This is a genomic window from Pseudomonas rhizozeae (assembly GCF_031583775.1).
Classification (GTDB): Bacteria; Pseudomonadota; Gammaproteobacteria; order Pseudomonadales; family Pseudomonadaceae; genus Aquipseudomonas.
Window position 1 is genome coordinate 113,701 of sequence record NZ_JAVLSB010000043.1, and the last position, 57,671, is coordinate 171,371.

General features: G+C 62.1%; 45 protein-coding genes and 2 riboswitches (2 of these 47 only partly in view). Of the genes, 23 read left to right on the forward strand and 22 right to left on the reverse strand.

Annotated features, from left to right (window positions below):
- A protein-coding gene (locus RG836_RS13865; protein WP_310846268.1) for a hypothetical protein crosses the window boundary here: on the reverse strand, positions 1 to 337 show its 5' portion. The gene continues 668 nt to the left of window position 1, outside the view; the window shows 337 of its 1,005 coding nt (coding positions 1-337); it begins with the start codon at positions 335 to 337; the stop codon falls past the left edge of the window.
- Positions 338 to 773: 436 nt separating this feature from the next.
- On the opposite strand from RG836_RS13865, the gene RG836_RS13870 reads away from it, so the two are divergent.
- The 9 genes from RG836_RS13870 (at position 774) to hbdH (ending at position 11,709) form a co-directional block, all read left to right on the forward strand.
- Positions 774 to 1,655, forward strand: a complete 882-nt coding sequence (locus tag RG836_RS13870; protein ID WP_310846271.1) for an esterase/lipase family protein — start codon at positions 774 to 776, stop codon at positions 1,653 to 1,655.
- Positions 1,656 to 1,749: 94 nt separating this feature from the next.
- The gene (locus RG836_RS13875; protein WP_310846274.1) at positions 1,750 to 2,031 is read left to right on the forward strand and encodes a peptidylprolyl isomerase; all 282 of its coding nucleotides are present in this window, start codon (positions 1,750 to 1,752) and stop codon (positions 2,029 to 2,031) included.
- A gap of 136 nt (positions 2,032 to 2,167) precedes the next feature.
- Complete coding sequence (locus tag RG836_RS13880; RefSeq protein WP_310846277.1) at positions 2,168 to 4,036, forward strand: extracellular solute-binding protein; 1,869 nt, start codon at positions 2,168 to 2,170, stop codon at positions 4,034 to 4,036.
- The gene (locus RG836_RS13885; RefSeq protein ID WP_310846279.1) at positions 4,036 to 5,097 is read left to right on the forward strand and encodes a microcin C ABC transporter permease YejB; all 1,062 of its coding nucleotides are present in this window, start codon (positions 4,036 to 4,038) and stop codon (positions 5,095 to 5,097) included. Before RG836_RS13880 ends, RG836_RS13885 begins: the two co-directional genes overlap by 1 nt.
- Complete coding sequence (locus tag RG836_RS13890; protein WP_310846282.1) at positions 5,097 to 6,119, forward strand: ABC transporter permease; 1,023 nt, start codon at positions 5,097 to 5,099, stop codon at positions 6,117 to 6,119. The genes RG836_RS13885 and RG836_RS13890 overlap by 1 nt, the downstream gene beginning before the upstream one ends.
- 13 nt (positions 6,120 to 6,132) lie before the next feature.
- Positions 6,133 to 7,707, forward strand: a complete 1,575-nt coding sequence (locus RG836_RS13895) for an ABC transporter ATP-binding protein (RefSeq protein ID WP_310846285.1) — start codon at positions 6,133 to 6,135, stop codon at positions 7,705 to 7,707.
- Positions 7,708 to 7,852: 145 nt separating this feature from the next.
- On the forward strand, positions 7,853 to 9,262 hold the full coding sequence (locus RG836_RS13900) for a sigma-54 interaction domain-containing protein (RefSeq protein WP_310846288.1): 1,410 nt from the start codon (positions 7,853 to 7,855) through the stop codon (positions 9,260 to 9,262).
- A 274-nt stretch (positions 9,263 to 9,536) separates the two neighbouring features.
- Positions 9,537 to 10,928 carry a GntP family permease gene (locus tag RG836_RS13905; RefSeq protein ID WP_310846291.1) on the forward strand — a complete coding sequence of 464 codons (1,392 nt, stop codon included), beginning with the start codon at positions 9,537 to 9,539 and terminating at the stop codon, positions 10,926 to 10,928.
- A 7-nt stretch (positions 10,929 to 10,935) separates the two neighbouring features.
- Positions 10,936 to 11,709, forward strand: coding sequence for a 3-hydroxybutyrate dehydrogenase (gene hbdH / locus RG836_RS13910; protein WP_310846294.1), 774 nt, complete (start codon positions 10,936 to 10,938; stop codon positions 11,707 to 11,709).
- A 107-nt stretch (positions 11,710 to 11,816) separates the two neighbouring features.
- Here the strand turns inward: hbdH and RG836_RS13915 are convergent, their stop codons facing one another.
- Positions 11,817 to 12,953 (reverse strand): PilT/PilU family type 4a pilus ATPase, encoded by a 1,137-nt coding sequence (locus RG836_RS13915; protein WP_310846298.1) that lies wholly within the window; start codon positions 12,951 to 12,953, stop codon positions 11,817 to 11,819.
- Positions 12,954 to 13,087: 134 nt separating this feature from the next.
- On the opposite strand from RG836_RS13915, the gene RG836_RS13920 reads away from it, so the two are divergent.
- A complete protein-coding gene (locus tag RG836_RS13920; protein ID WP_310846301.1) occupies positions 13,088 to 15,625 on the forward strand; it encodes a PAS domain-containing hybrid sensor histidine kinase/response regulator in 2,538 nt (845 codons plus the stop codon).
- A 54-nt stretch (positions 15,626 to 15,679) separates the two neighbouring features.
- Positions 15,680 to 15,955 (forward strand): peptidylprolyl isomerase, encoded by a 276-nt coding sequence (locus RG836_RS13925; RefSeq protein ID WP_310846304.1) that lies wholly within the window; start codon positions 15,680 to 15,682, stop codon positions 15,953 to 15,955.
- Between the two features lie 166 nt (positions 15,956 to 16,121).
- Here the strand turns inward: RG836_RS13925 and RG836_RS13930 are convergent, their stop codons facing one another.
- From RG836_RS13930 to RG836_RS13965, 8 genes are all read right to left on the reverse strand, one after another.
- On the reverse strand, positions 16,122 to 17,045 hold the full coding sequence (locus tag RG836_RS13930; protein WP_310846307.1) for a sugar kinase: 924 nt from the start codon (positions 17,043 to 17,045) through the stop codon (positions 16,122 to 16,124).
- Positions 17,046 to 17,162: 117 nt separating this feature from the next.
- Positions 17,163 to 18,380, reverse strand: a complete 1,218-nt coding sequence (locus RG836_RS13935; protein ID WP_310846309.1) for an amino acid deaminase — start codon at positions 18,378 to 18,380, stop codon at positions 17,163 to 17,165.
- A gap of 39 nt (positions 18,381 to 18,419) precedes the next feature.
- Positions 18,420 to 19,184 (reverse strand): IclR family transcriptional regulator, encoded by a 765-nt coding sequence (locus RG836_RS13940; RefSeq protein ID WP_310846312.1) that lies wholly within the window; start codon positions 19,182 to 19,184, stop codon positions 18,420 to 18,422.
- Positions 19,185 to 19,469: 285 nt separating this feature from the next.
- Positions 19,470 to 19,859, reverse strand: coding sequence for a RidA family protein (locus tag RG836_RS13945; protein ID WP_310846315.1), 390 nt, complete (start codon positions 19,857 to 19,859; stop codon positions 19,470 to 19,472).
- Positions 19,860 to 19,887: 28 nt separating this feature from the next.
- Complete coding sequence (locus tag RG836_RS13950; protein WP_310846316.1) at positions 19,888 to 20,679, reverse strand: amino acid ABC transporter ATP-binding protein; 792 nt, start codon at positions 20,677 to 20,679, stop codon at positions 19,888 to 19,890.
- Positions 20,676 to 21,338 carry an amino acid ABC transporter permease gene (locus RG836_RS13955; RefSeq protein WP_310846317.1) on the reverse strand — a complete coding sequence of 221 codons (663 nt, stop codon included), beginning with the start codon at positions 21,336 to 21,338 and terminating at the stop codon, positions 20,676 to 20,678. Before RG836_RS13955 ends, RG836_RS13950 begins: the two co-directional genes overlap by 4 nt.
- 9 nt (positions 21,339 to 21,347) lie before the next feature.
- A complete protein-coding gene (locus tag RG836_RS13960; protein WP_310846319.1) occupies positions 21,348 to 22,010 on the reverse strand; it encodes an amino acid ABC transporter permease in 663 nt (220 codons plus the stop codon).
- 130 nt (positions 22,011 to 22,140) lie between these two features.
- Entirely contained in the window at positions 22,141 to 22,989 is an 849-nt protein-coding gene (locus RG836_RS13965) for a transporter substrate-binding domain-containing protein (RefSeq protein ID WP_310846321.1), read from the reverse strand.
- Between the two features lie 684 nt (positions 22,990 to 23,673).
- Here RG836_RS13965 and RG836_RS13970 point away from each other — a divergent pair.
- Positions 23,674 to 24,105, forward strand: a complete 432-nt coding sequence (locus RG836_RS13970; protein ID WP_310846323.1) for a thioredoxin family protein — start codon at positions 23,674 to 23,676, stop codon at positions 24,103 to 24,105.
- A gap of 87 nt (positions 24,106 to 24,192) precedes the next feature.
- On the opposite strand, the gene RG836_RS13975 is transcribed toward RG836_RS13970, so the two are convergent.
- A complete protein-coding gene (locus tag RG836_RS13975; RefSeq protein WP_310846324.1) occupies positions 24,193 to 25,749 on the reverse strand; it encodes a TerC family protein in 1,557 nt (518 codons plus the stop codon).
- Positions 25,750 to 26,152: 403 nt separating this feature from the next.
- Entirely contained in the window at positions 26,153 to 27,019 is an 867-nt protein-coding gene (locus tag RG836_RS13980; RefSeq protein WP_310846326.1) for a LysR family transcriptional regulator, read from the reverse strand.
- 102 nt (positions 27,020 to 27,121) lie between these two features.
- Between RG836_RS13980 and RG836_RS13985 the strand changes: the two genes are divergently transcribed.
- Positions 27,122 to 28,678, forward strand: coding sequence for an MFS transporter (locus RG836_RS13985; RefSeq protein ID WP_310846328.1), 1,557 nt, complete (start codon positions 27,122 to 27,124; stop codon positions 28,676 to 28,678).
- On the opposite strand, the gene RG836_RS13990 is transcribed toward RG836_RS13985, so the two are convergent.
- The gene (locus RG836_RS13990; protein WP_310846330.1) at positions 28,675 to 29,085 is read right to left on the reverse strand and encodes a MerR family transcriptional regulator; all 411 of its coding nucleotides are present in this window, start codon (positions 29,083 to 29,085) and stop codon (positions 28,675 to 28,677) included. The two genes, RG836_RS13985 and RG836_RS13990, sit on opposite strands and share 4 nt — an antisense overlap.
- 78 nt (positions 29,086 to 29,163) lie before the next feature.
- On the opposite strand from RG836_RS13990, the gene RG836_RS13995 reads away from it, so the two are divergent.
- A complete protein-coding gene (locus tag RG836_RS13995; protein WP_310846332.1) occupies positions 29,164 to 30,393 on the forward strand; it encodes an NADH:flavin oxidoreductase/NADH oxidase family protein in 1,230 nt (409 codons plus the stop codon).
- Positions 30,394 to 30,467: 74 nt separating this feature from the next.
- Positions 30,468 to 32,201 carry a ubiquinone-dependent pyruvate dehydrogenase gene (gene poxB / locus RG836_RS14000; RefSeq protein ID WP_310846334.1) on the forward strand — a complete coding sequence of 578 codons (1,734 nt, stop codon included), beginning with the start codon at positions 30,468 to 30,470 and terminating at the stop codon, positions 32,199 to 32,201.
- 205 nt (positions 32,202 to 32,406) lie between these two features.
- On the opposite strand, the gene RG836_RS14005 is transcribed toward poxB, so the two are convergent.
- The 4 genes from RG836_RS14005 to cobW all read right to left on the reverse strand — a co-directional run bounded on the left by RG836_RS14005 (position 32,407) and on the right by cobW (position 39,246).
- Entirely contained in the window at positions 32,407 to 33,090 is a 684-nt protein-coding gene (locus RG836_RS14005; RefSeq protein WP_310846545.1) for a vWA domain-containing protein, read from the reverse strand.
- On the reverse strand, positions 33,072 to 34,079 hold the full coding sequence (locus tag RG836_RS14010; protein ID WP_310846336.1) for an ATP-binding protein: 1,008 nt from the start codon (positions 34,077 to 34,079) through the stop codon (positions 33,072 to 33,074). Before RG836_RS14010 ends, RG836_RS14005 begins: the two co-directional genes overlap by 19 nt.
- Positions 34,080 to 34,251: 172 nt before the next feature.
- Positions 34,252 to 38,181, reverse strand: coding sequence for a cobaltochelatase subunit CobN (cobN, locus tag RG836_RS14015; RefSeq protein WP_310846338.1), 3,930 nt, complete (start codon positions 38,179 to 38,181; stop codon positions 34,252 to 34,254).
- A gap of 3 nt (positions 38,182 to 38,184) precedes the next feature.
- A complete protein-coding gene (gene cobW / locus RG836_RS14020) occupies positions 38,185 to 39,246 on the reverse strand; it encodes a cobalamin biosynthesis protein CobW (protein ID WP_310846339.1) in 1,062 nt (353 codons plus the stop codon).
- Positions 39,247 to 39,343: 97 nt separating this feature from the next.
- Positions 39,344 to 39,564: riboswitch (cobalamin riboswitch) on the reverse strand.
- 276 nt (positions 39,565 to 39,840) lie between these two features.
- Positions 39,841 to 40,061, forward strand: a riboswitch (cobalamin riboswitch).
- Positions 40,062 to 40,177: 116 nt separating this feature from the next.
- On the opposite strand from cobW, the gene RG836_RS14025 reads away from it, so the two are divergent.
- From RG836_RS14025 to cobM, 4 genes are all read left to right on the forward strand, one after another.
- Entirely contained in the window at positions 40,178 to 40,378 is a 201-nt protein-coding gene (locus tag RG836_RS14025; RefSeq protein ID WP_310846341.1) for a CbtB domain-containing protein, read from the forward strand.
- Between the two features lie 11 nt (positions 40,379 to 40,389).
- Complete coding sequence (locus tag RG836_RS14030; protein WP_310846343.1) at positions 40,390 to 41,097, forward strand: CbtA family protein; 708 nt, start codon at positions 40,390 to 40,392, stop codon at positions 41,095 to 41,097.
- Positions 41,094 to 41,507, forward strand: a complete 414-nt coding sequence (locus RG836_RS14035) for a cobalamin biosynthesis protein (protein ID WP_310846344.1) — start codon at positions 41,094 to 41,096, stop codon at positions 41,505 to 41,507. Before RG836_RS14030 ends, RG836_RS14035 begins: the two co-directional genes overlap by 4 nt.
- 80 nt (positions 41,508 to 41,587) lie before the next feature.
- The gene (cobM, locus tag RG836_RS14040) at positions 41,588 to 42,334 is read left to right on the forward strand and encodes a precorrin-4 C(11)-methyltransferase (RefSeq protein ID WP_310846346.1); all 747 of its coding nucleotides are present in this window, start codon (positions 41,588 to 41,590) and stop codon (positions 42,332 to 42,334) included.
- 174 nt (positions 42,335 to 42,508) lie between these two features.
- Here the strand turns inward: cobM and nfuA are convergent, their stop codons facing one another.
- Both nfuA and RG836_RS14050 read right to left on the reverse strand, forming a co-directional pair.
- Positions 42,509 to 43,093, reverse strand: a complete 585-nt coding sequence (nfuA, locus tag RG836_RS14045; RefSeq protein WP_007912592.1) for a Fe-S biogenesis protein NfuA — start codon at positions 43,091 to 43,093, stop codon at positions 42,509 to 42,511.
- A gap of 82 nt (positions 43,094 to 43,175) precedes the next feature.
- Complete coding sequence (locus RG836_RS14050; RefSeq protein ID WP_310846379.1) at positions 43,176 to 45,497, reverse strand: fatty acid cis/trans isomerase; 2,322 nt, start codon at positions 45,495 to 45,497, stop codon at positions 43,176 to 43,178.
- A gap of 156 nt (positions 45,498 to 45,653) precedes the next feature.
- Here RG836_RS14050 and metH point away from each other — a divergent pair, with 156 nt between their 5' ends.
- The gene (gene metH / locus RG836_RS14055) at positions 45,654 to 49,364 is read left to right on the forward strand and encodes a methionine synthase (protein WP_310846382.1); all 3,711 of its coding nucleotides are present in this window, start codon (positions 45,654 to 45,656) and stop codon (positions 49,362 to 49,364) included.
- A 98-nt stretch (positions 49,365 to 49,462) separates the two neighbouring features.
- Entirely contained in the window at positions 49,463 to 49,681 is a 219-nt protein-coding gene (locus tag RG836_RS14060; protein ID WP_310846384.1) for a DUF2970 domain-containing protein, read from the forward strand.
- 7 nt (positions 49,682 to 49,688) lie between these two features.
- Here RG836_RS14060 and RG836_RS14065 read toward each other — a convergent pair whose 3' ends face one another.
- Complete coding sequence (locus RG836_RS14065) at positions 49,689 to 50,762, reverse strand: ABC transporter substrate-binding protein (protein WP_310846387.1); 1,074 nt, start codon at positions 50,760 to 50,762, stop codon at positions 49,689 to 49,691.
- Between the two features lie 552 nt (positions 50,763 to 51,314).
- Between RG836_RS14065 and RG836_RS14070 the strand changes: the two genes are divergently transcribed.
- A complete protein-coding gene (locus tag RG836_RS14070; protein ID WP_310846389.1) occupies positions 51,315 to 52,973 on the forward strand; it encodes a nitrite/sulfite reductase in 1,659 nt (552 codons plus the stop codon).
- The gene (locus tag RG836_RS14075; protein WP_310846391.1) at positions 52,957 to 53,451 is read left to right on the forward strand and encodes a DUF934 domain-containing protein; all 495 of its coding nucleotides are present in this window, start codon (positions 52,957 to 52,959) and stop codon (positions 53,449 to 53,451) included. The genes RG836_RS14070 and RG836_RS14075 overlap by 17 nt, the downstream gene beginning before the upstream one ends.
- Before the next feature lie 113 nt (positions 53,452 to 53,564).
- On the opposite strand, the gene RG836_RS14080 is transcribed toward RG836_RS14075, so the two are convergent.
- Positions 53,565 to 57,440 (reverse strand): dermonecrotic toxin domain-containing protein, encoded by a 3,876-nt coding sequence (locus RG836_RS14080; RefSeq protein WP_310846394.1) that lies wholly within the window; start codon positions 57,438 to 57,440, stop codon positions 53,565 to 53,567.
- Between the two features lie 17 nt (positions 57,441 to 57,457).
- Positions 57,458 to 57,671: the final stretch of a dermonecrotic toxin domain-containing protein gene (locus RG836_RS14085; RefSeq protein ID WP_310846397.1), read on the reverse strand. The gene runs 4,676 nt beyond the window's last position; 214 of the gene's 4,890 nt are visible here — the last part of the coding sequence; its start codon lies beyond the right edge, outside the window — the gene reads right to left on this strand; its stop codon occupies positions 57,458 to 57,460.

The following is a 57,671-nucleotide window of genomic DNA, read 5'->3' on the forward strand; positions in this document are numbered from 1 at the left end:
CTCGGGCGGGCAGCAGATCACGCCGCACATCACCGACGTCGATACACAATCGTTCGGAATCCACCGGGATGACCCGCGAGGCGCTGTCCAGCGAATAGAATACCTCCAGCGAGCCGCCATCGATCGCATCGATGTGCTCGGCCGCAACGATGAACAACACGTCCTTGTCGACCTGGCCACTGCTGACGAATGCTTCTGCCTCATGAAGGTAGCGTTGACCTTCATCGTTCAAGCCCACCCAGAACATCACCAGCCGATCACCGCAGGCCATGCCCGCGTAGGGTGCGATCCGCACCGTCGCGAAGCTTAGGCCGGGATCGAGCACGCCATCGACCATCGGTTCCAGCACAGGTGCTGGCAAATCGACCCAAGGGCCACCCCAGTGAGCTTCTTCACACAGTTGATCACAGCACTCATTCATGTTCATTCAAACGCTCCAGTCCTTGGATAAAACAACGCTGCCCCAACGTGGATTGCCATGTCGAGCAGCGCCTATTCAAGCGTAAGCACCGTGGCTCGCGCTGTCAGACAAACCCGACACAGCCACTTGGCAAAGGGTATTTAACGAGTAGGAAGAACCCAAGCGTTGGCCGGCAATCCTGGAGAGAGATGTCAAAATGTTCCGAGAAAGACTGCCAGACCCGCTGACTTTTCGTACAAAACATATTCATATTTCATCTTGGGAATGTGGTTTTTTCAGACATCCCGCAACCAGCAGCCTGCATTAGAGTGACGTCGCGGCCCCCGCAAACTCTTTTGAAAAAGGTCAGGACATGCAACGGAATGCAACAACGCAATACCCCCTCCTGCTGGTTCACGGTTTGTTCGGCTTCGACCGCATCGGAAGCCAGGAACACTTCCACGGCATCAGGCAGGCGCTTAATAACGCTGGCGCGCAAGTGTTTGTGCCTTATCTGTCGGCGGTGCAGTGCAATGAAACCCGCGGCGAGCAGTTGCTGCAGCAAATCGATCGGGTGCTCAGCGGCACCGGCGCCGACCGGGTTAATCTGATCGGCCATAGCCAGGGCGCTTTGACCTCCCGCTACGCGGCGGCCTTGGCCAGTAAGAAGGTGGCGTCGGTGACCTCGGTCAGCGGCCCGAATCATGGTTCGGAGCTGGCAGACATCCTGCGCCAGGCGCTGATTCCCGGACGTCTGTCCGAGCAAGTGGCCAGCGCCGTCGCCACCTTGTTTGCCGAATGGCTGTCATTGCTGAGTGGCCACGCCGGTCTGCCGCAAAACGCCATCGCCGCTCTGACGGCGCTCACCACCGAAGGCGTCAAGGCGTTCAACGGCAAATACCCTCAAGGGTTGCCCGATACTTGGGGCGCAGAAGGTCCGGAACTTGTCAATGGCGTGCGCTACTACTCCTGGAGTGGAACCCTGCAAGGCAGCCTGCTACGCGAAGGCAAAGCCGTGCTGGACCCGATGCATTTATGCTGCCGCGCGCTGTCGCGATATTTCACGGTGGAACGGGAGCAAAACGATGGTCTGGTCGGCCGTTTCAGCTCGCACTTGGGCAAGGTCATCCGCTCCGACTACCCACTCGACCACCTCGACACCCTGAATCAGACCGCCGGTCGGGTGCGCAAAGAGGTCGACCCGGTCAACCTGTATGTAGAACACGCCGAACGCCTGCAAATGGCCGGCCTTTGATCGTCGGCCGCCCCTCAAACGGAACTTTGACGGGAAATAGCCTACTGAATCCGGTAGGCTCGACACCTTAATCAACACCAATGGAGTTTTTCCCATGCCTAAAGCCACTGCCCGCCACATCCTGGTTTCCAGCGAAGACAAGTGCAACGAACTCAAGGCCCAGATCGAAGGCGGTGCTGACTTCGCCGAAGTCGCCAAAGCCAATTCGTCGTGCCCGTCCAGCCGTCAGGGCGGCGACCTCGGTTCCTTCGGCCCGGGCCAAATGGTCAAGGAGTTCGACACCGTGGTATTCAGCGCACCGATCAACGTGGTGCAAGGTCCGGTCAAGACCCAGTTCGGTTATCACCTGCTGGAAGTGACCAGCCGTCAGGACTGATCTCTCCGCGATTTCTCACGCAACGGCCCGCCTTCTTCTGGTGGGCCGTTGTGTTTTGATGACGTAGACGGCTGGCGACCGACGCGCGGCTAGCGTACAAATCGTGGTTTCGATCACCCGGCTTTTAAGGCTGACAATGCGACTGGCTTTCCCTCTTTCGATTTTCACTGCCGCGGCCCTGCTGCTAAGCGCCGTTGGTGTGATCGCTGCACCGCAACATGCGATGACTGTGTATGGCGAACCGGCTAAATACCCCGCCGGCTTCAGTCACTTCGACTACACCAATCAGCGGGCGCCCAAGGGCGGCAGCATGCGCCGCTCGGCCATCGAGATCGGCCACTTCGATCACGTGCTGCCTTATATAGACAAAGGTATCGGCGTCAGCCAGCTCGACGGCATGATCTACTCGCCACTGGCTCAGCGCTCGCTCGACGAGCCCTACACCGTTTACGGCCTGGTGGCGCAGAGCATGGAGCGCGCCGAGGATGGCTTGTCCCTGCGCTTCAATCTGAACCCCAAGGCGCGTTTTGCCGACGGCACTCCGATCACGGCCGAGGACGTGCGTTACACCTTCAATCTGCTGATGACCCAGGGCAGCCTGCGCTATCGCACGCAATTTGCCGACGTCAAGGACGTTATCATTGAAGGGCCGCGCACCGTGCGCTTTGACTTCAAGAGCAACGAGAACCGCACCTTGCCGCTGGACGTCGCGACATTGCCGGTGTTTCCCGAGCACTGGTGGAAAAACCGCGATTTCGCCAATGGCGGCGGTTACGAGCCACCGCTGGGCAGCGGACCTTACCGCGTGGGCAAGGTCGACTCCGGGCGCAGCATCACCTTCGAGCGCGACCCGACCTGGTGGGGCAAGGACCTGCCGGTCAGCCGTGGCCTGTACAACTTTGATCATTTCAGCATCGAATATTTCGGTGACACCGACGTCGCCCGTCAGGTGCTGCGCGGTGGCGCCTACGATTACAACCGTGAGTTCTCCGCCACCGGTTACTCGATTGGCTACGACAGCCCGGCCCTGAAAGACGGCCGCCTGCGCAAATCCCACCTGGCCAAGGACGCTCCACAACCGGCCCAAGGGTTTGTGTTCAACTTGCAAAACCCGATCTTCACCGACCGTCGCGTGCGCCAGGCGCTGGCCATGCTCTGGGATTTCGAGTGGAGCAACCGGCAGATGATGCGTGACATGTACATCCGCCAGCAGAGCTTTTTCTCCAACACCGACCTCGCCGCGCGGGAACTGCCGGACGCCGACGAGCTGGAGATTCTCGAACCCCTGCGCGGGCAGGTTCCGGACGAGGTCTTCGATAAGGTATTCCAGGCGCCAAAGACTGACGGCAGCGGCCTGATCCGCGACAAGCAGTTGCAAGCCCTGGAGTTGCTCGAGCAAGCCGGCTGGAAACCCCATGGCGATGAGTTGGTGAACGCGGACGGTAAACCACTGAGCTTCACCTTTCTGATCAGCCAGAACGGCATGGACCGCTTGCTGCTGCCGTACAAACGCACGCTCAAGCAAATCGGCATTGACCTGAACATTCGTCGCATCGACTCCTCGCAGTATGTCAATCGCTTGATGTCCCGAGACTACGACATGATCGTCACCGGTTACCCGGTCACTGCATCGCCGGGCAGCGAGCTGTACAACTATTTTGGCTCGGCGGCCGCCACCGACCCCGGTTCCAACAACTACATGTCGCTGAAAAACCCCGCCGTCGACAAACTGGTCGACGGTCTGGTTCACGCCGACAACCAGGCTGACATGCTGCGCTACGCCCACGCGCTGGACCGCGTGCTGCAATGGAATTACTACTGGATTCCCAATTACTTCCCGCCGGGCACCTCGACTGTCTGGTGGAATCGCTTCGGCATTCCCAACGTGCAAGCCGCCAATGACGAAGCCATCGACAGTTGGTGGGAAGTCAGCCGCACGCCCCTGACCAACGAGCAAATGACCTCCGAGCTGATCAAGCGCGGCAGCCCCGGAGGGCCACACTGATGTGGACTTACATCCTGCGGCGTTTGCTGCTGATCATTCCGACCCTGGTGATCATCCTGCTGGTCAACTTCGTCATCGTTCAAGCCGCGCCGGGCGGCCCGGTGGAACAGGCCATCGCGCACCTGCAAGGGATTGGCGGCAGTGCGGTGGGCGGTGGCTCCAGCGAGTCCACGGGCGGCAGTTCGCGCGCCAGCCGCGGCCTCGACCCGCAACTGATCAAGGACATCGAAAAACAGTACGGCTTCGACAAACCGGCGCCGGAACGCCTGTGGCTGATGCTCAGCAGCTACGCCCGGCTGGACTTCGGCAAGAGCTTTTTCCGTGGTGCCACGGTCACCGACCTGATCCTCGAGAAAATGCCGGTGACCATTTCCCTCGGCTTGTGGGCGACGTTGATCACCTACCTGGTCTCGATCCCGCTGGGCATCCGCAAAGCGGTGCACCACGGTAGCCATTTCGATATCTGGAGCAGTACTGCGATCATCATTGGCTATGCGATGCCGGCGTTCCTGTTCGCGATGTTCCTGATCGTGGTCTTCGCCGGCGGCACCTCGCTGAACTGGTTTCCGGTGCGCGGCCTGGTCTCGGACAACTTCGATTCGCTGTCGACCTTGGGCAAGGTCACCGACTACTTCTGGCACCTGGTGTTGCCGGTCACGGCGCTGGTGATCGGCGGGTTCGCCACCCTGACCATCCTGACCAAAAACTCCTTCCTCAACGAGATCACCCGGCAATACGTGGTCACCGCGCGGGCCAAGGGTTTGAGTGAGCGACGGGTGCTGTACGGGCACGTGTTCCGCAACGCGATGCTGCTGGTGGTATCCGGGATTCCCCAGGCATTCATCAGCGTGTTCTTCGCCGGTTCGCTGCTGATCGAGGTGATTTTCTCCCTCGATGGCTTGGGCCGCATGAGCTACGAAGCCGCGGTCTCCCGGGACTATCCGGTGGTGTTCGGCTCGCTGTTCATCTTCACCCTGTTCGGCTTGCTGATAAAACTGGTGGGTGACCTCTGCTACACCCTGGTCGACCCGCGTATCGACTTCGCTGCGAGGAACGCCTGATGCTCAAGCTCTCGCCGTTGGGCCGTCGCCGCTTCGAACGCTTCAAGAAAAACCGTCGCGGCTGGTGGTCGCTGTGGTTGTTTATCGGCCTGTTCCTGCTGACCCTGGGTGGCGAACTGATCGCCAACGACAAGCCGCTGATGGTCAGCTATCAGGGCGAATGGTATTTCCCGGCGCTCAAGCGCCACACCGAGCAGGAGTTCGGCGGGCAACTGCCGTTCCAGGCTGACTACCGCAGCGACTACGTGCAGCAACTGATCCGCAAGGACGGCGGCTGGCTGCTGTTTCCGCCGATCCCGTTCAGCGATGACACACCAAACTACGACTTGAACAAACCGGCGCCGAGCCCGCCCAGCAGCGTCAATTGGCTGGGCACCGACGACCAGGCGCGGGACGTCGCGGCCCGGGTGATCTTCGGCGCCCGAGTTTCGATCCTGTTTGCCCTGGCCCTGACATTTATCAGCGCGCTGATCGGCATCGCCGCCGGCGCCTTGCAGGGCTATTACGGTGGCTGGGTCGATTTGCTCGGGCAGCGGATTCTAGAGGTCTGGTCCGGGTTGCCGGTGCTGTACCTGCTGATCATCCTGTCGGGTTTCGTCGAGCCGAACTTCTGGTGGCTGCTGGGGATCATGGCGCTGTTTTCCTGGCTGGCCCTGGTGGACGTGGTGCGCGCCGAGTTCCTCCGTGGACGCAACCTGGAATATGTCAAAGCCGCGCGGGCCCTGGGCCTGACTGACCGCAAAGTGATCGTGCGGCACATTCTGCCGAACGCGATGAACGCCACCCTGAGCTATTTGCCATTCATCCTCACCGGGGCGATTTCGACGTTGACGGCGCTGGACTTCCTTGGCTTCGGCATGCCCGCCGGCAGTGCGTCCCTGGGCGAGTTGATTGGCCAGGGCAAGCAAAACCTGCAAGCGCCGTGGCTCGGCCTCACGGCGTTTTTCACCCTGGCGCTGATTCTTTCTTTATTGGTGTTCATCGGCGAGGCGTTGCGCGACGCCTTCGACCCTCGAGCTTGAACGGAGCCACGACATGAACCTCATCGAAATCCGTGACTTGAGCGTGGCCTTCAATGGCCAGACCGTGGTGCGCAACCTGAGCCTGGACATTCGTCCCGGCGAATGCCTGGCCCTGGTAGGCGAGTCCGGTTCGGGCAAATCGGTGACCGCGCATTCGATCCTGCAATTGCTACCCGAATGCGGCACGGTGAGCACCGGCAGTGTGCGCTATCGCGGCAAAGAGCTGCTGGGCGCGGACAGCAAGACCCTGCGCGAACTGCGCGGCAACCGCATCGCGATGATCTTCCAGGAGCCGATGACCTCGCTCAATCCGCTGCACAGCATTGAAAAGCAGATTGGCGAAACCCTGTTGTTGCACAAAGGCCTGGGCGGCAAAGCAGCGCGCAAGCGCACTCTGGAGCTGCTCGACCTGGTGGGGATCAAGAAACCGGAAGAGCGACTCAAGGCCTATCCGCATCAGTTATCCGGCGGCCAGCGGCAACGGGTGATGATTGCCATGGCCCTGGCCTGCGAGCCAGACCTGTTGATCGCCGACGAGCCGACCACCGCCCTCGACGTCACTGTGCAGCGCAAAATCCTGCTGTTGCTCAAATCCCTGCAACACCGCCTCGGCATGTCGCTGCTGCTGATCAGCCACGACCTCAATCTGGTGCGCAGCATCGCCCAACGGGTGTGCGTGATGAAGGCCGGGGAAATCGTCGAACAGGCCGATAGTGAAGACCTGTTCGAACACCCAAAACACCCTTATAGCTGCGTGCTGCTCAACGCCGAGCCGGAGGGCGAGGCCCTGCCCCGTGATGAGCGCGAAGACGTATTGCAAGTGGATAACCTGCGCGTCACCTTCCCCCTCGGCGGCGGGCTGTTCCGGCGCAAGCGCTACTTGACCGCCGTCGATGGCATCAGCCTCAACCTGCAGCGCGGCAAGACTCTGGGCATTGTCGGCGAGTCCGGCTCGGGCAAGTCGACCCTCGGCCAGGCGATCCTGCGCCTGCTGGATTCCGAAGGCAGCATCCGCTTCAACGGCGAAGCCCTCGACAGCCTTACGCAGAAACAACTGCGACCGTGGCGCAAGCAGATGCAGGTGGTGTTCCAAGACCCGTTTGGCAGCCTCAGCCCCCGGATGTCGGTGCAGCAGATCATCAGCGAAGGGCTGGAAGTGCACAGCCACTCCAACCCGACTGAGTGCGAAGCCAAGGTCATCCGCGTGCTTGAAGAAGTCGGCCTCGACCCGGCCAGCCGTCACCGCTATCCGCACGAGTTTTCCGGCGGCCAGCGCCAGCGCATCGCAATTGCTCGCGCCCTGGTGTTGAAACCGGCGCTGATCCTGCTCGACGAACCGACCTCGGCCCTCGATCGCACCGTGCAAAAACAAGTGGTCGCCCTGCTGCGCCAGCTCCAGGAAAAACATGGCCTGACCTACTTGTTTATCAGTCACGACCTGGCGGTGGTGCGAGCCCTGGCCCACGACCTGATCGTGATCAAGGACGGCCAAGTGGTCGAAAGCGGCGCCAGCCATGACGTGTTCGATTCGCCGCAGCACCCGTACACCAAGGAGCTGTTGGCGGCGGCCCATCCGGGCGGGGCATAATCTGCGCCACACGCGGAATCGAGTCGCTATCTTCAAGCAGGCTCGCTCCCACAAGGGATTTTCAGTGTTCACAAGCCCCCTGTGGGAGCGGGCTTGCCCGCGATGAGGCCCGCCCAGGCACCACACCTTTCGGATCAACCCCAAGATGACCACCCCCGATAGCCTCAAGGATTACCAACGCGTCCGGTTGCTGGCGATCCGCTCGCTGTTCGAAATCATCGAGCAGTCCAGCGAGGGCACGGTGATTGTCGACCGTGACGCCAATATCGTCTGGATGAACGAGCGTTACGCCCGGCGCTTTGGCCTGGAATCCGCCGCCGGGGCGATCGGCAAGGCTTGCGAAAGCGTGATCCCTGGCAGCCTGCTGCGCGAAGTGGTGCGCACCGGGCGGCCGATTCTGCTGGACATGCAGGACACACCGAAAGAGCCACTGGTGGTGATGCGCTTGCCGATCCACGACGATGCCGGCGAGGTGATCGGCGCCATCGGTTTCGCGCTGTTCGACGAGTTGCGCAGCCTGTCGCCGATGCTCAAGCGCTACCAGAGCATGCAGCAGGAACTGGCCTCGACCCGCTCGCTGCTGCGGGCGCGGCAGAGCAAGTACAACTTTGCGCACTTTATCGGCACCAGCGCCGCCAGCCTCGAAGTCAAACGCCGTGCCCGGCGCAGCGCCAGTGCTGAATCTCCGGTGCTGCTGCTGGGTGAAACCGGCACCGGCAAAGAGCTGTTGGCCCAAGCCATCCACGGCGCCTCGCCACGGGCGCATAAAGCTTTTGTCAGCATCAATAGCGCGGCGATTCCGGAAGCGTTGCTTGAAGCGGAATTCTTCGGCACCGCGCCAGGCGCTTTCACTGGCGCTGATCGCAAGGCCCGCCCCGGCAAGTTGCAGATCGCCCAGGGCGGCACCTTGTTTCTCGATGAAATCGGCGACATGCCATTGCCGCTGCAAAGCAAATTGCTGAGGGTGTTGCAGGAAAAAGAATACGAACCGGTCGGCTCCAACGAAATGTTGCAGAGCGATGTGCGGGTAATCGCCGCCACGTCCACTGACCTGGAAGCAGCGATCAAACGCGGTGAATTCCGCGCCGATTTGTATTACCGCCTCAACGTCCTGCCAATCCACGTTCCCCCGCTGCGCGACCGCCTCGACGATGTGCCCGCGCTCAGCGAAGCCATCCTTGAAGAACTGCGCAGCCAGCACGAACTGGATCGCGAAGCCTTGGACCTGCTCAGACAGCACGCCTGGCCGGGCAATATCCGCGAGCTGCGCAATGTGCTGGAGCGGGCAGCGCTGCTCAGCGATGACCTGATCCTCACCGCCAGCGAGATGCGCGCGGCGATTGGCACCTTCACGCCGGTGCAACGGGGACTGAACGTCGAACCGCTACCCGAGGAAACATTCAGCCAGGCGCGGGAACGGTTTGATCGACAGTTGATCGAGAATGCCTTGGCGCAATGCGCGGGCAAAGTCCCGCAGGCAGCGGCGCGGCTGGGGCTTGGGCGGTCAACTTTGTATAAGAAGATGGTGGCGTTGGGGATTGCCGAGTCTCAATAAAGAGACATGAGTCTCTAGCGGAAGACAAAGCAAAAGCTTCGCGAGAAGGCTCGCTCCCACAGATGAATTCGCTCAAATGTGGGAGCGAGCCTGCTCCCGAAGAGGCCATCAGCATCGGCAACAGTCTCATAAAAGAGACAACCCGCAACCCATCCACCCTAAAAAACCCGATAAACCCATATATTTCAAAGCCTTATGACGATGGCACGATCCTCGCTATAGCCCCTTCCTACACCGTTTCACCACAAAAATAACAATCTCCAGGAGACACACCATGAGTGTGATCATTGCCTTGGCGGCCCTTGCGCTGCTGATGCTCGCTGCTTACCGTGGCTATAGCGTTATCCTCTTCGCCCCCATCGCCGCCCTCGGCGCTGTCTTGCTCACCGATCCGTCCGCTGTCGCCCCTGCGTTTACCGGGGTGTTCATGGACAAAATGGTCGGTTTCATCAAACTGTATTTCCCAGTGTTCCTGCTCGGTGCGGTGTTCGGCAAGCTGATCGAGCTGTCCGGCTTCTCGCGCTCGATTGTGGCCGCCGCGATCAAGCTGCTCGGCACTCGCCAGGCCATGCTGGTGATCGTGCTGGTCTGCGCCCTGCTCACCTACGGCGGCGTGTCGCTGTTTGTGGTGGTGTTCGCGGTTTACCCGTTTGCCGCCGAGATGTTCCGCCAGAGCAACATTCCCAAGCGCCTGATCCCGGCGACCATCGCCCTCGGCGCGTTCTCGTTCACCATGGATGCCCTGCCCGGCACTCCGCAGATCCAGAACATCATCCCCAGCACTTTCTTCAACACTACCGCGTGGGCTGCACCGTGGCTGGGGGTGATCGGATCGATCTTCGTGGTCTGCGCCGGCATGCTGTTCCTCCAGCGTCAGCGCAACAAAGCGCAACTGGCCGGCGAAGGCTACGGCACCGAGCTGCGTAACGAGCCGGAAACCGCTGAAGACATCAAGCTGCCTAACCCGTGGATCGCCCTGTCGCCGTTGCTGGCGGTGGGCATCATGAACCTGCTGTTCACCCAGTGGATTCCGCAGTGGTATGGCAAGACCCACAGCCTCGCGCTGCCCGGCATGGCCACCCCGGTCACCACCGACATTGCCAAACTCACGGCCATCTGGGCGGTGCAGGCGGCGCTGTTGATCGGCATCCTCATGGTTCTGGCATTCGGCTTCAAGGCGATCCGCAGCAAACTCGCCGAAGGCAGCAAAAGTGCGGTCAGCGGCGCTTTGCTGGCGGCGATGAACACCGCCTCGGAATACGGTTTTGGCGCGGTCATCGCCTCGCTGCCGGGGTTCCTGGTGCTGGCCGACTGGCTCAAGCAAATCCCTAATCCACTGGTCAACGAAGCCGTTACCGTGACCTTGCTGGCCGGCATCACCGGCTCGGCGTCGGGCGGCATGAGCATCGCCCTGGCGGCGATGTCCGAGCAATTCATCGCAGCCGCCAACGCGGCGAACATTCCGCTGGAAGTGATGCACCGCGTGGCCGCCATGGCCAGCGGCGGCATGGACACCCTGCCGCACAACGGCGCGGTGATCACCCTGCTGGCGGTGACCGGGCTGACGCACCGCGAAGCCTACAAGGACATTTTCTGTATTACGCTGATCAAGACCCTGGCGGTCTTTGTTGTGATTGGCACTTTCTACGCCACTGGCATTGTGTGAGGTATTCATGACCACTCTTACAGGCAAGACCGCACTGGTCACCGGCTCCACCAGCGGCATCGGCCTGGGCATCGCGCTGAGCCTGGCCAAGGCTGGCGCCAACCTGATTCTCAACGGTTTCGGTGACGCCTCCAAGGTGATCGCCGAAGTCCAGCAGTTCGGCGGCAAGGTCGGCCATCACCCGGCGGACGTCAGCGACGTGGCGCAGATCGCCGACATGCTCGACTACGCCGAGCGTGAATTCGGCGGCGTCGACATCCTGGTCAACAACGCCGGCATCCAGCATGTCGCCGCCGTAGAAGACTTCCCCGCGGAACGCTGGGACTCGATCATCGCCATCAACCTGTCGTCGGTGTTCCACAGCACGCGCCTGAGCCTGCCGGGCATGCGCGCCAAAGGCTGGGGCCGGATCATTAACATCGCCTCGGTGCACGGCCAGGTCGGCTCGGTCGGCAAAGCGGCGTACGTCGCGGCCAAACACGGGGTGATTGGCCTGACCAAAGTGGTCGGCCTGGAAACCGCCACCAGCAACGTCACCTGCAACGCGATCTGCCCGGGCTGGGTGCTGACGCCGTTGGTGCAAAAGCAAATCGACGACCGCGCCGCCAAGGGCATTGACCCGCAACAGGCGCAGCATGACTTGCTCGCCGAGAAACAACCGTCGCTGGAGTTCGTCACCCCGCCGCAACTGGGCGAACTGGTGCTGTTCCTGTGCAGCGAGGCCGGCAGCCAGGTACGCGGCGCGGCGTGGAATATCGACGGTGGGTGGTTGGCGCAGTAAGCTTTCGGAGCTCTTGGGCTATTGATTCCGTGGCGAGGGAGCTTGCTCCCGCTGGAGGCCGAAGGACTCCCTAGAACATCACTGCCACTGACAGTTCGGATCGAGTGTCAGTCTGGAGCATTGTCATCGACCAAGCCCCAGTTAGCCGTGCCGTTGCTCGTTGAAGCCGGCGCGGCTACCCCTCCTTCGCGAAACAGCTTCAATCTCAACCGCAGGTTATTGGTCGAATCGGCAAACTTCAGCGCCTCTTCTTCGTCGATCGCGCCTTCCGCCACCAGGCCGAACAACGCACCGTCAAAGGTCTGCATGCCCTGGGCCGAGGATTTTTCCATGATGGTCTTGAGTTCGCCGAAATCATTGCGGCGGATCAGGTCGGCGATGGTCGGGGTGCCCAGCATTACCTCCACCGCCGCCCGGCGCTGGCCGTCGCGGCTGCGTACCAGGCGTTGCGAGACGAAGGCCTTGAGATTATTGGCCAGATCGTTGAGCAACTGCGGCCGGCGCTCTTCAGGGAAGAAATTGATGATCCGGTCCAGCGCCTGATTGGCGTTGTGCGCATGCAGCGTCGACAGCACCAGGTGCCCGGTGTCGGCGAAACTCAGCGCGTGTTCCATGGTTTCGCGGTCGCGGATTTCGCCGATCAGTACCACGTCCGGTGCCTGGCGCAGGGTATTTTTCAGCGCCGCGTGAAAGCTGCGGGTGTCGACCCCGACTTCACGCTGGTTGACGATCGACTTTTTGTGGCGATGGATGTACTCCACGGGGTCTTCGATGGTGATGATGTGGCCGCTGGCGTGGCGGTTGCGGTAATCGATCAGCGCCGCCAGCGACGTCGATTTGCCCGAACCGGTGGCGCCGACCAGCAGCAGCAGTCCCTGCTTGAGCATGATCGATTGCAACAGCACCGGCGGCAGCTTCAAGTCTTCGAAGCGTGGGATGTCGAGCTTGATGTTGCGCGCAACGATCGACACGTCATTGCGCTGCTTGAACAGGTTGAGCCGGAAGCGGCCGACCCCGGGCAACGAGACCGCCAGGTTCATTTCCAATTCCCGATCGAACTCGGCGCGCTGTTCGGCGTCCATGATGGACGCGGCCAGTGCAGCCACCTCGCCCGGTTTGAACGGCACGCTGTTGAGCGGCTTGATCACGCCCTCGAAGCGCGCACAGGGCGGGGCCCCGGTCGACAGATACAGATCCGATCCATTCTGGCTGGCCAGAATTTGCAACAATGCAGCGATTTCCATGGCAAAAAGCACCCGGCAAGCATTCAATGAACCCATTGACCCTGATCGTGTGACGGCAGCAACACTGACCAAGGTCGTCTGACCTGCAAGCATAGTAGACGCCCTCACACTGATTCGAGACCAGGACACCTGTAATGAATGCAACACCCACCGGCAGCGATGCCCAGGCCCTGATTGCCCGCCTCGACTGGGACAACCACCCCCTGGGTGCCCCCGGCAGTTGGCCGCAGAGCCTGCGCACGGCGGTGGACATCGTGATTCACTCGCCGATGCCGATGTTGCTGCTGTGGGGTCCGCACCTGTCGCAAATCTACAACGACGGCTTCGCGCTGCTGTCTGGGAGTAAACATCCGCACGCTTTCGGACAACCGACGCACCAGATATGGCCAGAACTTCGCGACTTTACTGACCCTATCTACAGCGCCGTCCTACAAGGCCAGGTGCGAACCTACAGCGAACAGCGTTTTACCCTGCAACGGGACGGTAAGGATTCCGACTTCTGGCTGGATTTGACCTACAGCCCGATTCGCGATGAAAACGCCAACGTCTCCGGCATCCTGGTCACCGCTATCGAAACCAACGAACGCCGACGCCTGGCGCTGGAACTCAAGCAACGCTCCGACGCCAACCTCAAGGCCAAGCAGGAAATCGAAGAGCGCCTGCAACTGGCGCTCGCCGCCACCGACGCGGTGGGCACCTGGGACTGGGACATCGGCGAGGATCGCTTTATCGCCGATGCACATTTCGCACAGCTGCACGGTATCGACCCGGCGCGCTCCGGCCAATTGCCGATCAGCGACTACCTGCAAGGCGTGCATCCCGAAGACCGCGCGCTCATCGCCCGCGGGATCAAGGACTGCATCAGCCAGGGCAGCGAATACGCCGAGGAATATCGCCTGCTGCAACCGGACGGCGAGGTGCGCTGGGTGTTCGCCCGCGGACGTTGCTACAAGGACCACCATGGTCGGCCGATCCGCTTCCTCGGCGCCGCCCTCGACCTGACCGAACGCAAACTCACCGAGCAGGCCTTGCGCCAGAGCCAGACCGAGTTGCAGTTGATCATCAACGCCATGCCGATCCTGATCAGCTATGCCGACCGCGACGAGCGTTTCCGCCTGAACAACAGCGCTTACCTCGACTGGTATGGCCTGACGCCGCAAGAACTGTACGGCAAGACCATTCGCGAAGTGCTCGGCGAAGCGCCCTACCTGGACCGCGCCGAATACATCCAGGCGGCCCTTGCCGGCCGGCCCTGCAGCTTCAGCGCCGCCGCGCCACACCGCGACGGTAGCGTTCGCCACGCCCTGATGAACTACCTGCCGCGCTTCGGCCCGGACGGCGCGGTCAACGGTTTTTATATCTTTGTGATCGACGAAACCGAGCGCAAGGAAACCGAAAAAGCCCTGCTCAATCTCAATGAAACCCTGGAAGAACGGGTCGCCGCACGCACCCGGCAACTGGCCGAGGCCAACGAGCGTCTGCAGAACGAGATGATCGAGCGTGAACGCGCCGAGGACGCCCTGCGGCATGCGCAGAAAATGGAAGCGGTCGGCCAGCTCACCGGTGGCATCGCTCACGACTTCAACAACATGCTGACTGGCATCATCGGCAGCCTGGACCTGATGCAGCGCTACATTGCCAACGGTCGCGCCGATGAGATCGGCCGTTTCACCGAGGCCGCCGTGTCCTCCGCCAACCGCGCCGCCGCCCTCACCCATCGCTTGCTGGCGTTCTCCCGCCGGCAGTCGCTGGACCGCAAGCCGCTCAACGTCAATGAACTGGTGCACTCACTCGAAGACCTCCTGATGCGCACCACCGGCGATCACATCGAGCTCAAGCTGCAACTGGCCGAGGATCTGTGGCCGGTGAGCACCGACGTCAGCCAACTGGAAAATGCCCTGCTCAACCTGGCCATCAATGCTCGCGATGCCATGCCCGACAGCGGCACCCTGTTGATCGAAACCGCAAACATCTACCTCGACGGCAACGACATCGACACCCTGGAGCCGGTCAAGGCTGGCGACTACGTGATGATTGCGGTGAGCGATAACGGCAGCGGCATGACCGCGTCCGTGCTGGCCAAGGCTTTCGATCCGTTCTTCACCACCAAGCCGATCGGCCAGGGCACGGGGCTGGGCTTGTCGATGATCTACGGGTTTGCCCAGCAATCCGGCGGCCATGTCAGTTTGTCCAGCGTACCCGGCCAAGGCACCAGCGTGCGCCTCTACCTGCCACGGCTGCGGCTGACGCCCGAACCGGACGGCCTGGCACCGCTCGACGCTGAGCCGCCGGCGGCACTGGCCGGGGAAGCGGTGATGGTGGTGGAGGACGATCCGGCGGTGCGTATGTTGGTACTCGATTTGCTCCACGAGCTGGGTTACCAGGCCCACGAAGCCGCCGATGCGAGCGCGGCACTGCCGCTGTTGGAGTCAGACCTGCGGGTCGATTTGCTGGTCACCGACGTTGGCCTGCCGGGCATGAACGGCCGGCAACTGGCGGAAATTGCCCGCCAGCACCGGCCGCAGCTCAAGGTGCTGTTCATGACCGGTTATGCGCAGAAAGCCGCCGAGCGCCAGGGCTTTCTCGAGGAAGGCATGGACATGGTGGCCAAGCCGTTTTCCATCGAGCTGCTGGCCAACAAGATTCGCACGATGATCAACCATTCCTCGTGAGTTGAGGCATAATCCCGCGCCCCGCCGCCGCCACCGTTATCAGGTCACCGTCAGATGAAAGCCCAAGCCCGCCATATCCTGGTGAAAACCGCTGAAGAAGCCGAACGGCTCAAGCAACGTATAGCCAAGGGCGAGGCGTTCGATGTACTGGCCAAGAAGTTTTCCACCTGCCCCTCCGGCAAGCGCGGCGGCGACTTGGGCGAAGTGCGGCCAGGGCAGATGGTCGGGGTGATTGACGCGGTGATCTTCAAAAAACCACTGCGCGTGGTGCACGGGCCGATCAAGAGCAAGTTCGGTTATCACCTGGTGCAGGTGTTTTATCGAGATTGAGGTGTTGGCTTTAGCGCTAGCCCTGGTTTTGGTTTTGGTTTTGGTTTTAGCTCTAGCCCTGGTATTGGCCTTGGCTTCTAGCTTTTGTGGTGAGGGGGCTTGCCCCCGTTGGGCCGCGCAGCGGCCCCAATACCCACTGACTCGGTTTATCAGCCCCACCACATGCTCAGGTTTTGGGGATCAACGCCCCTGGCACCTGAATCACTTGGCTGGCCAGGCGATGCCCGGCCTCGGCCGCTTGCGCCGGGGTGCCGCCCTTGAGCCGACTGGCCAGGTACGCCGCGCTGAACGAATCCCCCGCCGCCGTGGTATCCACCACCCGCTCGACCTTCTGCGCGGGCACTTCAAACAGCTCGCCCGCGCAACGAATCAAACACGATTCACTGCCGCGCTTGAGCACCACTTCCGGCGTGCCGATCTGTTCGTAAGCAGCGAACACCGCATCGCAGTCGGCGAAGTGAAACAACGCCTGCTCGTCGTCAACCGTCAGCAGCGCGATGTCGACGTAGGGCAGCACACTGCGATAAGCGGCGCGCGCCACTTCCAGCGAGGCCCACAGGCGTGGACGGTAGTTGTTGTCGAAGACAATCCGCGCACCGCGTTGCCGCGCCTCAATCAGCACACCGATCAGCCTCTTTCGGCCCTCTTCGCCTAACACGGCGAGGGTGATGCCGCTGAAATACAGCATGTCGTAATCCGGCAGCGCGGCCAGGGTCGGCTCGGCCGCCGGGGTGGTGAAGCAGTCACGGACCGCCGCTTCGTTGCGCCAATACAGGAAACGTCGCTCGCCGGCGGCGTCGGTCTGGATGCAGTACAAGCCCGGCAGGCGCCCCGGCAAACGCTGGACCCGGCTCAGGCCAATACCTTCGGCGGCCCAACTGCGGCACATGGCGTCGCTGAAGCTGTCATCGCCCAGCGCGGTGACGTAGTCCACCGAGGCCTGCCCGCCCATGGCGCGGGACAGGTACACCGCGGTGTTCAACGTGTCGCCGCCGAAACTCTGTTGCAGGCTGCCGTCGGCGCGGTGTTGGAGTTCGATCATGCACTCGCCGATGAGGGCGATGCGTGGGGAATTCGGGGTGGTGTTCATTGTTTTAGTTCTCAGCGTCTGGCAGGGCGCGTTCGCCAGCAGGCTGGCTCCCACGGGGAAACACATTCCAATGTGGGAGCCAGCCTGCTGGCGAACGCCGCACCTCGGTCTAAAAGCTTAGAAACAGGTTTCCATGCTTTCGATGACATTCATCTGTTCATCCACCAGCAAACCGACGCGCCACTTATCGAACGTCAGGCACGGGTGCGAGGTGCCGAAGGAAATGATGTCGCCGATGCGCAATTCAACACCCGCCGGCACGGTCATGAACGCATGCTGGTCCATCACTGCCGTGACGGTGCAGGCGCTGACGTCATCGCCCACGGTCGGCACCACGCCGGCCTTGTAGCGCAGCAGCGGCACCGGCAGGCCTGCATCGAACGCCACGTCGCGCTTGCCCAGGGCGATCACCGCAAAACCCGGCTCCGGCATCGATTGCACATGGGCCCAGACTTCCAGCGCCGGACGCAAACCTTCGTGCAAATCGCTGCGACGGTCGAGCACGCAGCATTGCGCTTCTTTGTAAATGCCGTGGTCGTGGGCCACATAGCTGCCGGGGCGCAGCACGCTGAGGAAACGTCCGGCGGCGTTTTGCGCTTCGAAGGATTCGGCAATCAAGTCGTACCAGGCCGAACCCGACGCCGTGACAATCGGCTTGCCGATGGCGAATGCGCCGCTGTCCTGCAAACGCACCGCCAAACGCACCAGCGACGCGGCGAATTCCCGAATGCCGGTCACGGCCTGATCGCCGTGGATCACCCCTTCGTAGCCCTCGATACCGGTCAGCGCCAGCGCCGGTTGCGCTTGAATGGCTTTGGCCAGATCGAGCACTTCCTGCTCGCTGCGGCAACCGCAACGGCCGCCGACCACGCCGTATTCGATCATCACGTTCAGACGCACGCCGCGCGAGGCGAAATAAGCGCCGAGGTCGGCGACGTTGTCCGGGTGGTCGACCATGCAGTAGAAGTCGAAGCTTGAATCCGCCAGCAGGTCGGCGATCAGCGCCATGTTCGGCGTGCCGACCAGTTGGTTGGCCATCAACACCCGGCGCACACCGTGGGCATACGCCGCGCGGGTCTGGGTCGCGCTGGCCAGGGTAATGCCCCAGGCGCCGGCGTCGAGTTGCCGACGAAACAACGCCGGGGTCATGCTGGTTTTGCCGTGGGGCGCCAGTTCGGCACCGCTGTTGCTGACGAAGTCCTGCATCCAGCGAATGTTGTGTTCCAGCGCGTCGCGATGCAGCACCAGCGCCGGCAGGCTGACGTCGCGGGCCAGGTTGGCGCCGGGTTGGGCGGCGCCTTTGTCCACGACAGCGGTAAGGTTGGCAGAAGACATGGTGAAACTCCTCATCCACGCGGCCGTGATCAGCCGCTGTTATTCATTGATACGACGGGCCAGGTTGTTCGCACTGTCGATCAGCACCCGGCGGTAGTCGTTGTAGTTGTTCTTGGCATCGGCCCGAGGGGCGACGATGCACAGGGTCGCGATGGCCACGCCGCTGGGGTCTCTGACCGGTGCGGCGAAGCAATGGGTGAAGGTGTCGGCAATGCTGTCGAAGGAGAAAAATCCGTCGAGGCTGGCCTGGCGAATTTCACCCAGAAACTGTTCCAGCGGCAGGCGTTCACCGTTGGGCAAGATAAAGTCGTCGCGGTCGATCAGGTCGACGATCTGCTGGTCGCTCAAGTGCCCCAGCAACAGGCGTCCGGAGGCGGTCCAGGGAATCGGTGCGTCTTCGCCGATATCGGAAGAAATGCGGAAATGCCGCGCGCCCTCCTTCATCAGCGCCACGGTGTATTTACGGCCGTTGAGCAGACACATCTGCGCGGTTTCGTGGGTCTGGTCGACGATGTCCTGCAGGGCGTGATCGGCCTCGCGGGTCAGGTCGAAGTGACGCAAATGCGCCTGGCCGAGGAAGTACAACTGCCGACCGAGGTAGACGTGGCCGTCCTTGCCCACCGGTTCCAGGATTCGCCGTTCAAGCAGCGAGGCCACCAGTTCGTAGACCGTGGACTTGGGGCTGCCGATGCCGCTGGCGATTTCGTTCGGGCGCAGCGGCTGGCCGATCTCCTTGAGGAAATCGAGGATATCGAACGCCCGGTCCAGACCACGGGCCCGGCGCTTGATGGTGTCTTCGGTCATGTCAGTGGGTTCCCATTCAAAGTGCCGGGAGTTTAACCAGAGTGCTGCGGTGACTGTTAGGCCGCCATCGCTGGCAAGCCAGCTCCCACAGGTTTCAAGGGTGCCGCTGATTGCTCATCCGGCAGATCCTGTGAAAGCCAGCTCCCAGAGGTTTCAAGGGTGCCGCTGATTGCTCATCCGGCAGATCCTGTGAAAGCCAGCTCCCAGAGGTTTCAAGGGTGCCGCTGATTGCTCATTCGGCACACACTGTGGGAGCGAGCCTGCTCGCGAAGCCGTCAACGCGATTCAGGCCTTTTTCTTGTACGCGATGCAGTCAATCTCCACCTTGCAGTCGACCATCATGTTCGCCTGCACACAGGCCCGCGCCGGGGCGTGTTCGGGTTTGAAGTATTCCGAGAACACCTTGTTGAAACTGGTGAAATCCCGCGGATCTTCCAGCCACACACCGGCACGCACCACATCTTCCAGGCCATAACCGGCTTCTTCGAGAATCGCGATCAGGTTCTTCATGGTCTGGTGGGTCTGTTCGACGATGCCGCCTGTGATGATCTCGCCATCCCGCGCTGGCACTTGCCCGGACACGTGCAGCCAGCCATCGGCTTCAACGGCGCGGGCGAAAGGGCGAGGCTGACCGCCAGCGGCGGTGCTGCCAGTGCCGTAACGAGTAATGCTCATGGGTGTTTCTCCTGATTGGCAGTAATGATTAAAAACGCGTGTTCTTGAGGAATTCCGCCAGGCGCGGCGACTGTGGGCGCTCGAACAGTTCCTTGGGTGGCCCCTGCTCTTCGATGCGCCCCTGGTTCATGAACACGATTTTGTCCGAGACTTCGAACGCAAAACGCATTTCGTGAGTGACCAGCAACATGGTCATGCCTTCGTCGGCCAGGCCCTTGATCACGTTCAGCACTTCGCCCACCAGCTCCGGGTCGAGGGCCGAGGTGACTTCGTCGAACAGCATCAGGCTCGGATTCATCGCAATGGCCCGGGCAATCGCCACGCGCTGTTGCTGGCCGCCGGACAACTGGCCGGGGAAGTGATTGCGTCGATCCAGCAGGCCGACCCGGTCCAGCCATTTCTCCGCCAGGGCCACGGCTTCGTCCTTGTGCAGCTTCTTCACTTTCAGCAAGCCCAGAGTGACGTTCTGCAACGCAGTAAGGTGCGGGAACAGGTTGAACTGCTGGAATGCCATGCCGGTCATCGCACGATGGCGAGCGATGACTTTTTCGGCGTGCCGTACGCGCTTGCCGTTGACCTCGTGATAGCCGATGGACTCACCGTCGAGCATGATCTGCCCGCCCTGGAATTCCTCCAGCATGTTCACGCAGCGCAGCAGTGTGGTCTTGCCCGAACCGCTGGAGCCGATCAACGTCACCACGTTGCCCCGTTGCATGGTCAGGTCGACGCCCTTGAGCACTTCGAGTTTGCCGTACTGTTTGTGCAGGCCGCGAATGTCCAGCAGGGCCTGGCTGGTAGAGGTATCTGTAGCTTGAGTCATGGCAAGGCCACCCGCTTTTCAATGTGCCGGCCGAGTAATTCGATGGCGTAGTTGATGACGAAAAACAGAAATCCGGCGAACAGGTAAAACTCCAGGGTCATGAAGGTCCGGGCGATGACCTGCTGCGAGCTGAGCAACAGCTCGGCCACGCCGATCACCGACAACAAGGTCGAGGCCTTGACGATCTCGGTGGACGAGTTGACCCAGGTCGGCAGGATCTGCCGCAGTGCCTGAGGCAACAGCACGTAACCCAGGGATTGATAAAACGTCAGGCCAATCGCCTTGCTCGCTTCCATTTGCCCACGGGGCAAGGCCTGCAACGCGCCGCGAACGATTTCCGCGACGTGCGAGCCGCAAAACAGCGTCAGGCCCAGGGCACCGGCCTGGAACGCGCTGATCTGCCAGCCCAGCGCCGGCGCCATATAAAAGCAGGCGAGCACCAGCACAAACACCGGCGTGCCGCGAATCAGGTCGACGTAGAGGCGAAACGGCGAGCGCATCCACACATTGCCGTAGGTCAGCACCAGGCCGGCGACGATGCCGATCAGGGTGCCGAACAAAATCGCCAGGGCCGAGACTTGCACACTGGTGATAAAGCCCGACAACAGCGCCTCACGGGCAATCCACAATTCATGTAACCAACTGGGGGATTCGTACATCGGGGCCTCCTAGCGGCGAATCGCCAGACGCTGCTCGAGGTAACGCAGCAGCATGGCAATGAGGTAACAGGCCGCGACATACAACGCTGTGGTGACCATCCAGGTTTCGATCACCCGGTAGCTTTCAACGTTGATTTTGCGCGCGTAATAGGTCAGCTCCGGCACCGCGATTGCGGCCGCCAGGGAGGTGTCCTTGAACAGCGAAATGAAATTGTTCGACAGCGCCGGCAACACGTTGCGCAGCATCACCGGCACCGTGACGTACGCCTTGACCTGCCACTCGCCCAAGCCAATCGCCAGCCCCGCTTCGCGCTGGCCCTTGGGAATGCTCAGCAAGCCACCGCGGAACACTTCGGTCAGGTACGCCCCGGCATACAGCGACAGGGTGATAATGAACGAAGGAATCTTATCCAGCCGAATCCCGAGGCTGGGCAAGGCAAAGTAGATCAACAGGATCAACACCAGAATCGGCGTGTTGCGCACAACCGTCACATACACCGACGCCAGCACCCGCAGCGCGCGATGCTTGGACAACAAGGCAAACGCCATCAGCAGGCCGATCACGCAGCCGATGGCGATCGACACCAGCGCCAACTGCAAGCCCAGACCGAGCCCCGCCAGCAAGGTGTCGAAATCGCGCCACACGGCGGCAAAATTCAACTGATAGTTCATGGTCAGCAGTACCTGGCGAGGCGCTTTAGCAGCCGCCCCGCTCCTCTTTGCGCAATGTGGAAACGTCGCGAGCGGTGGAAACACCAGTCTGTTTTCAACGCAGTGTTTCGCGCGCAGCCCGCAGCAGTTTTCATTTGAATTCGACGGGGAAACCGATCGCTGGAGTTGGCAGGTCTACGCCGAACCACTGTTTGAAGGACGCGGCGTAAGTCGGGAACTCCACGCCGGTCATGGCTTCATGCAGGGTGGTGTTGACGAAGTTCAGCCAATCCTGATCGCCACGCTTGACCGCGCAGGCGTAGGTTTGCGGGCTCCAGGCGTAGGCCGGGCTGCGATAGCGGCCAGGGTTCTGCACCATCAGGTATTTGACCGAAGACTGGTCAGTGGCGGCGGCATCGGCGCGGCCGGAGTTTACGGCCTGGTACATCAGGTCAACGCTGTCGTACTGATCGACCTTGGCCTTGGGCAGCGCCTGGTGCACCAGTTCTTCGGCATAGACGTTCTGCAGCACGGCCACGGTAACGCTGTCGCCGCCGGCCTGCAGGTCTTCGATTTCCTTGTATTTGCTGTTGTTCGGCAGCAGCAGGCCGACACCTTCGCGGTAGTACGGCAGCGTGAACGCCACTTGCTGCGCACGGCTGGCGGTGACGGTGATGAACTGGCAGCTCATGTCGACTTTGTCGGTCAGCAGGTTGGGAATCCGCGCGTCAGACGACTGCACCACGAACTCGACCTTGCTCGGGTCGTTGAACAAGCCCTTGGCAACCATGCGACCGATGTCGATATCAAACCCCTGCAACTTGCCGTCCGCACCCTGGAAGTGCCATGGCGCGTTGGTGCTGCCGGTGCCGACAATCAACTTGCCCCGCGCCAGCACGCTATCAAGCTTGCTGTCCGCCGCCTGGGCCACACCCAGGGCAGCAGCCGAAGCTGCAAAAACAAAAACACACGCTTTGAACAAGGAAGGACGGCGATGCATGGCAAGCACTCCAGAGTGTTGTTTATTCCGTTATACCGGAAGTAGGTATGTAACAGCGGAATAGACAGCAGAAAGTGTGCCACAGGACATAGGGCATGTCTCGCGGGGATTGAAAGGTGTTTTAAATCAACGGGATGGGATTTTGGCTGTAGAAAGCGTTACCGAGGGTGGTGCGAGGGGAACGCTACCGTTGGCAACGGGTGACGGGTAGAGGGGCTACATTGGGGTGCGGTGGCCCCTGTATTGGGCCACGATGACGCATAGATTCTGAGTCACAACTCGTCCAAAGATATTCGGATTGTAGGATCACCTTCGCGCTCCTTGATTAGCGCTACTAGCTCGCAATCCTCACATAACGCGCTGTTCAACCCACACTCTTCGGAGTCGAAGAAATATCCGCAATTCGTGCAAAAGCACGCCATTTCCGATTTCAGCGGCTCGATATCCGGAAGAGCAGTTACAAGATCATTTTCCATCAGGATCATCCGCTACGGTTGATCCCACGAGATTGCCACGTCATATGATTCGCCGTTTCTTGCTTTACCGTGAGGCACGTCCGGGCGTGATGTACGTTTTTTCCGGATGGATGTAGGAACGCACCCTGTTAGTTCTGACAGTAGATGGGCGGCCTACAATGTTTTACCGTCTCAGCGAGTCCCGAACATTCTCCAAAAGGAGGTTTCAATGCGCTCGCTGCCTGCTCGCCCTGCCCTCGCACCGGTGTATCGCAAAGCCCTGAAAACCTGGCGTCCGGTGATTTTGTATTTTGGCAATCAGTATTGTCCGGCTTGCGAGATGGCCGAGCCGGTGTTTCGTCAGATTGCCGCGCCGTACAAGGATCAGGCGCGGATTTATGTCCTGAACACCAGCGAGACGCCGCGCCATCCGGATGTGACCGGCACGCCGACGGTACTTTTTTATAGGGAGGGGAAACTGCTGAAGAAGCTCAAGGGCATCGGTAATTCCGAGACCCTGGCCGAAGACTTTGCCCGGCACATCGGCCGGCTCAGGCCCAAGGCTGCGGTACGCAAGGCGCCGCATGATGTGGCGTGGTTGCGGCGTAGGTTGAGTGGCCTGTGCATGGTGCCGCGGGCGCGGTGCCTGGTGGGGGGTTGAGTGGAGTGTTGTCGGATAGGTTGCTTTCGCGAGCAGGCTCACTCCCACAGGTGAAGGCTGGTGGGAGTGAGCTTGTCCAACACACCATCAGCCCATGCGCTGTAGCCGCACGCGCACCACCCGGCGCTCTTCAACGGCCATCACGGTCATGTGCCAGCCGTCCCACTCGCGGCTGTCGCCGATCACCGGCAGGCGATCGAGCAGACTCATCACCAGCCCGGCCAAGGTCTGGTAATCCTCGGTGGGTTCAGCATTGAAGCCCGTGTGCTGGCGTACCCGCGCCAGACTCAAAGCGCCATTGACGATAAAACCGCCCTGCTCTTCAACCACATCCGGGCCGGCGATTTCGCTGGCGTCCGGCAACTCACCGGCAATCGACTCAAGAATGTCGGTCATGGTCAGCACGCCGACAAAATCGCCGAACTCGTTGACCACGAACGCGATGTGCGTCGAGGCCTGGCGCATTTGCTCAAGCGCGTTGAGGATCGAATAACTGTCGAGCAGATTGATCGTGGTACGCGCCAGGTGTTGCAGGTCCGGCTCGTTACCCGCCAGGTAGTCCTTCAGCAGTTCCTTCTTGTGCACGAAGCCCAAAGGCTCATCCACCGCGCCTTCGCGAATCAGCGGCAAGCGCGAGTAGGACGAATGCATCAACCGTGTGCGAATAGTCTCAGCGTCGTCGGCCAAGTCGATGTAATCGACATCGGCGCGCACGGTCATCAGCGTGCGAATCGGTCGCTCAGCCAGTTGCAGCACGCCGCTGATCATGACCCGCTCGCGTCGATCGAACAGCTCTTCGCTTGGCGCTTCACCGTTATCGAGCAGATCGGCGATCTCTTCGTCCACCTCTTCCGCTGCGAGTTTGCGCCCGCCCAGCAAACGCAGCACCGCATGCGCCGTGCGTTCGCGCATCGGGCGCAAGCCCTGCACCGAACGTTTGCGGCGTGCCCGTGCAATCTGGTTGAACACCTCGATCAGGATCGAGAAACCAATTGCCGCGTACAGGTAGCCCTTGGGGATGTGGAAGCCCAGACCTTCGGCGGTCAGGGCGAAACCAATCATCATCAGGAAGCCCAGGCACAGCATGATCACGGTCGGATGCGCATTGACGAAACGGGTCAGCGGCTTGCTGGCGACGATCATCAGGCCGATGGAAATGATCACCGCGATCATCATCACCGCCAGTTCATCGACCATGCCCACGGCGGTAATCACTGCGTCGAGGGAGAACACCGCGTCCAGCACCACGATCTGCGCCACGATCGGCCAGAACAGTGCATAGGCGGCATTGGTCGAGCGCTGGCCGATGTGGCCTTCGAGTCGTTCATGCAGTTCCATGGTGGCCTTGAACAACAGGAACACACCGCCGAACAGCATGATCAGGTCACGGCCGGAGAAGCTCTTGTCGAACACCTCGAACAGCGGTTGGGTCAAGGTCACCAACCAGGAAATACTCGCCAGCAAGCCCAGGCGCATGATCAGCGCCAGCGACAAGCCGATGATCCGTGCCCGGTCACGCTGCTCCGGCGGCAACTTGTCCGCCAGGATCGCGATAAACACCAGGTTGTCGATGCCCAGCACCAGCTCGAGCACGATCAACGTCAACAAACCCAGCCAGGCGGTGGGGTCAGCAATCCATTCCATTATCAGGTCTCGCTCTCTTCAGGCTTTCAGAAGGCCGAACACGGCAAAGCACAGCGCGATGGCTGTGAGGTTGCAATGGCAGGAATCGGAAAAAAGCGAAAGACCGGATGCTTCGCGTACGTCAGCGTCGCGCGATGACGCGTAGGGAAAGGATAACTGGGAGGCTCCGAGAGGGTGTTCATGCAAATCCAGACAGAAAAAAGGACTTGGAGCGTACAGGTGAAAAGGACAAATCCTACAGCGGGAAATCATTTCAAAATCTGTAACCGGGTTACAGCACGACGAGGGTCTAGACCTGATGGCGAGCTCGCTTCCACAAATTTTGCGGGCATTGGCGATTCTTTCGGCGACATTCAGGGAGCCTTCGCGAGCAGGCTCGCTCCCACATTGGGAGTGATGACAGTTAGAGGCCTTTGACCCGCTCGATATAGCGCGCCACTGCCGGCGCTTTTTCGAACCGTCGGTGAATCAGCGCCAGCCACGACGACGCTTCGGAGCGCAGTACGTTGCGGTACAGCACATTCGGCAGGCTGACGTGCCCGACCACCGACTCCGGCACCATCGCCACGCCCTGCCCCAGCGACACCAGGGCAATCACCGCCACCAAGCCGCCCGGCTGCGGGCCGAGCTTGGGGGCGAATTCGCCTTGGGCGGCGATGCTCAAGGTGCCGCTGACCTGCTCGGGCAGGATGAAAGTTTCGTTCTGCAAGTGTTCTGGGGCGATCTGCGGCAGCCGACACAGCCAGGAATCGGCCGGCAGCGCCAGGACAAACCCCTCGGACGCCAGGCGGATCGCTTCGAGGCCGTCCGGAAACGCCATGGGGCAGCGCACGTAGCCGAGGTCGAAGCGACCCTCCAGGACCATCGCTGGCAAACTGGCCATCGGTGTTTCGCGCACGTTAAGGCTGACGTCCGGGTAATCGCTGACGAAGGCTTGCACCTGTTTTTGCAGGAGCCCCGAGTACACAGCCGACGCCACGTAACCCAGTTCGATGTGGCCAATGTCGCCCCGCCCGGCGCGCTGGGCATTGCGCTGGGCCATCTCGAATTGCCGCACCGTGGCCTCGGCATCGCCGAGCAACGCGGCTCCGGCCTCGGTCAGGCTGACGTCCCGTTGCTGGCGCAGGAACAGCCGCGTGCCCAGTTCGTTTTCCAGGTCCTGGATCTGCCGGCTCAAGGTCGGCGGCGCGATGCCCAATTGTTCGGCGGCTCGGGTGAAGTTGCGCTGCCGGGCAACGGCCAGAAAATAGCGGAAATGACGTATGTCCATCGGGCATTCGCTCAAAGGTAATGAAGTCGTGGCCTGCGGCTAACGAAGGTCCGGCGGCGCGACGATAAGCTGCACCGACCACCACAGTAGAGAGCCTCGGCCATGTCCGTCAAACCCCCGGTCAGCAAACGCCTGACACTGCTGACCGCTTCCGGCGTCTGTTCGCTGATTGTCCTCGATACCAATATCGTCGCCGTTACCTTGCCTAGCATTGCCCGTGATCTGGGGGCCAATTTCGCCGACATCGAATGGGTGGTCAGCGCGTACATGCTGGCCTTCGCTGCACTGTTGCTGCCCGCCGGCAGCCTGGCCGACCGCTTCGGCCGGCAGAAAACCCTGTTGTGGGGCCTCGGGATTTTCATTCTGGCGTCGCTGGGCTGCGGCGCGGCACCGAGCGCGTTGCTGCTCGACATCGCCCGCGCGGTGAAGGGTGTCGGCGCGGCGCTGCTGCTGACCTCGGCGTTGGCCTCCATCGGCCACACCTTTCACGACGAGGTGGAACGGGCCAAGGCCTGGGCATTCTGGGGCGGCTGCATGGGCGTGGCGATGACCATTGCGCCCACTATCGGCGGGCTGATCACCGAATACATCGGCTGGCGCTGGATTTTCTACCTCAACTTGCCGGTAGGCCTGGGCCTGATGGCGCTGGTCTGGCGGGCGATCCCGGAGTCCCGCGACGCCAATGCCGCGCGCCTCGACCCGTGGGGCAGCCTGGCCTTCAGCGCCAGTTTGCTGTGCCTGATCTGGGGCTTGATCGAAGCCAACCGGATCGGCTGGAACAATCCCCTGACCTTCGTTCGGCTGTTGGGCGGCATTGGTCTGCTCGGCGTGTTTGTGCTGATCGAGCGACTGCAACAGCGGCCGATGGTTGACCTGCAACTGTTCCGGCATCCGCGTTTCATTGGCGCACTGTTGGGGATGTTCGCCTACGCGGCGTGCGCACAAGTGATGATGACGCTGTTGCCGTTTTACCTGCACAACGGGCTGGGGTTCACCCCAATCACGTCGGGCCTGGGAATGTTGCCGTTCGCCGCGACCATGCTGATCTTTCCGCGAATCGGCGCACGGCTGGCCGGTCGCGTCAGCCCGGCAGCGATGATGGCCGCCGGGCTGACGCTGGTCGGCGCCGGCAACCTGCTGAGCGCCTGGGCCGTCAACAGCGGCGGTTACCTGCCCTTCGCCCTGGCGATTGCGGTGACCGGCGCCGGGGCTGGATTGCTCAACGGCGACACGCAGAAAAACATCATGGCCTGCGTGCCCCGCGACCGCGCCGGCATGGCTTCGGGCATGAGCACCACCATGCGCTTCAGCGCCGTAATGCTGGCCATCGGCGTGCTCGGCGCGCTGCTGGCCAGCCAGACGGAATACCTGTTGTCCCTGAGCCTGGCGGCCGAAAGCCCGCAATGGCTGCACTACGCCCAAGCCATGGCCTCGCGAGTAGTGGCCGGAGACATGCCGGCAGCGTTGAGCCTGTTGCCGTCAGAGGCTCGGCCGCTGATCGAGCCGTTGGCGCGGCAAGCCTTCGTCGGCGGCTTTAGCCTGCTGTTGTGGGTGGCTGGCCTGATGGGCTTGCTTGGCGCGGTGGTGGTTGGCAGCTTGCTGCGGCATCCGATCCCGACGCCGCAAGCCTTGTCGCTCAACCCGCAGTCACCTGCCTAAAGCGGATGCTGGAGTGCGGCCAATACGCGCTCGGCATTTTCATCGCAGCTCATGCCATCGGGGCGCGCCTGGATGTTCTCGATCAGGCCCAGCAATTTGGCTTTGCTCCCGGCCAAGTGCTGCTGCATCTCCTCGATTTGCGCGATTTTGCGCAGCAGCGCTTCCATCAACACCTCATGCTTGAGGCCTTCGCCGGTCCTGCCCGGCATCAGTTTTTTCAACTCTTCCAGGCTGAAACCAGCCATCTGCGCGCACTGAATGATTTGCAGCGTGTTCAGTGCCTGCGCCGAATAATGCCGATAACCGTTGCCCTGACGCTGCACCGTCTGGATCAACCCCTGGGCCTCGTAATAGCGGATGCGCGATGCATTGAGCCCGCTCAGTTCGGCCAATTCTCCAATTCTCATCGTCGTCTCATTTGCCTGCTTGACATTAAAGTTAACTTTAAGCTTAGGCTCCGCTCATTACTGATGAGGAGTCAAGTCATGTCGCCCTTCCAACCGCTGCAACTGCCCAACGGCCAGACGATCGCCAACCGTATCGCCAAAGCCGCCATGGAAGAGAACCTTGCCGACGCCACGCAGTCGCCCTCCCCGGCATTGATTCGTTTGTATCAGGCATGGGCCGAAGGCGAGACCGGGTTGCTGCTCAGCGGCAACGTGATGATTGACCGGCGCGCCATGACCGGCCCCGGCGGGGTGGTGCTGGAAGATGAATTGCACATGGCGCAATTCCGCGAATGGGCGGCGGTCGGTCGCGCCAAGGGTGCGCATTTCTGGGTGCAACTCAACCATCCGGGGCGCCAGACCATGGCCAATCTCGGCCAGCAAGCCTGGGCACCGTCAGCCGTGTCGATGGACCTGGGTTCATTTTCCAAGATGTTCGCCGAGCCCCGGGCGATGGACGACAGCGATATCGCCGAAGTGATTCAGCGCTTCGCCACCAGCGCGGCGTTGGCGGAACAGGCCGGGTTCACCGGGGTACAGATTCACGCGGCCCACGGCTATTTGCTCAGCCAGTTTTTATCGCCGCTGACCAACCGCCGCACCGACCGCTGGGGCGGCTCTTTGGAAAATCGCGCACGCCTGCTACTGGTGGTGATCGGCGCGGTGCGCGAGGCGGTGTCGCCGCAGTTCTGTGTGTCGGTCAAACTCAACTCGGCGGACTTTCAACGCGGCGGCTTCGAAGCGGACGATGCGCGGCAGGTGATCGAGTGGCTAAACACCCTGCCCATCGACTTGCTCGAACTGTCCGGTGGCAGCTACGAGGCGCCAGCCATGCAAGGCGAAGCGCGGGACGGTAGGACGCTGGCCCGCGAGGCCTACTTCCTGGAGATGGCCGCTGAGCTGGCCAGCGCGGCGCGCATGCCGGTGATGGTTACCGGAGGCATTCGTCGCTTGCCGGTAGTGCAGCAAGTGCTCGACAGCGGTATCGCCATGGCCGGTATTGGCACCGCCATCGCCCTCGAACCGCAACTGGTCAAACATTGGCGCGAAGGCCGCGACAGCCACCCACAGGTCTCGCCCATTCGCTGGAAACGCAAACCGCTGGCGGCACTCGCGACCCTGGCCGTGGTGCGGTTCCAGCTCAAGCGCATGAGTCGTGGCCAGACCACCAAACCCGGCATATCGGCGCTGCTGGCGTTGATTCTTGACCAGGTGTACCTGGCCCGGCGCACCCGGCAGTACCGCAAGGCGATGAACGAAGCTTCATAAATCGGGAGTCATGCCCGCGCTATCGTTGTCCTTTGCTTATCCCGAGCACACCTCATCGATTAGCGGAGCAGCCCATGGCGAAGATTACCCTTGCCCAGCAACTGGCAACCACCCTCGAACAGGCCGGCGTCAAACGCATCTGGGGCTTGACCGGCGACAGCCTCAACGGCCTGACCGAAGCCTTGCGCAGCATGGACACCATCAAGTGGATGCACGTGCGCCACGAGGAAGTCGCAGCGTTTGCCGCCGGGGCCGACGCGGCGGTGACCGGTGAACTGGCGGTGTGCGCCGGCAGTTGCGGGCCGGGCAACCTGCACTTGATCAACGGGCTGTTCGACTGTCACAAAAACCATGTGCCGGTGCTGGCCATCGCGGCGCACATTCCGTCCTCGGAAGTCGGCCTCGATTACTTCCAGGAAACCCATCCACAAGAACTGTTCAAGGAATGCAGCCACTTCGTCGAACTGGTCAGCAGCCCGGCGCAGATGCCGCACGTCCTGCATCGGGCGATGCGCGCGGCGATCCTCAATCGCGGCGTGGCGGTGGTGGTGATTCCCGGCGACGTGGCGTTGCAGGAAGTCGAAGACAGTTTCAAAGCCTGGCCCGCGCTGTCGGCACCGCGCACATTGCCGGCGCCTTCGGACCTGGATCGCTTGGTGGAATTGCTTGGGCAAAGCAAAGCGGTGACCCTGATGTGCGGTGCCGGTTGCGCCGGTGCCCACGATCAAGTGGTGGCCCTGGCCGATGCCCTCGGCGCGCCGGTGGTGCACGCGTTGCGCGGCAAGGAGCACGTGGAATGGGACAACCCGTTCGACGTCGGCATGACCGGGCTGATCGGCTTCAGCTCCGGCTACCACGCGATGCTCGACTGCGACACTCTGGTGCTGCTCGGCACCGACTTTCCGTATCGGCAGTTCTACCCGACCGATGCGACGATTATTCAGATCGACCACAACCCGCAAGCCCTGGGCCGGCGCACGCCGCTGGACCTGGGGATTGCTGCGGATGTCGGCGAAACCCTCGCCGCGCTGCTGCCGCGCCTGCCATATCGAGCCGACCGCAGTTTTCTCGAGGCCTCGCTCAAGCACTATAAAAAAGCCCGGCAGGGTCTCGACGAACTGGCGCAACCGGCCAAACCAGGGCAACCGGTACACCCGCAATACCTCACTCGGGTGCTCAGCGAACTGGCGGACGACGACGCGATCTTCACCGCCGATGTCGGCACGCCGACCGTGTGGGCCGCGCGTTATTTAAAGATGAATGGCCAGCGTCGTTTGCTCGGCTCGTTCAACCATGGCTCGATGGCCAACGCCATGCCCCAGGCCATCGGCGCGCAAGCGGCATTCCCGGGACGGCAGGTGATTTCGCTGTCCGGTGACGGTGGTTTCAGCATGTTGATGGGTGATTTCATTACTCTGGCGCAGTTGCAATTGCCGGTGAAAATCATCGTCTACGACAACGCGTCCCTGGGGTTTGTGGCCATGGAAATGAAATCCAGCGGCCTGCTCGATACCGGCACCGAACTGCGCAACCCCGACTTCGCCGCGATGGCAAACGCCATGGGCATCCTCGGTATTCGCGTCGAAGATTCCGAAGGCGTCGAGCCGGCCCTGCGCCTGGCCCTCGCCCACAACGGCCCGGTGCTGGTGGACGTGGTTACCGCCACCCAGGAACTGGCCATGCCACCGACCATCAAGCTCGAACAGGCCAAAGGCTTCAGCTTGTACATGCTTAAAGCCGTCATGAGCGGGCGCGGCGATGAAGTGGTGGAACTGGCTAAAACCAACTGGTTTGGGCGCAAAGTTTGAATTGAGCCGGGCCACCTGACCGATGTGTGAGCGAGCCTGCTCGCGGAGGGGGCACGTCAGACGATGCAACCGTTGATCGGCAGAATGCTTTCGCGAGCAGACTCGCTCCCACAGGGATCAGCGGTGCCGGGAGATTGCATTCACCCCGCCGACCATTGTGGGAGCTGGCTTGCCAGCGATGAGGCCCGCTCAGGCAACCCAGCTCTCAGCCCAAACCCGGCTCATCGATATGCCGATACTCAACCCCCAACTCCGCCGCCAACGCCTGCGCCCTGCCCAGCCTGATCGGCCCGCGCTCGATGTCGATCAGCAACCCTGGACACGCCAGCGCCGGTAACTGCGGCCAGGCCTTCAAGCGGCCATCGGTCAGCAGCAACAAGCGCTGGCGCTCCGCCGGGTAGCGTTTTTGTCGGGCCTGCAACCACTGCCCCGCTTCGTGCAACGCCGCCAACAAAGGCGTGCCGCCACCGGCGCCAAGTCGGTCAAGCCAACCGCGCAAATCCTTCGAGGCTTTCAACCCCTGCACCTGCCAGCTCGGCGCCTGACCGCTGGCGGTCAGCAACGCCAGGCGCGCGCGCTGGCGATAGGCGTCGTCGAACAGTTCGGCGAGCAGCCCTTTGGCATCGCTCAGCGCCTGATGCCGACGGGTCGAAGCCGAGGCGTCGACGATCACCAACCACAACTCATGGGCCGAGCGGGTGCGCAGATGAAACAGCAGATCGTCCCGCGAGCGAGGCCGCCCGTTAAGCAACGTTCCCGGCCAATTGATCGAGCCTTCAGCCGCCGCCCGGCGCTGGCCCTGACGGCCATGGTCGAGTGTCCCGGCGCGAGGCCTGGCATCCGCCCTCGCGTCCGTACGAGGGCGAATGCCTAAGGCTTTTTTGGCCAGCTCGGCACTTCACGACGGGCGCCCATGGGTTGCGCCTGCGCCGGCAACTCGCCCCATTGGCCTTGGCCGGGGCTTGGCTGAGGATCGCTGTTGGCAGGTGATTGCGCACTCGGCGGCTGCGGCGCCGATGTCGGCGGCAGCTCCCGTCGCCGATGGCGCAAGGCGAATTCCGCGACCGCGTCGATATCCGCTTCCGTGATCCGAGCATCGCCACGCCACGCCGCGTGCGCCCGAGCCGCGCGCAGCCACACCAGGTCAGCACGCAAGCCGTCGACCCCGGCGGCAAAACAGCGCTCGGTGATCTGCGCCAGGGCTTGGTCATCCAGCTCAATGCTTGCTAGACGTCTGCGCGCCCCCTCACAGCGCTCGCGCAGGGCCTGCTGTTGTGGCGCCCATTGCGCGCAAAAGGCCTGGGGGTCGCTGTCGAAATCCAGCCGCCGACGGATGATCTGCCCGCGTTCGCTCGGCGCAGTGTGGCCACTGAGCGCGACGTTAAAGCCGAACCGGTCGAGCAACTGCGGGCGCAACTCGCCCTCTTCCGGGTTCATGGTGCCGATCAGCACGAAGCGCGCCGAGTGACGGTGGGAGATGCCGTCGCGCTCGATCAGGTTGGTACCACTGGCGGCGACGTCGAGCAGCAGGTCGACCAAGTGATCCGGCAGCAGATTCACCTCATCGACGTACAGCACGCCGCCGTCAGCCTTGGCCAGCACGCCCGGCGAAAACTGCGCGCGCCCCTCGCTGAGAGCGGCGTCCAGGTCGAGAGTGCCGACCAGCCGCTCTTCGGTGGCGCCCAGCGGCAAGGTGACGAACTGACCACTGGACAACAGGTCCGCCAGGCCCCGGGCCAGGGTCGACTTGGCCATGCCCCGCGGGCCTTCGATCAACACGCCGCCGATTTTCGGGTCGATGGCGGTCAGGCACAGGGCGAGTTTCAAGTCATCGGCGCCGACCACGGCGCAGAGCGGGAAATGCGGGGTGTCGGTCATCGCGGAATCTCTATCGCACTGGATTTTTGTGACGAGAGCGCTTGCTCCCGTTCGGCCGCGCAACCGTCGCATGATCTGACTGCGCCGGATTGCAAAAAACACCGGGGGCCGCTTCGCAACCCAGCGAAAGCAAGCTCCCTCGCCACAAAGGCATCAGCTAACTTCAAAGGCATCAGCTGTCTTCTTCTATATCGAGCAGCAGGTTTTCCAGGACTTCACGATAGTCGCCCGGCTCTTTCCACAGCCCTCGCTGTTGTGCTTCGAGCAGCCGTTCGGTCATGTCGCGCAAGGCGTGGGGATTATGCTCACGCACAAAGTCGCGGGTCGAAGGATCGAGCAGGTAAGCGTCGGCGAGCAAGGCGTATTGGTGATCGTCGATCAACTGCGTAGTCGCGTCGAAAGCAAACAGGTTGTCGACCGTCGCCGCCATTTCAAACGCGCCTTTGTAGCCGTGGCGTTTGACCCCATCGAGCCACTTCGGATTGGCCGCGCGCGAGCGGATCACCCGGTTCAGTTCTTCTTTCAGGGTGCGGATCTTCGGCAGGTCCGGCTGGCTATGATCGCCGTGGTAACTGGCCGCCGCCGCGCCGCTGAGGGTTTCCACGGCGGCGAGCATGCCGCCCTGGAATTGGTAATAGTCGTTGGAGTCGAGCAGATCGTGTTCGCGGTTGTCCTGGTTTTGCAGTACCGCTTGCACCTGGCTCAAGCGCTGGGCGAACTGTTCGCGGGCGGCGGTGCCTTCATCGCTGCCGCCGTAGGCGTAGCCGCCCCAATTCAGGTAGACCTCGGCCAAATCCGCGCGGCTTTGCCACAGCCGACCGTCGATGGCCCCTTGCACGCCGGCCCCGTAGGCACCGGGTTTGGCGCCGAAAATCCGCCAACCGGCCTGACGCTTCGCCGCGTCTTCATCCAGCCCCGATTGCAGCAAGGCTTCACGCTCGGCGCGCACCTTGGCCGCCAGCGGATTGAGGTCGTCGGGTTCATCCAGAGCCGCGACGGCTTGCACCGCCGCGTCGAACAGGCGGATCAGGTTGGCGAAGGCGTCGCGGAAAAATCCGGAGACCCGCAGCGTGACGTCGACCCGTGGCCGGTCGAGCAGGCTCAGCGGCAGAATCTCGAAGTCATCCACCCGTTGGCTGCCGGTTGCCCACACCGGGCGCACGCCCATCAGCGCCATGGCCTGGGCGATGTCATCGCCGCCAGTGCGCATGGTCGCGGTGCCCCACACCGAGAGGCCGAGCTGGCGCAGGTGATCGCCGTGGTCTTGCAGGTGCCGCTCGAGAATCAGGTTGGCCGACTGGAAACCGATGCGCCACGCGGTGGTGGTCGGCAGGTTACGCACGTCCACCGAATAAAAGTTACGTCCGGTAGGCAGCACGTCGAGACGCCCACGGCTGGGTGCACCGCTGGGGCCGGCGGGGACGAAACGGCCACTCAAGGCGTCGAGCAAGCCGCGCATTTCGGCAGGGCCGCAGGCGTCGAGGCGCGGGGCGACCACTGAAAGCAGGTTTTCGAGGATTGCGCTTACTTCAGCCCCGCAAGCGTCCTGTGGTAGCGGGTTTTGTGAAGCCTGAATTTCGCTTGCAGACGCGCCTTTGTGGTGAGGGGGCTTGCCCCCGTCGGGTCGCGAAGCGGCCCCAGAAATTGGGCCTGCTGCGCAGGCCAACGGGGGCAAGCCCCCTCGCCACAACACCTTGTCTGCCTGGGTTTCAGTGTTGGCTCGATCCAATGTCTGCGAGATCAGCTGCGCGGCGAAGAGCTCGAGGCGCTCACGGGTATCCCCCGCCGTGCGCCACACTTCATCGCTCACACCCAGCAATTCACTCGGTCGCGGGCCGGTCCAGGGTTCGGCCAGTGCGCAATCGAGCGGATCAAACCCCAGCTCAAACCCCTTGGCCAGCGCCCGCAGCAAGCTCGATTGCGCGCCACGCCCGTCGCCGCGAGGGATGCGTAGCAACGCCAGCAAGGTGTCGATACGCAGCCGCCCGCTCGGCGATTCGCCAAAAATGTGCAAGCCGTCACGGATCTGCGATTCCTTGAGGTCGCACAGGTACGTGTCGAGGCGCGGCAGCCAGATCGCCGCGTCGGCGTCGCTGTCGAGCTTTTCGTCCAGTTGCAATTCGCGGTCGATGTGGGTTTCGCGCACCAGGTTGAGGATGTCCCGTTGCAGCTCCCGGGCGCGGCGCGGGTCAAGCAATTGCGCTTCGTAATATTCGTCGGCCAGCAATTCCAGATTGCGCAGCGGCCCGTAGGTTTCGGCGCGGGTCAGCGGCGGCATCAGGTGGTCGATAATCACCGCTTGGGTGCGCCGCTTGGCCTGGGCGCCCTCGCCCGGATCGTTGACGATGAATGGATAGATATTCGGCAGCGGCCCCAACAACGCGTCCGGCCAGCATTCATCCGACAGACCGACACCCTTGCCCGGCAACCATTCGAGGTTACCGTGCTTGCCGACGTGGATCAGCGCGTCGGCGCCATAGGTGTGGCGCAGCCAGAAATAGAACGCCAGGTAGCCGTGGGGCGGCACCAGGTCCGGGTCGTGATAGACCGCGCTCGGATCAACCTGATAACCCCGCGCCGGTTGAATGCCAACGAAGGTCAGGCCAAAGCGCAGGCCGGCGATCATCATCCGCCCGTCGCGGTACATCGGGTCGTTGTGCGGCGCGCCCCAGCGTTCCAGTACGGCGGCGCGGTTGGCGGCGGGCAGCGCCTCAAACATCACGCGGTACTCATCCATCCCCAGGCTTTGCAGGCAGGGGCGCTGGTCGAGCGTATCGAGGTCGTTGCTGACGCCACCGAGCAGTTGCTGGATCAGTGCAGTGCCGCTGGCTGGCAACTCGACTGGCAACGGATACCCTTCGCCGGCCAGCGCACGCAGAATATTGAGCGCCGCCGCCGGGGTGTCGAGGCCGACGCCGTTGCCGATGCGCCCGTCGCGGGTCGGGTAGTTGGCAAGGATCAGCGCGATGCGTTTTTCCGCCGCTGGCTTGCGCGCCAGCTCCACCCAGCGCCGCGCCAGTTCGGCGACGAAGTCCATGCGTTCCGGCGCCGCGCGATAGCAGACCACATCCGACTGACTGCGCTCGCTGCGCCAGGCCAGGTCCTTGAAGCTGATCGGCCGGCTGATGATTCGTCCGTCGAGTTCCGGCAGCGCGATGTGCATCGCCAGGTCGCGCGGGCCGAGGCCCTGCTCGCTGGCGCGCCAGCCGGGTTCGTTGTCCTGGGCGCAAATCGCCTGGATTACCGGGATGTTGCGGCGGAACGGCCGCAGATGCGGCGCCTCCGGGCTGGACTGGGCGAAACCGGTGGTGTTGAGAATCACCGACGCCTGGACCTGATCCAGCCAGTCTTCGACCACGCTCAAACAGCCCGGCTCTTTGAGGCTGGCCACGGCGATTGGCAAGGGATTGAGCCCGGCGGCCTGCAAGCGTTGGCAGAACACATCGATGAACGCGGTGTTCGCCGCTTGCAGGTGCGAGCGATAAAACAGCACCGCCGCCACCGGTTGCCCGGCGCGCCATTCGGCCTGCCAGTCGCTGAGTTCGGCGGGGCTTTTGCGCGGATGGTAAATCGCCGTGCGCGGCAGCGTTTGCGGCTCAGCCCAGACATAATCCCGGGCCAGCCAGCGGTTGGCGAGGCAACGAAACAGGTCGAGCGCATTGCCCATGCCACCCTGGCGCAGGAAGTGCCAGAGCCGTTCGCGGTCCTCGGCCGGAACCGTGCTGAGGTCGCTGAGTTCCGGGTCCGGGCGGTCGTCGCCAGGCACCAGAATCAGCTGCACGCCACGCTCGGCCAGTTCCACCAGACGCTCGACGCCGTAGCGCCAATAGGCGATGCCGCCGTGCAGGGAAATCAGGATGACCTTGGCGTGACGCAGCACCTCGTCGACGTAGAGGTCGACCGAGGCGTGATTCTGCACTTGCATCGGGTTGGCCAGGCGCAGGCTCGGGTAGTCGTCGGGCAACTGCTGCGCGGCTTCGGCGAGCAGCGCCAGGCTGGAGTCGCCACTGCACAGGATCACCAGCTCGGCGGGGGTTTGGCCGAGGTCGGCGATGTTGTCATCCGAGACGAAACCGCCGGGCTGGGTCCTGAGCAGGTGCATGGGTTAAACGCTGAGCGCAGCGCGCAGTTGCGCTTCAAGTTGCGCCGCATCGAGCTCCTGGCCGATCAGCACCAAACGCGTGGTGCGCGCTTCATCGCCGCCCCACTGGCGGTCGAAGTGCTTGTCGAAACGTGTGCCCACGCCCTGGATCAGCAAGCGCATCGGTTTGTTCGGGATCGCCGCGAAGCCCTTGACCCGCAGAATGCCGTGCTTGACCACCAGTTGCGTAAGGGCGTCCATCAGCAGGCTTTCGTCGGCTTGCGGCAGTTCGATGGAAATCGAATCGAAGGCGTCATGGTCGTGATCGTCTTCACCTTCGTGGTGATGATCGTGATGGCTGTGGCGGCTGTCGATGTGTTCTTCGGAACCTGCGCCGAGGCCGATCAGCACGTCCAGCGGCACGCGACCGCTGCTGGCTTCGATGACCTTGACCGCCGGCGGCAGTTCTTCGGCGACTTCCAGGCGTACGCGGGCCAGGTCTTCCGGGCTGATCAGGTCAGCCTTGTTGAGGATCACCAGGTCGGCGCTGGCCAGTTGGTCGGCGAACAGCTCATGCAGCGGCGATTCATGGTCGAGGTTCGGGTCGAGTTTGCGCTGGGCATCGACCTGATCCGGGAACGCGGCGAAGGTGCCGGCAGCCACGGCCGGGCTGTCGACCACGGTGATCACTGCGTCGACGGTGCAGGCGCTGCGGATTTCCGGCCACTGAAAGGCTTGAACCAGAGGCTTGGGCAGCGCCAGGCCCGAGGTTTCGATGAGGATGTGGTCGAGGTCGCCGCGACGGGCCACCAGTTCGCGCATCACCGGGAAGAACTCTTCCTGGACGGTGCAGCACAGGCAGCCGTTGGCCAGTTCGTAGACGCGGCCGTTGGCTTCTTCTTCGGTGCAGCCGATCGAACATTGTTTGAGGATTTCACCGTCGATACCCAGCTCGCCGAACTCGTTGACGATCACCGCGATACGGCGACCCTGGGCGTTGTCGAGCATGTGCCGCAGCAAGGTGGTTTTGCCCGAGCCGAGGAAGCCGGTGACGATGGTGACGGGGAGTTTGGCCAGTGTTTTCATCGGATGCCCTTTGGCAAGGTGGCGGGCATACGGGACGACAACCGGCGGCGCAGGCGCGCGGGAAGAGATCGCCACCGGATCACCCCGCCCGGTTGTAGTGAGAATCTGTGCCGAGGCAGGTCTCCTGGCTGACGGCGCGCCGGCCCGGGGGCCTGGCATTCGCTGCGCCTTCCCGCCCGGTAGCGGTCAGCTACAAACAGGGCAGTGGCGTGGCAGCGAACATCACCGTTCACAGTTGCGGGGGCAGCCGCGGCATTGACCGCGTTCCCTTCTTAGCTCCGGCGCACGCGCCGAAGAACCTCGAAAGCGCAAGGCTACGCATGGTGTGGGAGCGGGTCAATGTCCGCGATCACCGGCGGTGGATGGACGGGCCCTGGGTTGATGGACTTACTTGTGGCGAGGGAGCTTGCTCCCGTTCGGCGGCGCAGCCGTCGTAAACCTGGACGCACGGTCGTTCGGCGGGAGAAAGCTGGGTTGCTTCGCAACCCATCGGGGGCAAGCCCCCTCGCCACAGGCTAGCTCCCTTACCACAATGAAGCTGTTGCACCAGACGAATCTGCAGCCAATTTGACGCCCGTCCCCCGCCCATGCTCTCCTACGCATCTTGTTACGGGTGCCCCTCACAGGGTGAAACGGGAAACCGGTGAATCATGTGCTTTACTCAAGGCCATGTCAGTCCGGTGCTGCCCCCGCAACGGTAAGCGAGCGAAGAATCAGAGCCACTGTGCCTCGGCATGGGAAGGCGATTCTTTCAGGTGAGGCTGCGCGCCCCGCCCCTCGTGAGCCCGGAGACCGGCCCGCAACACATCGTGGCTTGACCACGCCATAACAAACCCGCGGTGGGCGGGCGCTGTTCGAGTCTCCGCGCGCCTGCCGTGCCGAGGCCTGCCATGCGCTCGATTCACCCGCTGACAGCACAGAGGGAAGCGCCATGTCGATCATCAGCAGCACCGGTAGCAGCACCGATAACAGCTCCGCCAGCACCACGACCCTCAGCCAACGTCTGACTGCCGCCGTCTGTGCGTCGATCCTCGGCGTGTGCCTGGTGTACTTCGCCGGTTTCTCGCACATCGAAGCCGTCCATAACGCCGCGCACGATACCCGTCACAGTTCCGCGTTCCCCTGCCACTGAGACCTGCCCCGATGATCAAGCGTATTGCGCAAACCGCAGGCTTCACCGGTCTGGCGGCCGCCCTGCTGCTGACCCTGCTGCAAAGCTTCTGGGTTGCCCCGTTGATTCTCCAGGCCGAGACCTACGAGAAATCCGAGCCCGCCGCGGTTGAAGTCCACGAACATGCCGAAGGTGCGACGGCCGCCCACAGCCACGACGGCGAAGCCTGGGAGCCGGAAGACGGCTGGCAGCGCGTGCTGTCCACGACCGGCGGCAACTTGGTGGTCGCGGTCGGTTTTGCGCTCATGCTGGCCGGCCTGTACACCTTGCGTGCACCGACTCGAACCGCTCAAGGCCTGCTCTGGGGGTTGGCCGGTTACGCGACGTTCGTGCTGGCGCCGACGCTGGGCCTGCCGCCGGAACTGCCGGGCACCGCTGCCGCCGATCTGGCGCAGCGGCAAATCTGGTGGGTCGGCACCGCAGCCTCCACCGCCGCCGGCATCGCGTTGATCGTGTTCGGCCGTCACTGGGCGCTGAAAATCCTTGGCGTGGCGATCCTCGCCGTGCCGCATGTGATTGGCGCGCCGCAACCGCAAGTGCATTCGATGCTGGCGCCAGAAGCACTGGAAGCGCAGTTCAAAATTGCTTCGCAATTGACTAACGTCGCGTTCTGGCTGGCCCTCGGTTTGATCAGCGCGTGGTTGTTCCGCCGTAAACAGGCAGGCCACTACCACGCATGACGAACACCTGCGCAACGTCGACCCTGGTGGTCGGACTGGGCTGCCAGCGTGGCTGCCCGGCCAGTACGTTGCGGGCGTTACTCGATCAAGCGTTGCAAGCGCACCGCATCGAACTGCAGGCGATCAAGGCCCTGGCGAGCATCGACATCAAGTGCGATGAGCCAGGGTTACGGGAATTGGCCAGCCAATTGGGCCTGCCGTTGATTTGCTTCAGCAGCGCCGAATTGGCCGCTTATCAAGCGCAATTGAGCCATCGCTCACAGATTGCGTTCGAGCGCACCGGCTGCTACGGCGTGGCCGAAAGTGCCGCGCTGGCCCTGGCGGAACAATTGGCCCGGGCACCAGCGAAACTGCTGGTCTCGCGACAAAAGTACGCTCAGGCGACCCTGGCCCTGGCGATCGCGGCGTAAACCTTCAATAATCCATCGCTCTCCATCATGAGCAATCTTCATCTGAAGGTGCGTTCTGAGCTTTTTTCAAGGAGCCGGCCATGACCGTCTACTTCATCGGCGCCGGCCCCGGCGACCCGGAATTGATCACGGTCAAAGGCCAGCGACTGATCCGCCAATGCCCGGTGATTATCTACGCCGGCTCCCTGGTGCCCGCCGCCGTGCTGGACGGCCATTGCGCCGAGCAGGTGGTCAACAGCGCCGAGCTGCACCTGGAACAGATCATCGACCTGATCAAAGCCGCCCATGCCAAGGGCCAAGACGTGGCGCGGGTGCATTCCGGCGATCCGAGTCTGTACGGAGCGATTGGCGAGCAAATCCGCTGGTTGCGCGAGCTGGATATCCCGTTTGAAATCATCCCCGGCGTCACCGCCACCTCCGCCTGCGCCGCGTTGCTCGGCGCGGAATTGACCCTGCCGGACGTCTCGCAAAGCGTGATTTTGACCCGCTACGCCGACAAGACTGCCATGCCGCCCGGCGAGACGTTCGCCAGTCTGGCCGAGCATGGCGCGACCATGGCGATCCACTTAGGGGTCAACCACCTGGAGAAAATTGTCGCCGAGTTGCTGCCGCATTACGGCGCCGACTGCCCGATCGCCGTGGTGCATCGCGCCAGTTGGCCAGATCAGGATTGGGTGCTGGGGACGCTGGATGACATTGCCGGGAAGGTCGCGGCCAAGGGGTTCAGGCGCACGGCGTTGATTCTGGTGGGACGGGTGTTGGGGAGTGAGGTGTTCAGCGAGTCATCGCTCTATCGCGCGGCGCATGCGCATTTGTATCGGCCCTGAATCTCACATCACTAACCGTAGTGAGGGAGCTTGCTCCCGCTGGACTGCTGCGCAGTCCCAGTCCCGGCCAACGCATCCATCACGAAGAATGCGTCAACCAGTGTGCGACTGCCTTGCAGTCGAGCGGGAGCAAGCTCCCTCGCCACAGCCGTTCTTAAGTCCGCAGCGAACGCCTTAGTAGTAGGCGTTTTCTTTCTGCGTGTGGTCGGTCACGTCGCGGACGCCCTTGAGCTCCGGGATGCGCTCGAGCAAGGTGCGCTCGATGCCTTCCTTCAAGGTGACGTCGGCCTGGCCGCAGCCCTGGCAACCGCCGCCGAACTGCAACACGGCGATGCCGTCTTCGACCACATCGATCAGGCTGACCTGACCGCCGTGGCTGGCCAGCCCCGGGTTGATCTCGGTTTGCAGGTAATAGTTGATGCGCTCGTTGACCGGGCTGTCCGCGTTGACCATCGGCACTTTGGCGTTTGGCGCCTTGATGGTCAGCTGACCGCCCATGCGATCGGTGGCGTAATCGACCACGGCATCGTCAAGGAAAGCTTCACTGAAATGGTCGATATACGCGGTGAAGCTTTTCAGCCCCAGGGCGGTATCTTCGGGTTTTTCTTCGCCCGGCTTGCAGTAGGCAATGCAGGTTTCGGCGTACTGGGTGCCAGGCTGGGTGATGAAGACGCGGATGCCGATGCCCGGGGTGTTCTGCTTGGAGAGCAGATCGGCCAGGTAATCGTGGGCGGCGTCAGTGATGGTAATAGCGGTCATGGAAACTCCTCGCAGGCTTGTGGCCGAGTTTACGCCAATCGGCGCGCCGTACAAAGTCCTAGTATTTTTGTCGGATAAGCGCTCACAGATTTTCGTAGCGATTCATGTCCAGCACGCCCTCCTCCACCGGCTCGGTTTCGCGGAGATAGGCGCTCAGATCATGAAAATAACGCCAGAACTGCGGATGGCTGCGACGAATGCCCCAACGCTCGATGATTGTCTCGAAACGCGCGGCGTCCTTGGCATTTTCCATCGCATCGACGAAGGCCGGCACTTGCTCGACCGGGACGTTGAACATGAAATTGGGGTAACTGCTGAGCACGCCCGGGTAGATCGTCAAGGTGTCCAGGCCCGGCTGGTAGCGCAGGGATTCACCGAGCAGAAACGCCACGTTGCTGTGCGCGCGGTTGCGCAGCAGGCTGTAAATCTCGCGTTTACCGCTAGGGGTCTCAACCCGCAGCATCGTCGCTTCCGGCAACTGGTCGATCACGCTCAAGCCCGCAGCCGGGCGCGAGGTCAGACGGCTTAGGGCCTGCTCGGCATTTTGCAGCGCCGGATCAATGTTCGGCCGCGAGCAATAGGCGCCGTCGCAGCGGTTGATCGGGTCGGGCTTGGCGTTGAGTTCGCCGTAACGCGCCAGCAATTGGCGGGCGAAATCGCGCTTTGGGTCTTTCTCGTCGAGTGTCAGCGCGGTGGCTTTGTCGTCGTCAATCGATTCGTAATCCATCCACATCTTGAATTTGCCGCCACTCTGGTACCAATCGTCGAGGTAACCCTCGCGTGAATCGGCGGGCATGAGCCGCAGGAAGTTCTGCTCAGCACCATTGCGGATCAGATCGAAGTACAAGCGGGTCTGGGCCTGGTGCGAGACGTTGCCGAACACATCGAAATTCACCGCTAACTGGTAATACGTGCGCTCCAGCAATGGATAGTCGAACAGCCACATCGTCTGCGGCACCTCGCCGATCAGGCCCTTGGTCACGGCGGCGCTGTCAAAGTGACGAAAGATGCTCAGCAAGGCGTTGTCATTGCCGGCCCACAGGGTCGACCAGCTCGGCGCCGGTGCATCGGCGTAACTGTCGCGGCGCAGAGCTTCGTATTCATTGCGCTTGTCGCGGTAGTCGTGCCACAGGCTCAGCACGCTGCCGACGTCATCGTTTTGCCCCGGCATCGCCAACAGCGGTGTGGCCTGGCCGCGATAGTTCGGATCGGTGATGTACAGGTCGTGCTCCGGCGCCTGGAAGAGCGCCCAGAAGTTATCGCGGATCACGTCAGTAGCGATCTGCCCCCGGCACACCGGACCACGGATAAAGGTACGCACGAAGTATTCGGCGTTATCGAGCATGAACTGATAACGCGCCTGCGCCGGGATCGCTTCAAACGTGGTGAACGGATTGGCCCGGCGCTCCGGTCCGTAGCCCGGCAATGCGTTGACCTGCCAGTTGCCGCTGTAGAACAGGCTTTTGACCCGGGCCATTTTCGCCGCACTCAGCGGGTAGGTGATGTGGGTTTTATGAACGATCACTCCTTGTACCGGCCACAAGCGGTAATACACCTGGGTACCAGGGTCATCGTTGGGCCGCCGCGTGTTGATCAGGTCGATCGGCTGACCGGTTGGCGTGCGCGAGCGTACCCACTGAAAGAAATGCCCCGGCTCGCCATCCTTGAAGTAGATGTGCGCCAGAAACCAATGCTCAAACAGCCAACGCCCCACCAGGCTCTGGCGCGCGCCCGGGGCATTGAGCAGGTTTTCCCACTGCACCACTTGCAGCGCCTCTTGCGCGCTCGGCACCAGGCCTTGTTCTTCAATCGGCGCGCCGGAGGCCAGCCAGCGTTGCAAGGTCTGGTATTGCTGATCGGTCAGCCCCGTGACCGCCAGAGGCATGCCCTGGTTCGGATGGTTGCCGGCGTAGGCCGCGAATTCGCCGGGCATCGGGCAAGTGTTTTCGCGGTTCAGCCCCAACACGATGTCTGCCGGCAGCTTGGCATTGGGCTGCAACGGTGTGTTGTGGCCGAGTTCGAGCATGCGTGCCATCAAGGACGCCTGGCTGCCTTGGGCGTCGAGCACCGAGTAGAAATCCTTGTGCTGCCAGGCGCGTTTGCCGAACGCATCGTAGAACAAACGGGTCGGCGCCGCGGCCTGGCTGCGTTCGCCGTCATAGACCGGCACTTTGCTCGCACCCCGCGTCGCGCCCTCGCTGCTGCCGAGGTTGAGCTGGCAGGCGGAGTCGTAGCAGGCGTGGCAGGCGACGCACTTCTCGGTGAAGATCGGCTGAATATCGCGGCTATAGGAAATACTTGGGGACATGCTCGGGGAGATGGCAGGTGACGCGGCCGGCTCCTGCGCAGCGGCGCCCCAGCTTAGAAGCAGCACAAACAAGCTGCTGACGACGCGATACGACATGTCCCTGGTCCCAAATCATAAAAAAACGTCGAGATTCTACCGGTCCGGCGTCGCCACTAACATGAGCGATATTCATGCAATTTCCACACATACCCCAATTACGCACAGGTTTGTTATGATCCCGGCCCTTCGTAATGGTCTTTCCGAGTACTCCACATGTCCGATCGCAGCGCTCGCCTTCATGCTCTCCAGCACGCCCTCAAAGAACGCATCCTGATTCTCGACGGCGGCATGGGCACCATGATCCAGAGCTACAAGCTCGAGGAGCAGGACTACCGCGGCAAACGCTTCGCCGACTGGCCGAGCGACGTTAAAGGCAACAACGACCTGCTGGTGCTGACCCGACCGGACGTGATCGGCGGCATTGAAAAAGCCTACCTGGACGCCGGCGCCGACATACTCGAGACCAACACCTTTAACGCCACCCAGATTTCCCTCGCCGACTACGGCATGCAGGGCCTGGCCTACGAGTTAAACGTAGAAGGCGCGCGCCTGGCCCGCAAGGTCGCCGACGCCAAGACCCTGGAAACCCCGGACAAGCCGCGCTTCGTCGCCGGTGTGCTCGGTCCGACCAGCCGCACCTGCTCGCTGTCGCCCGACGTAAACAACCCCGGCTACCGCAACGTGACCTTCGATGAACTGGTGGAGAACTACACCGAGTCCACCAAAGGCCTGATCGAAGGCGGCGCCGACCTGATTCTGATCGAAACCATTTTCGACACCTTGAACGCCAAAGCGGCGATCTTCGCCGTGCAAGGGGTGTTCGAAGAACTGGGCATCGAATTGCCGATCATGATTTCCGGGACCATCACCGACGCCTCCGGTCGCACCCTGTCCGGGCAAACCACCGAAGCGTTCTGGAACTCCGTGGCCCACGCCAAGCCGATTTCCGTCGGCCTCAACTGCGCCCTCGGCGCCAGCGAACTGCGGCCGTACCTGGAAGAGTTGTCGAACAAGGCCAGCACCCACGTCTCCGCGCACCCGAACGCTGGCCTGCCGAACGAATTCGGTGAGTACGACGAACTGCCGGTGGACACCGCCAAGGTCATCGAAGAATTCGCCCAGAGCGGTTTCCTCAACATTGTCGGCGGCTGCTGCGGCACCACGCCGGGGCATATCGAAGCCATCGCCAAAGCCGTGGCCGGCTACGCGCCGCGGCAGATTCCGGATATTCCCAAGGCCTGCCGCCTGTCGGGTCTGGAGCCGTTCACCATCGATCGCAGCTCGCTGTTCGTCAACGTCGGCGAGCGCACCAACATCACCGGTTCCGCCAAGTTCGCCCGGTTGATCCGCGAGGACAACTACACCGAAGCCCTGGAAGTCGCCCTGCAGCAGGTCGAGGCCGGTGCCCAGGTGATCGACATCAACATGGACGAAGGGATGCTCGATTCGAAGAAGGCCATGGTGACCTTCCTCAACTTGATTGCCGGCGAGCCGGACATCTCCCGCGTACCGATCATGATCGACTCCTCCAAGTGGGAAGTGATCGAAGCCGGCCTCAAGTGCATCCAGGGCAAGGGCATCGTCAACTCGATCAGCATGAAGGAAGGCGTCGAGCAGTTCATTCATCACGCCAAACTGTGCAAGCGCTACGGCGCGGCCGTGGTGGTGATGGCGTTCGACGAAGCCGGCCAGGCCGACACCGAAGCGCGCAAGAAAGAAATCTGCAAACGCTCCTACGACATTCTGGTCAACGAAGTCGGCTTTCCGCCGGAAGACATCATCTTCGACCCGAACATCTTCGCCGTGGCCACCGGCATCGAGGAACACAACAACTACGCCGTGGACTTCATCAACGCCTGCGCCTACATCCGCGATGAGCTGCCATATGCGCTGACGTCGGGCGGGGTGTCCAACGTGTCGTTCTCGTTCCGTGGCAACAACCCGGTGCGCGAGGCGATCCACTCGGTGTTCCTGCTGTACGCGATCCGCAACGGCCTGACCATGGGCATCGTCAACGCCGGCCAACTGGAGATCTACGACCAGATCCCGGCGGAGCTGCGTGACGCCGTGGAAGACGTGATCCTCAACCGCACCCCGGAGGGCACCGACGCCCTCCTCGCCATCGCCGACAAGTACAAGGGCGACGGCAGTGTCAAGGAAGCCGAGACCGAAGAATGGCGTGGCTGGGACGTTAACAAGCGGCTGGAACATGCGCTGGTCAAGGGCATCACTACGCACATCGTGGAAGACACCGAAGAATCCCGTCAGTCGTTCGCCCGCCCGATCGAAGTGATCGAAGGGCCGCTGATGTCCGGCATGAACATCGTCGGCGACCTGTTCGGCGCCGGCAAAATGTTCCTGCCGCAGGTGGTGAAGTCCGCCCGCGTCATGAAGCAGGCGGTGGCGCACTTGATTCCGTTCATCGAACTGGAAAAAGGCGACAAACCGGAAGCCAAGGGCAAGATCCTGATGGCCACGGTCAAGGGCGATGTGCACGACATCGGCAAGAACATCGTCGGCGTGGTGTTGGGTTGCAACGGCTACGACATCGTCGACCTCGGCGTGATGGTGCCGGCGGAGAAAATCCTGCAGGTGGCCAAGGAGCAGAAGTGCGACATTATCGGCCTGTCCGGGCTGATCACGCCGTCGCTGGATGAGATGGTCCACGTTGCTCGCGAAATGCAGCGCCAGGACTTTCACCTGCCGCTGATGATCGGTGGCGCGACCACCTCCAAGGCGCACACGGCGGTGAAGATCGAGCCCAAGTACAGCAACGACGCGGTGATCTATGTCACCGACGCCTCCCGCGCCGTGGGCGTGGCGACGCAGTTGCTGTCCAAGGAACTGAAGCCGGGTTTCGTCGAGAAAACCCGCCTCGATTACATAGACGTGCGCGAACGCACGGCCAACCGCAGCGCCCGCACCGAACGCCTGAGCTACCCGGCCGCCGTGGCCAAGAAGCCGCAGTTCGACTGGGACAGTTACGCGCCGGTCAAACCGACGTTCACTGGCACCCGAGTGCTGGATAACATTGATCTGAAAGTGCTGGCCGAATACATCGACTGGACCCCGTTCTTTATCTCCTGGGACCTGGCCGGCAAGTTCCCGCGCATCCTCGAAGACGAAGTGGTCGGTGAAGCGGCGACGTCGCTGTATGCCGATGCCCGGGAAATGCTCGACAAGCTGATCAACGAAAAACTCATCAGCGCCCGCGCGGTGTTCGGCTTCTGGCCGGCCAACCAAGTGCACGACGACGACATCGAACTGTACGGCGAAGACGGCAAACCCATGGCCAAGCTGCATCACTTGCGCCAGCAGATCATCAAGACCGACGGCAAGCCGAACTTCTCGCTGGCCGACTTTGTCGCGCCGAAAAGCAGCGGCGTGACTGACTACGTGGGCGGCTTCATCACCACCGCTGGTATTGGTGCCGAAGAAGTGGCGAAGGCCTATCAGGACGCCGGCGACGATTACAACTCGATCATGGTCAAGGCCCTGGCCGACCGCCTGGCCGAAGCCTGCGCCGAATGGCTGCACCAGCAAGTGCGAAAAGAACACTGGGGTTACGCCAAGGACGAAGTGCTGGACAACGACGCGCTGATCAAAGAGCAATACACCGGCATCCGCCCCGCCCCCGGCTACCCGGCGTGCCCGGACCACACCGAGAAAGGCACCCTGTTCAACCTGCTCGACCCCCAAGCACGGGAAATGCAGGCCGGCCGCAGCGGCGTGTTCCTCACCGAACACTACGCCATGTTCCCGGCGGCTGCGGTCAGCGGCTGGTACTTCGCCCATCCACAGGCGCAATACTTCGCCGTGGGCAAGATCGACAAAGACCAGGTCGCCAGCTACACCGCGCGCAAGTCGCAAGACCTGAGCGTCACTGAGCGCTGGCTGGCGCCGAACCTGGGGTATGACAACTGAGTTGAGTTGACTCGCCACACCGCTCCCACTTTGTTTTTGCGGTGGACCCTGGTTCCGTTGACTATGCTTGCCCTCACACGCTAACGCGAGGGGGATGTATGGACGATCCAATCGACAACAAGCCACCCACTCTGTGGCAGATGCTGCACAGTGTGATGGCGGCGGCGTTCGGGGTGCAGAGTGGCAAGAACCGCGCCCGCGACTTCACCCACGGCAAGCCCAGTCATTTCGTGATTCTGGGCATTCTGTTTACCGCGGTATTTGCTTTGTCGCTGTACGGGATTGTGCAACTGGTGCTGTACCTGGCCGGCGTCTGAATGGCGGTCAGCGCATCAGCAATTGACGGTCGAAAGGATAACGGTAGGACACCGGGCGACCCTTGGTTGAGAGGCGCCGGAAATCGACACCGTAGTCGGGCATGGCGCCCACGGCCAACAGACGCCTGGCCTGTTCGCGGTCGATCAGTTGCAGCAGCGGCACGCGCTGGTCGCGGCCACCGTACTGGCTGAGGTCCACGCCTTGTTCGTGATCATGCAGTTGCACCAGTGCCCAGCCGCCTAAAGTGAAGTGCCCGCCCACCAGCACGCTCATGCGCCCATCCACCATCGCCTGCAACGCCTGGATTGAATTGTTCAGCGCCCCAAACAGCGCGCCCTTGCCCGGCGTGCCACCGGCTTCGGTATAGGCGCGCATGGCGCCAAACGCCATTTCGTCGTTGGCGGCCCACACCAGCGAAGTGTTCGGATAGCGGCGCAACAGTAGCTTGGCTTGCTCATAAGCCCGCCCCTCGGTCCAGCCGCCATACACCACTTGGCGCAAGCGCACTTCAGGGTGTTCGCCAAGGGCACGCATCATGCCCTTCTCCCGCAATTGCGACGCCGGTGTGATCTTCAACCCGGAGAACGCCAGCAATTCAAGGAACTGGCCCGGGGCCACGGGCGGGTGTTGGCGGATCAGTTGCTTGAGCAGCAGGTAGCCACCCTCTTCATCATTGACCACCAGGCTGCCGACGCGATCGGGACGCTCGCCCACCAGGCTCAATTGATCAGCAGTCAGGGCGTTGTTGACCATGAACAGCTTCACCCCGCTGCCTTGGGCCATGCGCAGGATCTGCGGCGCCACCGATTGCTCATTGGCGAACACCAGGTAGTCAGGCCGGGTCGGGCCCTGCAGGGCTTCGCGCGCCTGGGCCAGGACCAGCGCCGGGCTGCGATCGGAATAAATAATGCGCAGGTCCATGCCCAGATCGTCGGCCGCAGCCTGCATGAAGGTCGAATAACTGGCCCAGAACGCTTCTCGCTGGGTACCTGGATTGAGGAACAGTACCGACTCTGCGTGCGCAACAGGACCATAGAGCGCGCACAGCGTCAGCACTGAAGAAAGCAAGTGTTTGAACATGAAGGATCCGGGCCCCGGAAAATGCCGGCGCATTATAGCCGCGCATGTCTACGGCCATCTGCACTGATTGGCGCTTTGCCCCGACCGATGTCGGAACGGGACCCGGACAGGTCGTTTATTGGTGACTGACCCAGAATACCGCTGTACCTACCACCAGGATAATCAGGAACAGGATCGCCCAGGCATCGACACTGCTGTCGCTTTTCCTTGCTTTGGTTGGGTTGCTCATTGCATCGCCTCTTGTCGGTTTTATCGGTGATTGCATAAAGACTCGACCACAGTTAAGACGAGGATTGCCCGTACGACAAATGTGGATTAGTGATTAACCCGTCTTCATAGGCGATTTGGTTCTTTGCATATACTCAAACATCACTTTTGCGCATAACTGCAAACTGGTATCTTGCCCCGGCTCCGTGGGGAGTGCGCGGCCGTGCGCGCAGAATTTGCAGATTTGCAGCGGTGGTGGCAACACATCGCGAGCGGAGGCAGGACGCCGTCCTGAACCAACGCAGTGCCGTTGACGCCATCGATAAGCCTGAGAACAGGATCAATATGTACGTATATGACGAGTACGATCAGCGGATCATTGAGGACCGCGTCAAGCAGTTCCGTGATCAGACCCGACGCTACCTGGCAGGTGAGCTGAGCGAAGAAGAATTCCGCCCTCTGCGCCTGCAAAATGGTCTTTATATCCAGCGGTTCGCCCCGATGCTGCGGGTCGCCGTGCCCTATGGCCAACTGACGTCGCGCCAGACGCGGATGATGGCCAAGATCGCTCGCGACTACGACAAGGGCTACGCCCACATCAGCACCCGGCAGAACGTGCAGTTCAACTGGCCTGCCGTGGAAGACATCCCGGACATCCTTGCCGAACTGGCCACCGTGCAGATGCATGCGATTCAGACCAGCGGTAACTGCCTGCGCAATGTCACCACCGACCAGTTCGCCGGTGTCGCCGCCGACGAATTGATCGACCCGCGCCCCTGGTGCGAAATCGTTCGCCAGTGGACCACGTTCCACCCGGAATTCGCTTACCTGCCGCGTAAGTTCAAGATCGCCATCAACGGTTCGACGTCTGATCGCGCGGCCATCGAAGTGCACGACATCGGCCTCGAACCGGTGCATAACGCCGCCGGCGAACTGGGCTTCCGCGTGCTGGTCGGTGGCGGGCTCGGCCGTACCCCGGTGGTCGGCGCGTTCATCAATGAGTTCTTGCCGTGGCAAGACCTGTTGAGCTATCTCGATGCCATCCTGCGTGTGTACAACCGCTATGGCCGTCGCGACAACAAGTACAAAGCGCGGATCAAGATCCTCGTCAAAGCCCTGACCCCTGAAGTGTTTGCCGAGAAAGTCGACGCGGAAATGGAGCACCTGCGCGGTGGCCAGACCACGTTGACCGAGGCGGAAGTTCAGCGTGTTGCCAAGCACTTCGTCGATCCTGAATACAAGGCCCTGGACAACCAGGCTGCCGAACTGGCCGAACTCGACAAGCAGCATCCGGGTTTTGCCCGCTGGCGCACCCGCAACACCCTGGCGCACAAGAAGCCGGGCTACGTCGCCGTGACCCTGTCGCTCAAGCCGACGGGCGTGGCGCCGGGTGACATCACCGACAAGCAACTGGATGCGGTCGCCGACCTCGCCGACCGCTACAGCTTCGGCCAGCTGCGTACCTCCCACGAGCAGAACATCATCCTCGCTGACGTCGAGCAGAGCCGTCTGTTCGAAATGTGGGGCGAGTTGCGCGAGCAAGGTTTCGCCACGCCGAACATCGGCTTGCTGACCGACATCATCTGCTGCCCGGGCGGTGATTTCTGCTCCCTGGCCAATGCCAAGTCGATCCCGATCGCCGAGTCGATCCAGCGCCGCTTCGACGATCTGGACTACCTGTTCGACATCGGCGAACTGGACCTCAACATCTCCGGTTGCATGAATGCCTGTGGTCACCACCACGTCGGCCACATCGGCATCCTCGGGGTGGACAAGAAAGGCGAAGAGTTCTACCAGGTGTCCCTCGGTGGCAGCGCCAGTCGCGACGCCAGCCTGGGCAAGATCCTCGGCCCGTCCTTCGCCCAGGAAGCCATGCCCGACGTGATCTCGAAGCTGATCGACGTGTACGTGGAACAACGTACCGAAGACGAGCGCTTCATCGACACTTACCAACGTATTGGCATCGACCTCTTCAAGGAACGCGTCTATGCAGCGAATCATTAAGAACAACGAGGTCGTCGACGAAACCTGGCACTTGCTGCCCAAGGACGCGACCCTCGATGGCATCTCCAACTGCGACGACCTGATCGTGCCGCTGGCCCTGTGGCGCGACCACGGTCACGCTCTCAAGGCCCGCGATGGCGGCCTGGGTGTGTGGCTGGACGCCGAAGAAGAAGCCGAAGAAATTGGTGACGACGTTGCGCATTTCCAGGTGATCGCCCTGAATTTCCCGGCGTTCACCGACGGCCGCAACTACTCCAATGCCCGGCTGTTGCGTGACCGCTATGGCTTCAAAGGCGAACTGCGGGCAATCGGCGATGTGTTGCGCGACCAATTGTTCTACCTGCGTCGCTGCGGTTTCGATGCCTTCGCCCTACGGGCGGACAAGGACCCGTATGAAGCCCTTGAAAGCCTCAAGGACTTCTCGGTGACCTATCAGGCCGCGACCGACGAGCCGTTGCCGCTGTTCCGGCGCCGCTAAGCGACGCCACGCCGCACCCTGTGGGAGCGAGCCTGCTCGCGAATGCAATCCGTCCATCGCTGCAAAGTGACTGGACTGAAGCCTTCGCGAGCAAGCTCGCTCCCACCGTCGTTTCAGGGTGAATGAAAGGCCGCGACCCGTGCCTCCAGCCGCCGAAAACCGGCAAACGGATCGTCGCTATCCAGTGCCGACCATTGCACGTCTTCGAACACATGACTGCGCAACGCCGGCGAGCCGTCTAGCGCTTCGATCAGTTGCCACACCCGCTGCTGCCACAATCCGTAGTCGGTGCGGAACTCTGCGGTCCGTCGGATCACCGCCAGGGTGCTGAACAACCGTTCACTCCTCGCCACTGCTGCCAGCCGTTGCCAGCGCTGCACTCGCCCGGCGGCCAGTTCCATCGAGAACCCGGTCAACCAGGCATCCGGCTGGGCAAAATCGGCGTTGGGCGGTCCCATCCAGACGTTGAATCCCGTTTGCTGCCGATGACGACCGATCCACTGCAAACTGTCCAGATCGGTGATCGGATTTCCGCTGAGCAACACCGCATCACGGGCCACGGACTGCAGGCGCACGGCAGGTGCAATTCGCGTGAGCTGGTTGTCCCGCAGATCCAGACGCTCAAAGTATGGGCGATCAAGCATCCCGACCGGCCCTGAGTGCAGGCCAGCGCCGCGCAGGTTAAGTCGACGCAATGCCGTCAGGCTCAGCACCACGGGCGGCGTGCCCAAGGGATTGAAGCTCAGATCGAGGTCGACCAAGCGCGTCAGTCCGTCCAGCGCGCCTGCCGTGGCCTCCGTCAGGGTCAGTCCGGTATGCCGAAGGTTCAGGCGGGTCAACTGGTGCATTTTCAGAATCGCCGGCGGCAAGCCCGCACGCCATTGTCCCGTCGGCGTCGGCAGACGCAAATCCATCGCGCTCAGGTCCAGGGTGCGCAACTGCGGGAACGCTTCAAGGAACGCTGGCAACTGGCGGCGCTCGGTCAGGCTCATGTCGGCCATCGTCAGTTGCGTGACCTCAGGGAACTGAATGCTCAAGGACGGCAAACGGTGGAAACGCTCATAGTCCAGGTCCAGGCTATAACCGACCAACTCCCCGTCCGCGTATGCTCGATGATCTACCCGGCCTCGCATTTGCCAGAGCGCGAGGAGCTGATTGGCCAACCCGCTGCGTGATTGGCGTTCGGTGTCCATCGCTTCGGTGATTCGCGCGGCGTTTTCTTCTTCGATTTGCTCTTCGGTAAGACCTTCGGCCTCGTCATCGCCGTCCAGTATCAAGTCCACTTCCATGTCGGCGATATCCACTTCAACCGCGTCGACCCAATCCCGCAGATCGCCATGCAACTGCAACCATTGCAGGTTCAGTTCAACCAGTCGGTTCTGCGCATTAACGCCCCATTCCAGCAGCAGGGCATCGAGCTCACTGTCGACCAGGCGCGGATAAAGCTCGCGCACTTGCAGTTTGAGGATCGTCAGCGAGAACACCTCGGACTGTGGCGTAGAAGGAAAGCCGCCACCACGCAAACCCGAGCGGTCAAAGGGCAGGCCCGCGTCCATTCGCTGCAAGCCTGGCTCCAGCTCGGCACGTGGCCGCGCATGTTCATGCAACGCTGACTGCAAATCCTCCAGTGCGTAATCGGCGCGCAGTCCCATGACCGTTCGCTGTTCCGGCGACAAGCCGTTGAGCAGCGCCTGCCATAGACTCACCCGCTGCGCGGGGGTGGCGCCCTGATAAGCCGTGCCGTGCTTAATCAATTGCCGCGAGGGCGACGTGCCGGGCGCGCCAATGCTGTCCAACAGGCGGCCAGTGACGCTGCCTTCACGGACCTCGATACGGACGCTGGCCGGCCATCCCGGCAGGCGTTCAAGGGAATGCAGGATCAGCACGTCGCTGTCGGCGTTTGCCACCGACCGCAGATAAAGGCCCTCATAGGCACGTGCCAGGCGCACCTGAAACTCATACTGCCGAGCCTTGCCGTCGAGTTTGCCCAGCATGCGCTTGGCGTCGGCCAGGCTGTGCGGTGCGGCGATATCCACCCCGGAACGCTCAAGCATCTGCTCGATGACCGCTTTCGGCAGCCCGGGATATTGCGACTGAAACAACCGCACCCATTCATGAGCGGATTGCTGCAACCGCGCATAGCGCGTTTCGAATTGGCCGGTACGCTCACCCAGCGCTCGCTCGGCGTCGGCGGAACCGGCGGGCAGCACCGCGATCTCTTGATCCAAGGCTTGGTCGATGCGAAAGCGATCAAGGGTATCGGCCAAGATCGGCACCAGTGGACGTCGCCCCGCCTGCGTCGTGGCGAGCATCTCGTCGCTGAGGTCGCAGATGCGCCCGATCTGGCGCAGCACCTCGTCACTGAAGCCTCGGGTTGGCGCACCGAGGCCACGCAGCAGGTACAAACGTTGCGCAGCGGCGTCGAATGGTGCGGCCACGGCGCTCGCTGGGCGGGCGGTTATCGCAGATTCAAGCCCAGGCGCTTCATTGCCGACCGTGGCCGCTTCAGCCAGGCCGCCCTCTTCACCCCGAATCACCGCCCCTGCCTCGACCATCGGCAAAGCATTCAGCAAACCGAACAACGTGCGCGTCATGCCGGCGGAGCGCTGCTCCACGGTCTGGCCCTGCGTGGCTTGCTCCAGGCCAAACCCGGCGTCAATCAACCCGGCAAGTGCCAACCACCCCTCACCGCCCGGCACAAATAACGCCAATGGCCCGAATCGGTTGACCCATTGCACGAGCGGCTCGACCACCGCACCCAGGTTATCGCGGTTGACCTGGGCGTCATCACGGATCGTCTCGACACTGGCGATGGCCGCCGCTTTCATGACCCGTACCCACTGAGCGAACGGATCCTCGCTGGCGGACACCGCGTCCAGCGCTATGTAGTCCTCGGGACGCCAGTAGCCATCGTCGTTGAAAAACCCATGGCCTTTCTTCAACTGATACTGGCGAGGAAACGTGGCCATGCCGGCCAGAGCGGTCTCGACACCGGCATGGAAAGTGCCGTCGAGGCGATCATCGGCGGCAAAATGAGCGGCCAGTGCCGAGGCTCGGGCGGAATCGGCCGCGACCCCGACCACCCAGCGGCATAACGCCGCGTTATCGGCCAATTCGTGAAAGGGTGACGCGTTGCCCGGAACGTACAACAGCAACCGGCCGCTGAGCGCATCGCGTAAACAGACGATATCGCTTGAGACGTAGCGGTAAATCCGCAAACGCAGGACATGCACCGAAGCCGGGATTACCGCGCGTGCCTGTAAGGGTGGCAAACTCAGCTGCGGCCAAGCTTGATCGGCGGGCAGCCCGGCGGCACGCAAGGCCAGGTTCAGGCCCTCAGCGCTCAAACTGCGCTCCTGACGTTGCAAGTAGGCAGCCATGACAAAGGCTAGCTTCACCGCTGTGCACAACGCACAGGGTGATTCGGCCAGCAGGGCCTGGTCGCTTGGCCAGGCCTCACGCACATAGGCCGCATAACGTTCCTTGAAATCGAGATTCCAGACCCACGCCTTGAACGCCGCCGGTTGCAGCACCAGTTGCGTGTCCGGCCCGTAGGTCTGCGGCTGAGTCGGGCGGTAGATACCTTCGTAGTCACGATATCCGCCACCCGGATTGGTCGACGTATCGATCTCGACGATCCGTACCGCCGGTCCGACTGTGGGCGGCGTGTACAGGCCAAATGCGCTTTCGCCCAAACGCCCGGCACCCACGGTCTGGTCGTTCTCAAGCAGGGCCTGGACCAGCGTTTGCGAGGTGCGCACTCGGCCTCGATGCACGTTGTCCTGCGCTGGATATCCGTAAAAATCGTAGTTCAGGTCCGCGAGCCAGGCGTGTGCATAGTTCGCGCCCCAGCGCTGCTCAATGAGCCTGCCGGCGTACTGCGCCGGGGTCATCGGCAGGACGCGTTCCAGCGCCAGTGCGCTGAGCGCCGGATGGAGAACCGACCGCGCTCCGGCCACTACCGGGCGCAGGGTTTCAATCGTATTCATGGCATTCCTTTGCATGATCAAGAGGTGATGTCGCCCGACGCTAGGCGCGTGGAAAATCGCGAAGAGGTTCGCGGCGGCTCTTCATTCGTCACCGGCAATGGCAACCCCGGGTTGCGTTCCAACGCCTCGGCAGTCAGGCGCCGGAACAACGCTACCCGTTCGTTGGCGAAGTTACTGACGATGGCGTCCATCTGGCGGTTGAACTGTTCACGGGTGAAATGCTGACGGCCA

What these genes read in the sequence shown, in the direction of transcription:
- RG836_RS14065 (WP_310846387.1), bottom strand. Translation starts at nt 50,762, where the DNA reads ATGTTCAAACACTTGCTTTCTTCAGTGCTGACGCTGTGCGCGCTCTAT.
- RG836_RS13935 (WP_310846309.1), bottom strand. Translation starts at nt 18,380, where the DNA reads ATGTCTTCTGCCAACCTTACCGCTGTCGTGGACAAAGGCGCCGCCCAA.
- RG836_RS13955 (WP_310846317.1), bottom strand. Translation starts at nt 21,338, where the DNA reads ATGTACGAATCCCCCAGTTGGTTACATGAATTGTGGATTGCCCGTGAG.
- RG836_RS13920 (WP_310846301.1), top strand. Translation starts at nt 13,088, where the DNA reads ATGAATGCAACACCCACCGGCAGCGATGCCCAGGCCCTGATTGCCCGC.
- RG836_RS13975 (WP_310846324.1), bottom strand. Translation starts at nt 25,749, where the DNA reads ATGGAATGGATTGCTGACCCCACCGCCTGGCTGGGTTTGTTGACGTTG.
- poxB (WP_310846334.1), top strand. Translation starts at nt 30,468, where the DNA reads ATGGCGAAGATTACCCTTGCCCAGCAACTGGCAACCACCCTCGAACAG.
- RG836_RS13985 (WP_310846328.1), top strand. Translation starts at nt 27,122, where the DNA reads ATGTCCGTCAAACCCCCGGTCAGCAAACGCCTGACACTGCTGACCGCT.
- RG836_RS13970 (WP_310846323.1), top strand. Translation starts at nt 23,674, where the DNA reads ATGCGCTCGCTGCCTGCTCGCCCTGCCCTCGCACCGGTGTATCGCAAA.
- RG836_RS13990 (WP_310846330.1), bottom strand. Translation starts at nt 29,085, where the DNA reads ATGAGAATTGGAGAATTGGCCGAACTGAGCGGGCTCAATGCATCGCGC.
- RG836_RS14010 (WP_310846336.1), bottom strand. Translation starts at nt 34,079, where the DNA reads ATGACCGACACCCCGCATTTCCCGCTCTGCGCCGTGGTCGGCGCCGAT.
- RG836_RS13900 (WP_310846288.1), top strand. Translation starts at nt 7,853, where the DNA reads ATGACCACCCCCGATAGCCTCAAGGATTACCAACGCGTCCGGTTGCTG.
- RG836_RS14080 (WP_310846394.1), bottom strand. Translation starts at nt 57,440, where the DNA reads ATGAATACGATTGAAACCCTGCGCCCGGTAGTGGCCGGAGCGCGGTCG.
- metH (WP_310846382.1), top strand. Translation starts at nt 45,654, where the DNA reads ATGTCCGATCGCAGCGCTCGCCTTCATGCTCTCCAGCACGCCCTCAAA.
- RG836_RS13905 (WP_310846291.1), top strand. Translation starts at nt 9,537, where the DNA reads ATGAGTGTGATCATTGCCTTGGCGGCCCTTGCGCTGCTGATGCTCGCT.
- RG836_RS13960 (WP_310846319.1), bottom strand. Translation starts at nt 22,010, where the DNA reads ATGAACTATCAGTTGAATTTTGCCGCCGTGTGGCGCGATTTCGACACC.
- RG836_RS13885 (WP_310846279.1), top strand. Translation starts at nt 4,036, where the DNA reads ATGTGGACTTACATCCTGCGGCGTTTGCTGCTGATCATTCCGACCCTG.
- RG836_RS13925 (WP_310846304.1), top strand. Translation starts at nt 15,680, where the DNA reads ATGAAAGCCCAAGCCCGCCATATCCTGGTGAAAACCGCTGAAGAAGCC.
- RG836_RS13930 (WP_310846307.1), bottom strand. Translation starts at nt 17,045, where the DNA reads ATGAACACCACCCCGAATTCCCCACGCATCGCCCTCATCGGCGAGTGC.
- RG836_RS13890 (WP_310846282.1), top strand. Translation starts at nt 5,097, where the DNA reads ATGCTCAAGCTCTCGCCGTTGGGCCGTCGCCGCTTCGAACGCTTCAAG.
- cobW (WP_310846339.1), bottom strand. Translation starts at nt 39,246, where the DNA reads ATGAAAACACTGGCCAAACTCCCCGTCACCATCGTCACCGGCTTCCTC.
- RG836_RS13915 (WP_310846298.1), bottom strand. Translation starts at nt 12,953, where the DNA reads ATGGAAATCGCTGCATTGTTGCAAATTCTGGCCAGCCAGAATGGATCG.
- RG836_RS14070 (WP_310846389.1), top strand. Translation starts at nt 51,315, where the DNA reads ATGTACGTATATGACGAGTACGATCAGCGGATCATTGAGGACCGCGTC.
- RG836_RS14050 (WP_310846379.1), bottom strand. Translation starts at nt 45,497, where the DNA reads ATGTCGTATCGCGTCGTCAGCAGCTTGTTTGTGCTGCTTCTAAGCTGG.
- RG836_RS13875 (WP_310846274.1), top strand. Translation starts at nt 1,750, where the DNA reads ATGCCTAAAGCCACTGCCCGCCACATCCTGGTTTCCAGCGAAGACAAG.
- RG836_RS14030 (WP_310846343.1), top strand. Translation starts at nt 40,390, where the DNA reads ATGATCAAGCGTATTGCGCAAACCGCAGGCTTCACCGGTCTGGCGGCC.
- RG836_RS13980 (WP_310846326.1), bottom strand. Translation starts at nt 27,019, where the DNA reads ATGGACATACGTCATTTCCGCTATTTTCTGGCCGTTGCCCGGCAGCGC.
- RG836_RS13870 (WP_310846271.1), top strand. Translation starts at nt 774, where the DNA reads ATGCAACGGAATGCAACAACGCAATACCCCCTCCTGCTGGTTCACGGT.
- RG836_RS13950 (WP_310846316.1), bottom strand. Translation starts at nt 20,679, where the DNA reads ATGACTCAAGCTACAGATACCTCTACCAGCCAGGCCCTGCTGGACATT.
- RG836_RS13940 (WP_310846312.1), bottom strand. Translation starts at nt 19,184, where the DNA reads ATGACCGAAGACACCATCAAGCGCCGGGCCCGTGGTCTGGACCGGGCG.
- cobM (WP_310846346.1), top strand. Translation starts at nt 41,588, where the DNA reads ATGACCGTCTACTTCATCGGCGCCGGCCCCGGCGACCCGGAATTGATC.
- RG836_RS13995 (WP_310846332.1), top strand. Translation starts at nt 29,164, where the DNA reads ATGTCGCCCTTCCAACCGCTGCAACTGCCCAACGGCCAGACGATCGCC.
- RG836_RS14035 (WP_310846344.1), top strand. Translation starts at nt 41,094, where the DNA reads ATGACGAACACCTGCGCAACGTCGACCCTGGTGGTCGGACTGGGCTGC.
- nfuA (WP_007912592.1), bottom strand. Translation starts at nt 43,093, where the DNA reads ATGACCGCTATTACCATCACTGACGCCGCCCACGATTACCTGGCCGAT.
- RG836_RS13945 (WP_310846315.1), bottom strand. Translation starts at nt 19,859, where the DNA reads ATGAGCATTACTCGTTACGGCACTGGCAGCACCGCCGCTGGCGGTCAG.
- RG836_RS14025 (WP_310846341.1), top strand. Translation starts at nt 40,178, where the DNA reads ATGTCGATCATCAGCAGCACCGGTAGCAGCACCGATAACAGCTCCGCC.
- RG836_RS14075 (WP_310846391.1), top strand. Translation starts at nt 52,957, where the DNA reads ATGCAGCGAATCATTAAGAACAACGAGGTCGTCGACGAAACCTGGCAC.
- RG836_RS13880 (WP_310846277.1), top strand. Translation starts at nt 2,168, where the DNA reads ATGCGACTGGCTTTCCCTCTTTCGATTTTCACTGCCGCGGCCCTGCTG.
- RG836_RS14060 (WP_310846384.1), top strand. Translation starts at nt 49,463, where the DNA reads ATGGACGATCCAATCGACAACAAGCCACCCACTCTGTGGCAGATGCTG.
- RG836_RS13965 (WP_310846321.1), bottom strand. Translation starts at nt 22,989, where the DNA reads ATGCATCGCCGTCCTTCCTTGTTCAAAGCGTGTGTTTTTGTTTTTGCA.
- RG836_RS13895 (WP_310846285.1), top strand. Translation starts at nt 6,133, where the DNA reads ATGAACCTCATCGAAATCCGTGACTTGAGCGTGGCCTTCAATGGCCAG.
- cobN (WP_310846338.1), bottom strand. Translation starts at nt 38,181, where the DNA reads ATGCACCTGCTCAGGACCCAGCCCGGCGGTTTCGTCTCGGATGACAAC.
- hbdH (WP_310846294.1), top strand. Translation starts at nt 10,936, where the DNA reads ATGACCACTCTTACAGGCAAGACCGCACTGGTCACCGGCTCCACCAGC.